This is a genomic window from Dyella sp. AtDHG13 (genome assembly GCF_003201105.1).
In the GTDB taxonomy this organism is placed as follows: Bacteria; Pseudomonadota; Gammaproteobacteria; order Xanthomonadales; family Rhodanobacteraceae; genus Dyella; species Dyella jiangningensis_B.
Map to the genome: position 1 here is coordinate 515,741 of NZ_QICJ01000001.1, position 57,478 is coordinate 573,218.

Here is a 57,478-nt window from a genome sequence, read left to right on the forward strand (position 1 = left end):
GCGAATACCTCGCCAGGATGGGCTTGCCGGAAGAGGACTTCAATTCGTACGCCACCCATCGCGGCGACCACCTCACCGCGCAGCGCGCCACCTTCGCCAATCCCACCCTGCTCAACGAGATGGCCGTGGTCGACGGCGAAGTGAAGAAGGGTTCGCTGGCGCGCGTGGAACCGGAAGGCAAGGTCATGCGCATGTGGGAGGCCATCGAGACCTACATGGACCGCAAACAGCCGCTGATCGTGATCGCCGGTGCCGACTACGGCCAGGGTTCGTCGCGCGACTGGGCGGCCAAGGGCGTGCGCCTCGCCGGCGTGGAAGCCATCGTGGCCGAAGGCTTCGAGCGCATCCATCGCACCAACCTGATCGGCATGGGCGTGCTGCCGCTGGAGTTCAAGCCGGGCGCGAACCGCAAGACCTTCGGCATCGACGGCACCGAAACCTTCGACGTGATCGGCGCACGCACGCCGCGCGCGGAGCTCACCCTGGTCATCCACCGCAAGAACGGCGAAACCGTCGAAGTGCCGGTGACCTGCCGCCTGGACACCGCCGAGGAAGTGTCGATCTACGAAGCCGGCGGCGTACTGCAGCGCTTTGCGCAGGATTTCCTCGAGGCCTCGCAGGCGGCGTGACCCGCCATCATCCAAGGCGCGCACACGCTCTTGCTCGTCATTCCCGCTTTCGCGGGAATGACGAGCAAAAAACATTCTTGATGTTCCAGACAGGACAAGCACTTTCATGGCACATGCTCCCCAGCTCCGCATCCCCGCCATCTACCTGCGCGGCGGCACCAGCAAGGGCGTGTTCTTCCGCCTGCAGGATCTGCCGGAAGCTGCGCAAGCGCCCGGCGCGGCGCGCGATGCACTGCTGCTGCGCGTGATCGGCAGCCCCGACCCCTACAGCAAGCAGATCGACGGCATGGGCGGCGCCACCTCCAGCACCAGCAAGACGGTGATCGTGTCCAGGAGCACGCGTCCCGATCACGACGTGGATTACCTGTTCGGCCAGGTCGCCATCGACAAGGCCTTCGTCGACTGGAGCGGCAACTGCGGCAACCTGTCGGCGGCGGTCGGGCCGTTTGCCATTGCCGGCGGTCTGGTCGATCCCGCGCGCGTGCCGCGCGATGGCATCGCCACTGTGCGCATCTGGCAGGCCAATATCGGCAAGACCATCATCGCGCACGTGCCGATGACCGACGGCACGGTGCAGGAAACCGGTGATTTCGAGCTGGATGGCGTGACCTTCCCCGCCGCCGAGGTGCAACTGGAATTCATCGACCCCGCCGCCGAGGAAGACGGCGCGGGCGGCGCGATGTTCCCCACCGGGAACCTGGTCGACTACCTGGACGTGCCGGGCGTCGGCACGCTCAAGGCCACCATGATCAACGCCGGCATTCCCACCATCTTCGTCGAGGCCTCCGCCATCGGCTACACCGGCACGGAGCTGCAGGACGCCATCAATGGCGATGCCAAGGCGCTGGCGATGTTCGAGACGATCCGCGCGCACGGCGCGCTGCGCATGGGCCTGATCGACTCGCTCGAGCAGATCGCCACGCGCCAGCACACGCCCAAGGTGGCCTTCGTCGCGCCGCCGGCCGACTACATCGCCTCGAGCGGCAAGCCGGTGAAGGCGGCTGACATCGATCTGCTCGTGCGCGCCATGTCGATGGGCAAGCTGCACCACGCCATGATGGGTACGGCGGCCGTGGCCATCGGCACCGCGGCAGCCATTCCGGGCACGCTGGTGAATCTGGCGGCGGGCGGTGGCGAACGCCAGGCGGTGCGCTTTGGCCATCCGTCGGGCACGCTGCGCGTGGGCGCCGAGGCGGCCCTGGTGGACGGTGCCTGGGCGGTGACCAAGGCCATCATGAGCCGCAGCGCACGCGTGCTGATGGAAGGCTGGGTGCGCGTGCCCGCGCCTTGACGCCGGCGCGCAGCGACCTCGACAATACGTAGATACTGATCCCAAAAGGGAGTAGTTCCGGGCACCGGCTTCATCGGTGCTCTCGCAGTGGTCGTCATCACGAGCGGAACCCCGCTCCGGTCACTGCGGCGGTCCTGCCGCGAACGAGACTTTTGCAGTAGCCACGGGCCGCGCGTGCCCGTGGTTGCTGCATTTGTCTTGACGCGCAGAGACACCTCCATGGAACTTGCCGTTACCGAATTTCTCTCCGGCCTGCTGGCCATCGTGCTGCTCGACCTGGTGCTCGCGGGCGACAACGCCATCGTGATCGCGCTGGCCGCACGCAACCTCCCCCGCCAGATTCAGAAGAAGGCCGTGCTGTGGGGCACCGTGGGCGCGATTGCCGTGCGCCTGTTGCTCACGGGCGTGGTCGTCTACCTGCTGGAACTGCCGGGCCTGATGTTGGCGGGTGGCCTGCTGCTGTTGCCCATCGCCTGGAAGCTGCTGCAGCCGGAGGACACCTCTGCGCATGAAGTCAGCGCGGCGGGCAGCTTCTGGGCCGCCATGCGCACCATCATCGTCGCCGACGCCCTCATGGGCATGGACAACGTGCTGGCGATTGCCGGCGCCGCCAAGGGCCACCTGATGCTGGTGGTCATCGGCCTGGCGATCAGCGTGCCGCTGGTGGTGTGGGGATCCTCGCTGATCCTGCGCCTGATCGAACGCTTCCCGGCCATCGTGTATATCGGCGCGGGCGCCATTGCGTGGACGGCGGCGCGCATGATCGCGCACGATCATTGGCTGTCGCCCTGGTTCGAGGCGAACGACTGGGCCCGGTACGTGCTCGATGCGGTGCTTGTCATCGGCGTGTGCCTTGGCGGCTGGCTGATGCAGCGTCGTCGCCTGCGCGCACAAGATTCGGCTTGAGCGCCTGTGCCCGGCAGGCGACACTGCGCGGATAACGCCTCACGAGGAATCCGCAATGAAGTTGTACTACCTGCCGGGCGCCTGCTCGCTCTCGGACCACATCGTGCTCGAATGGATCGGCCAGCCCTATGAAATCCATCGCGTGGCGCGCGAGGAACTCGGCTCGCCGGACTACCTGCGCCTGAATCCCTCAGGCACGGTGCCAGTCCTGCAGGAGCCGGACGGCTGGACGCTGACGGAGAACGTGGCGATCCTCAACTATCTCGCCGACAAGTTTCCGCTGGCCGGACTCGGCGGCGAAGGTGCGCGCGGCCGCGCCGAAGTGAACCGTTGGCTCGCCTTCCTCAATTCGGACCTGCATCCGCTGTTCAAGCCAGTGTTCCGCCCGGAGCGCTTCATCGATGACGAAGCCTGCCAGGAAAAGCTGCGCGCCAAGTCGTTGCAGCGCCTCCGTCCCTACTTCGAGCGGCTGGATGCGCAGCTGCACGGCCGCGACTGGCTGACCGGCACGCGCTCGTTCGCCGATCCGTACCTGTTCGTCGTGCTGCGCTGGGCCATGGCCAAGGGCGTGGACCTCTCTGGCCTGGACCAGCTCGCCCGCTTCCACCAGCGCATGATGGAAGACGCCGGCGTGAAGGCGGCGATGCAGCAGGAAGGCCTCTGAGCACGCAGATCATGCGGCCTGCGTTCCAGGCCGCGTGAACTAGGGCCTGTTAACACTATTCGCGTGGCCCGCGCTGGGATCTTTTTGCCCGCCAGACAAGGAAGAACGAGGGAGTGTACGTCCGTACCCGACTGAGTGATGACGCGGTATGGCGGGCAAAAAGACCCAGCCCGAAGGGTTGCTTGTCTGTGGCCATCCGGCGGCAGCGCGCGGCTTGACCTGGCAGCCAGCCAGGCCAGCGCCACGCACTACCACCCGCTGGCCACGGACAAGCAACGCGGGCTACGCGAATAGTGTTAACAGGCCCTAAAACAGCATCGGCATGCGCACGGTCACTGTCACATCCGGCGTATCGCGCGTCACGCCGACACCCAGCGTGAAGTTGAGCGTGCGCTTGTCGCTGAAGCGCCACGAGCCGCCGATCAGCAGCGTGCCGAGCACGGTTTTCACCGAGCCCGGCACGGTCTGCCCGTTCTGCTTGGTGAGGCCGACGAAGCTCTGGTCATAGCCGATGCTGAGCGATGCCTTCTCGTTGAGCGACAGGCCCATGCCGATGCTCACGTCGGCCACGCCGCCCTCCTTCACCTTGCCCAGTTGCTCCGTGCCGCCCAGCAGGATCTTGCGCGATACGTTGTCGCGCGGAACGTTGTAGAGGTAACTCAGGTTGCCGAAGAACACCACCGGATCGGTCGGATACAACCACGTCACGCCGGGCTGGATGGACCAGAAGCCCGAGCCCGTCGGCTGCTGCAAGGGCAGGCCCGTGCCCGTGGCGGACAGGTCCACTTCGTTGATCACGTTCTCCACGCAACGCTGGATGCAGTCGGTGGTGACCTGGAACGGGTCCGTGCCCGTGCGCGACTTCACGCGCAGCCAGCCCACGTAGAACGCCTTGTCGGGGCCGCCGACGTTGAGCTGGTAGCGCAACGTCGCCTCGATGTCGCCCAGGCCGTGACCGCTGGAACCGAACGCCTTGTCGGTGGCGGCGCCGGTGAAGATCTCGCGGCTGACGGTGTCCTGGTGCGCATACACGTAGGGCACGCGCACTTCGACTTCCATGCGGTTGGTGATGCCATAGCGCGCGGTCAGCCAGCCGATCTGGGTGGTGTTCTTCACCTGGCGCGCATCGATCAGGCCGATCAGGATCGCCGGGATCACCGTGTAGCCGACCAGCGCGACGCGATCCACCGACGAGTAGCCGAACTGATACGCCGGCTCGATGATCAGCTTGCCCTTGGGCGTCAGCACGCCCGGTTGCTGGAAGATCGGCGCGACTTCGGGCGGCCGCGTGTCCTGCTTCGGCGCCTGCCCCACTTCATGCTGCGCCTGATCCGTCGACGGCGCATTGGCCGCCACCGCGTCGCCGGCCGGCATCGGCAAGGCGGATGCGCCCGGGCCGCCGGCCGCGATGCTGCCCGCGCGCTGCTTGTCGAGCACGTCCATGCCCACCGCATGGCGTAATGCCTGGTAATCGGCCTCCTGCTGGGCGAGTGCGCGCTTCATGGAATCGAGTTGCTCGATCTGCGCGCTGATCTGGCTGCGCATCGCGTCGATGCGCTCGCCCTGCTCCGCCACCTTCTTGCGCAAATCATCGGCAGGCGCATCCGCAGGCGCCGGCGACGCGGCCGCGGGGACAGCCGGCGATGGCGAAGTTGTCTGTTCCGCCGCCACCGGTGCACCCAGCATCACCAGTCCGGCGCAGCCCGACGACAAGAAATACCGCCACGTTGTATGTCGCATCTTCCTTCCCCCAAAAGCTTCCGTGTGGTGTCACGCAGACGAACACGCCGCGGAACCACCCGCGGCGTCGTCGCGACCTGAAGCGAACCGTGGCGGTGCCCTTTTCATGTCAGTGCACCAACGACTGAAGCTGCGATTGCTGCAACGACTGCTGGAAACCCGCTTCGCGGAACGCGTTCAGCGAGTTGACCGAGGTGTTGAGCGTGGTGATGGTCTGGATGTTCTGGTTGTTCAAGGTGTTCTGGATCACCGTGCCGCCGCTGGTCGAGCCCAGCGCGGATGGATCGAACGTGTTGTTCGGTCCCACTTGGGTGATCGACATGGCATTGAGCGCGCTTGCCATCGCAGCGGCCTGCGTGGCCGTCATGTGCGCGACGTCGGGCACGTTGAAGCTGGTCTGGGTGACGAGATTGCCATTGAGATAGACGGCGCGATCGATGCCGAACGAGGCCACCAGCCCGTTGCCCACGTCGTAGCCGCCGCGCATGCCATCCAGCACCTCCTGGCTCACTGGATTCCAGCCGGCGTCCGCAGCGGCAACAGGAGCCGCTGCAGCTTCGTGTGCCCTTGCGCTCATCCCATAGGCCGCGCCGACGCAGAAGATCGAGCTCAGGCACAGGATGCGGGTCGCGGTTCTCATCGCCATGCCCTCAGAGATCGTCCGGCCCTTTCTTGGGCATCACGGTGTTGAAGAGACTGTTGTGATCGATGGACATGTCGAGCGGCGCGGGCGGGGCGACCTTCCAGTCGCTGGCGCTGTTGAACACGGCCAGGTTGCGGCGGTTGTGGATCACGAATACCAGCCCGCTCGGCCACATGGACAGGAAGCGGCTCTGCGCGATCACGCGGGTGCCGCGCGCGGGGTCGCCCACCAGCACGCGGTCGTTGCGTATGCCCTTGATCACCACGAAATGGTGATAGCCCTTCTCGTCGATCAGCACGATGGCCGGCAGGTTCTCCTGCACCAGCTTGTCGAGCGGCACCTTGAATCCGTCCGCCTCGAAACCGTTGGCTTCCAGGAAGCGCTTGATGTCGAGCAGGGAGAAACCTTCCTTGTTGATCTTCGTGCGGTCGCCGTGGGTGTACATCTGCTCGAAGGCCACCTGCTCGTTCATCGGGTAGCCGTACTGGTACGTGAGCAGGGTCGCCACGGCGGCGGAGCCGCAACTGAAGTCGTACTTCTGATGGATGGTGGTCTTGTAACGCGCCTCCTTGAGGCTCGTCAGGTGGATGCTGTAGTTGCCGCTGCCACTGACCACGCTGACGGTGGAGGCGTGGCTCCCTGACGGCAGCGCCACCAGAACCATCAGTAGCGCTGCAAGCATTTTCACGGTTTGAACTCGACGCTGATGACGGTGGCGTTCTGGATCAGCACGTTGCTGCCGGAGTTCTGTATCACCACCGGAATGCCCACCTCGCCGTTGAAAGCGCCGCCGTTGATGACGTTCGCCCCGGAGACGACATGGTCCGCGCTGTCGTTGCTCACCGTGCCGGTCAGCGTGGTGTTCTGCGTGACCTGCGTGCCACCGCTCATGCCGGCGAGCGTGTCGCTGTCGACACCAGCACCCAGCCCGGTCGCCTCGCCCGCATTGCCCTTGCCTTCCACGGCCGCCACGTAGACCGCGATGGGCGATTGCGCGCCATCGAGCAGGTACGCGGCGGGAATCTGCGCCTTCTCCGCACAGAGCACCGTGGGTACAGCCATCACACACAGCGCGATGGCGCCAGCGATCCCGTTGAAAATCCGCACGGCACGATCTCCCTGGGCCTGCGTATCGGGCATCGCGCGTGCTGCGCGCCGATGTCCTCAAGGCCCTTGCAGGTGCAACCGGACATGGCGGAGCCCGAGGGCTCCACCATGCCGGACGTGGTCTCACTCAATGCGCGAAGTTCAGGTTGGCCTGGACATTGACGCTCTGCTGGATCAACGACGCTGCGCCGCTGTTCTGCGCAAGGATCGAAACGCCAGCCGCCGCTGCCGCCGAACCGTTCATCTGGTTCGACATGTCGAAGGCACCCGTGGTCGCATAGGTCGAGCCGCCTGCGCCGCCCGAACCGCCCGCACCGCCAGCACCTGCGCCGCCGGTGCCGCCACTGCCCGCGCCACCTGCACCGCCCATGCCCGCCGTTGCATCCGACGAACCACTGGTGCCGCCCGTCGAGGTCGACGAACCGCTCGTGCCCGAACCGGCACCGGCCGTCGCCGCGCCGCCCGTCCAGCTGTTGCCGCCACCGCCGGTGGCGCTGCCGCTGGAGCCCGAACCGCGGTTGCGCGAACGCGCGTTGCCATAGCTGTCGCCATCGCTGCCGCCACCGGCCGCAATCGATGCACCGCCTGCGTCGCCGCTTGACGAACCGCTGCCGCCCGCATGGCCGCTATGCGAATAGGCGTCGCCGCCGGATCCGCCGTCGCCGCCATTGCCGCCGATGGCCTTGCCGCCACGGCCATCACCACCGCCGCCGCCGCGTCCGCCATTGGCGTTGCCGTTGTTCTGAGCATAGTTGCCGATATCCGACACGCTCAGGTTGGAGACGGTACCGGTAAGGACGCTGTTGGCCACGGCCTCACTGGTATTGAAAGAATCAGCATTGCCACCGCTACTCGCAGCGGAGCCGTACTGACCCGTCGCATACGTGCTGTAAGTGTTGTTTGAGTCGCTGCTTCCGTGATTGTGATCGTTATCCGCAAATGCCGGCAGTGCCAAGCCCATGCCCAGCACAATTGCGGTCGCAATTAGAGTCTTACGCATAGTCATTACTCCTGGAACGATGCGGTGACCCCCTGTGTGGCTGGTGTTGCGAGTCCAGCACGGCTCTTTCGCAACTTGCATGCCATGGCGCGCGCGACGCTGTTCAGGCGCCCGATTGCCGCGAAATCAGCAGTTTGAAGCGACTCATGGCGCATGAGTCTGGCTTTGCGGAAGTGGCGCGATGGGCGAAGTGATGCATGGCTGTTACACCGTCTTCGACGAAACGGCTGTCGCCACGTCATGTCCGTTTGAGCATGAGCCGCAGGTTCAATGAGTTGCGCCGGCTTGATGATGCCGCGCCGAGTGTTGGAACAGGTGTATCAAGCGCGTTACACCGGTGCATACGAAACGATAGCAATCCCGTACAGGGTCCTGAACCACAACGAAACTTGCAAAAAAAGAAGGAGCCTTTCGGCTCCTCCTCCTGTCCTGCCTTGCGCGGCGCGATCAGCGCTTTTCGATCGGCACGTAGGCCTGATCCTCCGGCCCCGTGTAGTTGGCGCTGGGGCGGATGATCTTGCCGTCCTCGCGCTGCTCGATCACGTGCGCGCTCCAGCCGGAGGTGCGGGCGATCACGAACAGCGGGGTGAACATGGCCGTCGGCACGCCCATCATGTGGTACGCGCTGGCGGAGAACCAGTCGAGGTTGGGGAACATCTTCTTCTGTTCCCACATGAGCTTCTCGATCTTCTCCGACACGTCGAACAACGTGGGGTTGCCGCCCTCGGTGCAGAGCTTGCGCGAGATCTCCTTGATGATCTCGTTGCGCGGATCGGACACGGTATACACCGGGTGACCGAAGCCGATGATGATTTCCTTGCGCTCGACGCGGGCGCGGATATCCGCCTCCGCCTCGGCGGCGTTGCGGTAGCGCGCGATGATTTCCATCGCCACTTCGTTGGCGCCGCCGTGCTTGGGACCGCGCAGCGCGCCGATGGCGCCGGTGATGGCCGAGTACATGTCCGAACCGGTGCCGGCGATGACGCGCGCGGTGAAGGTGGACGCGTTGAACTCGTGCTCGGCGTACAGGATGAGCGACTTGTCCAGCGAATGCGCGTGCAGCTCGCTCGGCTTCTTGCCGTGCAGCAGGTGCAGGAAGTGGCCGGCGATGGATTCGTCGTCCGTCTCCGTCTCGATGCGCTTGCCGTTGTGGCTGAAGTGGAACCAGTACAGCAGCATGGAGCCGAAGCTGGCCATCAGGCGGTCGGCGATGTCGCGCGCGCCGGTGACGTTGTGGTCGTCCTTCTCCGGCAGCACGGTGCCCAGCACCGAGCAACCGGTGCGCATCACGTCCATCGGATGCGTGGCGGCAGGCAGCAGTTCCAGCGCGCTCTTCACCGGCGCGGGCAGGCCGCGCAGGCGCTTGAGCTTGGCGCGGTAGGCGTTCAGTTCGGCCCAGTTGGGCAGCACGCCGTGCACCAGCAGGTAGGCCACTTCCTCGAAGCAGCCCTTGGCCGCCAGGTCATGGATGTCGTAGCCGCGGTAATGCAGGTCGTTGCCGCTGCGGCCCACCGTGCACAGCGCGGTGTTGCCAGCGGCCACGCCCGACAGCGCGACGGATTTCTTGGGCTTGGGAAGGGTTTGCTCGCTCATCGGATACGTCTCCTCAATGCATGCGACTCTGCCGGCCACGGCAGGAACGCCGTGGCCGGCGAATGGGGCGGCCGGTCAGGCCTTCTTCTGGCTGGCGAACAGCGCGTCGAGCTTTTCCTCATAGGCGTTGTAGCCGAGGAAGTCGTACAGGTCGGCGCGGGTCTGCAGCGTGTCGATGATGTTCTTCTGCGTGCCTTCGCGGCGCACCGTCTCGTAGAAATTCAGCGCCGCCTTGTTCATGGCGCGGTAGGCGCCGCAGCAGTACAGCGCGATGTCCACGTTGGCGGTGCGCAGCTCGTCGGTGGTGAAGAACGGGGTGGAACCGAACTCGGTGAGGTTGGCCAGGATCGGCACCTTCACCGCGGCCTTGAAGCGGCGGTAATCCTCCAGCGTCTTCATCGCCTCGGGGAAGATCATGTCCGCGCCCGCTTCCACGTAGGCGCAGGCGCGGTCGATGGCCGCATCGATGCCTTCCGCGGCGGCGGCATCGGTGCGCGCCATGATCACGAAGCCGGCGTCAGTACGCGCATCCACGGCGGCCTTCACGCGGTCGACCATCTCTTCCTTGGGCACCACTTCCTTGCCGGGACGATGGCCGCAGCGCTTCTGGCCGACCTGATCCTCGATGTGCACCGCCGCCACGCCGACGTTGATGAACGAGCGGATGGTGCGCGCGATGTTGAACGCGCCGCCCCAGCCGGTATCGATGTCCACCAGCAGCGGCATCTGCGTGGCGTCGACGATGCGGCGCGCGTCGGTGAGCACGTCCTCCATCGTGGAGATGCCCAGGTCGGGCATGCCCAGCGAGTTGGCGGCCACGCCGCCGCCGGACAGGTACAGCGCCTTGTAGCCCACGCGCTTGGCCATCAGGCCGGCATAGGCGGTGATGGCTCCCATCACCTGCAGGGGACTTTCGGCAGCAACGGCGGCGCGGAACCGCGCGCCGGGGGATGCGTTCTGGGCCATGAAACCTCCGCGTATAAAGCCGGGATTTTAGCGCAGTGTTCGTTCAAGCCCTGTTGCGCGGCAGCATGAATGGTTTCGAAGGGAGCGTGTGATGAAAGTGGGCGCGGGCGTTCATTCCCCCTGCTCCGGCCCCCGCTCCAGGGCCCGCCGTACCTCATCCAATGCCGCCGGATCATCCAGGGTCGAAAGATCGCCCGGGTCGGTGTGCTGCACCAACGCCTGCAACGAACGACGCAGCAGCTTGCCCGACCGCGTCTTGGGCAATGCGTTGACGACATAGACGCGCGCGGGCTTGGCCACCTTGCCCAACTGGTCGGACACGCGCTGCTGCATGGCTTTCGCGACATCGACCGGCGGATCGGTCACGCCCTGCCGCAACGTGGCGAACACCACCGGCACCTGGCCTTTCAACTCGTCCTGCATGCCGACCACGGCGGCTTCCGCGCAGGCCGGATGCGTGGCCACGGATTCCTCGATCTCGCGCGTGCCCAGGCGATGCCCGGCCACATTGATCACGTCGTCGGTGCGTCCGAGGATATTGGTGTAGCCGTTCTCGTCGCGGATCGCCCAGTCCAGCGAGCTGTACAGCAGTTCGTTGAAATGGCTGAAATAGCTGGAGACATAACGCTCGTCGTCGCCCCACACCGTGGTGAGGCAGCCCGGTGGCAGCGGCGGCACGAATACCAGCACGCCTTTCTGGTCGGGTGGAAGTTCGTCGCCGGTGTTTTCGTCGATCACCTTCATGCGGTAGCCCGGCGCGGGCAATCCCGGCGAGCCGAACTTCACCGGTTTCAGGTCGAGGCCGGGCATCAAGGTGATCGCGGGCCAGCCGGTTTCCGTCTGCCAGTAGTTGTCGATCACCGGCACGCCCAAGCCGTCGGTGATCCAGTGCGCGGTCGGTTCGTCCAGCGGTTCGCCGGCGAGGAACAGCCATCGAAGCTTCGACAGGTCGTACTTCTTCAGCCACGCCGCATCCTGCTTCTTCAGCACGCGGATGCCGGTGGGCGACGAGAACATGGTGCGCACGCCGTAGCGTTCGCACAGCTGCCACCAGATGCCCGGATCGGGATGCGTCGGCAGCCCTTCGTACAACAGCGACGTCGCGCCACCGATCAGCGGACCGTACACGTTGTACGAATGTCCCACGGCCCAGCCCACGTCGGAGGTGGAGAACATCACCTGCCCCGGCGCCACGTCGAAGATGGTCGCGATCGACATCGCCATCGCCACGGCGTAGCCGCCCACGTCCCGCTGGATGCCCTTGGGCTTGCCCGTGGTGCCGGAGGTGTAGAGCAGATAGCTCGGTTCGTTCGATTCCAGCCATGCCACCGGCACGTCGGCGCCTTCGTAGAAAGCGCGCAGACTGGCGTAGTCCAGGTCGCGCCCGGCCACGCGCGTCATCTGCGGATCCAGTCCGCGATCGATGAGCAGCACGTGCGGCGGCCGGTGCGTGGCCTCTTCCAGCGCGGCGTCCACCAGGGGCTTGTAGGGAATGACCTTACCGCCGCGCATGCCCGCGTCGGCGGCGATCAGCAGCTTCGGTTCGGCATCGTCGATGCGCAAGGCCAGGTTGTGCGCGGCGAAACCACCGAAGACCACCGAGTGGATCGCACCGATGCGCGCACAGGCCAGCATGGCGAACACGGCTTCGGCGATGTTGGGCAAGTAGATCACCACGCGGTCGCCCTTGCCCACGCCCAGCGAGGCGAGCACGGCGGCGAAGGTATTCACCTCGCGATACAGGTCGCGGTAAGTGAGCTCGCGCGTGACGCCGGTTTCCGTGGATATGGCCACCAGCGCCAGCTGGCCGCCGCGCGCCTGCAGATGCCGGTCCACGGCGTTGTAGCAGAGATTGGTGGTGCCGCCGACGAACCAGCGGCGAAACGGCAGGCGGGAAACGTCGAGGATCTGCTCGGGCGGCGTGTGCCACTGGATGCGTTGCGCCTGCTCGGCCCAGAAGGCCTCCGGCTGCTCTATCGAACGCTGATAGAACTCCTCGTAGCGCATCGCGATCGCCCTCGCTTCAACGGCTGATCGGCCTAGCCTAGATCAGCCTCGTGGCGTGGGCTGTGCGACCTTGGTCGAGTCACGCGAAGACGGCCGCCATGCGACGGCCGCCTGCGCCAAACCTCAGAGGCAGGACACCGCCGCGTCGCGATACGCGGAGTTGTAGTCCTTCTTGGCGTTCTGGGTTTCGTACATCATGACCTGCGCGCCGGTCCCGTCGGCCGTGACGCTGATCAGCTCGTTCGCGCCGGACTTGTCGCGGCCGGTGAGTTCGCCCGACTGATCCTTGTGCGAAACGCTGACCTCGGCGGTCTCCGCCCACTTCGCACGCACGCATTCCAGATAGGTGGGAATGTCCTTGTGGGTGCGGCTGCTCATCTTGGGCGTGGTGTCGCGCAGCCCGTGCAGGCCACCGCAGGCGGTCAGGAGGGCGCAGCAGGTGGCTATCGCAAATAGTTGCTTCATATCCGGCTTCCAGTCGAGGATCGGCAGATTTAACCATAAGCGGCGCCCGGCGGAGAGACTTGACCCTCACGTCGCGTGAGCCCCCACAGTGCGCGGCACGCAATGAGGACACCCCATGGAACTGACCGTAGGCGAACTTGCCAGGCGCAGCGGACTCACCGTCCGCACGCTGCACCATTACGACGCCATCGGCCTGCTGGTGCCCTCGCTGCGCTCCGCTGCCGGCTACCGGTTGTACGACCGGGCCAATATCGAACGCCTACATCGTATCCAGGCCCTGCGCCAGCTGGGCCTGTCGCTGGCCGACATCGGAACCGCCCTGTCCGGGCCCCAGGCGCCGCTGACCGAGGTGATCGAACGCCAGATGGCGCAGCTCGACCACGAGATCACCAAAGCGACGCGTCTGCGCCAGCAACTGGGTCTGCTGCACGCGCAGCTGGCCTCCGGACAGTCCCCTGATCTGGCCGACTGGCTGGACACCCTGGAGCTGATGACGATGTTCGAGAACTACTTTTCCACCGAGGAAATCAAGCAACTGCCCCTGCTGCACGACGCGGCCACCCGTGCCGAATGGAGTGCGATGGTCGCGCTCGTGCAGGCGGCGATGGAACGCGGCGCGACACCGGGCGCACCCGAAGCACAGGTGCTGGCGCTGCGCTGGATGCGCACGCTGTACCGGGATACCGGCGGCAACCCGGATTTCCTGGTGCGCCTCAATCGCATGCACGACAACGAGCCGGGCTCCTGGGATGCCCTGGGCGTGTCGGCACCGATGCGGCGCTTCATCGAGGAAGCCTTCGTGGAAGGACGGCTGGCGATCTATCAGCGCTATCTGAAGCCCGATGAGTTCGCCTTCATGCGCGAGCACTACGGCGCGACCTTCGCCGCCTGGCCGCCGCTGCTGGCGGCGCTGCGCAAGGCCATGGTGGAAGGCGTGGCGCCGGATGATCCGCGCGCGCTCGAACTAGGCAGACAGTGGTCCGCGCTGTTCCGCGCCTACGCAGGCGATGACCCGGCGACGCACGAGCGCATTCGCCAGGCCCACGCGAACGAGCCGGATCTCACCGACAGTTCGTGGTCCGACGAGGCGCTGACCGCGTATGTACGAACCATCCTCGCCGCGTTGCAGGCCACGCCGCGCACGCATTGAGGGCGCCACACGCGACAAGGGCGGCACATGGCCGCCCTTGTCGTGGCAACGATGGCCGTTCGCTTACTTCTTGGCGAACAGGTGCTCGACGCCGGCGCGCTCTTCGCGCAGTTCCTTGTTGGTGGCGTCCATGCGGGCGCGCGAGAAATCGTTGATTTCCAGGCCCTGCACGATGGCGTACTTGCCGTCCTTCACGGTCACCGGGTAGCCGTAGATCACGCCCGGCTCGATGCCATACGAACCGTCGGACGGGATGCCCATCGAGACCCAGTCACCTTCCGCGGTGCCCAGCGCCCAGGTGCGCATGTGGTCGACGGCGGCCGACGCGGCCGAAGCGGCCGACGAGGCGCCACGCGCCTTGATGATGGCCGCGCCGCGCTGCTGCACGGTCGGGATGAAGTCGCCTTCGTACCAGGCCTGGTCGACCAGCGACAGCGCCGGCTTGCCGTCCACGGTGGCGTGGTGCAGGTCCGGGTACTGCGTGGAGCTGTGGTTGCCCCAGATGGTCATCTTCTTGATGTCGGTGCTGTGCTTGCCGGTCTTCTCGGCCAGCTGCGACAGCGCGCGGTTGTGGTCCAGGCGGACCATCGCGGTGAAGCACTTCGGATCCAGGTCCGGGGCGTTCTGCTGGGCGATCAGCGCATTGGTGTTGGCCGGGTTGCCGACCACCAGCACGCGCACGTCGCGCTTGGCGTGATCGTTCAGGGCCTTGCCTTGCGGGCCGAAGATGGCGCCGTTGGCTTCGAGCAGGTCCTTGCGCTCCATGCCCGGGCCGCGCGGACGCGCACCGACGAGCAGCGCGTAGTCCACGTCCTTGAAGGCGACGTTGACGTCGTCGGTGGCCACCACGCCGGCCAGCGTCGGGAACGCGCAGTCGTTGAGTTCCATCACCACGCCCTGCAGCGCGGGCAGCGCCGGGGTGATTTCCAGCAGGTGCAGGATCACCGGCTGGTCCGGACCCAGCATGTCGCCTGCGGCGATGCGGAACAGCAGGGCGTAACCGATCTGGCCGGCAGCGCCGGTAACGGCAACACGAACGGGTGCTTTCATCGGAGAAACTCCTTCAACTTGGGCTAACTAACAAAAGACAAGGCCCGCACCAGCTGGAACGGGCCCCAAGACCATCAGGTCAATTCCGCGAAGAACGCCTGGATGCGTTCCAGCCCGGGCTGCAATTGTGCGGTCGGGCAGGTATAGGAAATGCGCATGGCGCGCGGCTCGCCGAAGGCCGAGCCCGGCACGCAGGCCACGCCCACGGCTTCCAGGAGCACGGCGCACAGTTCGATGTCTTCGTTGATCTTCACGCCCTTGTAGCTCTTGCCGAAGGCGACGGACACATCGGGGAAGGCGTAGAACGCGCCCTGCGGATACGGGCACACCACGCCGGGAATCGCGCGCAATGCGTTGACCACCACGTCGCGCTTCTGTGCGAACTCCGCGCATTTCGCCTGCGGCACGTCCTGCGGGCCGGCGAACGCGGCGACGGCGGCGGCCGTCACCACTTCGGGCACGCTGGTGATGTGGTTGGAGTTGAGCGTGGTGATGGCCTTGGCCACGTTCTCCGGCCCCGCGATAAGGCCCACACGCCAGCCCGGCATACCGTAGGTCTTGGACACCGAATCGACGAAGATCAGGCGGTCCTTCAGCTCCGGCTTCACGTGCACGAAGTTGTGGTAGCCGATGCCGTCGAACACCATCGAGTTGTAGATGTCGTCGGTGATGATCCAGGTGTCCGGATGCTTCGCCAACACCTCGGCCAGCGCGGCGATTTCATCGCGCGTGTACACCATGCCCGTCGGGTTGGACGGGTTGTTGAACAGGAACACCTTGGGCTTGCGCGCCAGCGCGGCATCGAGCTGCGCGGGCGTGAGCTTGTAGTTCTGCTCGGGGCCGCAATGCAGGATGTTGGCCCTGGCGCCGAGGATGTCCGCGATGTCGCGATAGGTGGTCCAGAACGGCGCGGCGAAGGCGATCTCGTCGCCCTCGTTCAACAGCGCTTCGCCCAGGTTGTACAGCAGCTGCTTGGCGCCGATGCCGATGGAAAGGTTGGCGCGGCCATAGCCCTTGAAGCCGAGCTTTTCGATATGCGCCAGGAAGGCGTCGAGCAGCACGTCCGCGCCACGGTTGCTGCCGTACTGTCCGGTGTCGTGCTGAAGCGCCTCGCGTGCCGCGGCGTACACATGCTCGCCGGGAAGAAAATTGGGAACGCCGATGGAGAAGCTGATGATGTCGCGGCCGGCAGCCTTGAGCTGCTTGGCCTTTTCGGCGATGACCATGATCGCGCTGGGCTTGGCGCGACCGACACGCTGGGCAAGCTGGGGCATGACTTCCTCGTGTTCGGGTTACGAAGACAGCAAACCCGGCGATTTTAGCATGCGGCGGCGCGTCATCCGCCCGCCGGCCACTATCGAATGGTCGAACCCCTGCCCCGCAGGTGCGCCGTCATGCGCGTAAGTGCATCATGGGCGCGCCAGACCGCCCAGCCCGGACGGGCCGGAGGGATGGCAGGGGCCCGCCGGATGCAGGCCAGCCGTTTTGAACAGGAAACCTTTCCAACGCTCACCTAAGGACATACGCGTATGCATTGGTTATGGGTCATCATTGTCGGTCTGGTCGTAGGCATCATCGCCAAGGCGGTCACCCCGGGCAAAGAAGCCATGGGCTGGATCATCACCGCCATTCTTGGCATCGCCGGTTCGTTTATTTCCACCTACGTCGGCGAACAGCTGGGCTGGTGGCCGGCCACCGGTTTCATGCACTTCATCGGATCGATCATCGGCGCGGTCGTGCTGCTGGTGATCTATCACGCGCTGTTCCGTCGCGGCGCCACCTCGTGACGCCCACGTCCCGGCGGCGCCTTGCGCGCCGCCGGGATGCATGCGTTTGCTCAGGCGGCGCTGCCGCCAAACAGCTTGCCCGCCAGCGAGGCGAGCGAACCCAGGTCGAAACCGCCCTGCCCCTGCGCCGGCACCTGGCCGTCGGGCGTCAGGTGATCCACCGCATGCGGCAGCACCTGGGAGAGCTGGCCAAGCAGCTGGCCCTGGTCCACGCCCAGCTTGCTCGCCGCCTCCTGCAGCACCGAGCCCAGGCCGCCGTTCTGCAGCGCCTGGCCCAGTTGGTCGCTGGACACCTGCTGGTTGACGCCCGTACCGACCCACGACTGCACCGCATCGCCCAGGCCATGCTGCTGCAGCATGGACACCAGCCCTTGCACGCCGCCTGCCTTGTCGATGAGCTGGCCGGCAATGGCCACCAGATTGGAACCGCCCGCCTGGTTGCCCTGCGCGGCACCGAGTAGATCATTAAGGAAAGACATGGCCGTACCTCCATGGAATGGGAAAGAGCGCGCATCGCGCGTGGCGCACCACGCGCCGTGTGGAGCCGCTCGATTCTAGGCCTAGCATGGTCACTAAGCCATGACAGAGCCGCCGAAAAAAAGCCGCCGTCATCGCTGACGGCGGCTTTTCACATCATGGGAACGAACGGGTTCAGCCGCGCTCGTCGAGCACCGCGTTCCATTCCTTCACGCGGTCGGCCTGGGCGGCCAGCAGGGCATCCACGTCGCCTTCCACGGTGACCTTCTCGATGATGTCGCCCTGACGGATGGCGTCGACCACGGCCTGGTCTTCGGCACCCACCACTTCGCCGAACACGCTGTGCTTGCCGTCCAGCCACGGCGTGGCGCCGTGGGTGATGAAGAACTGGCTGCCGTTGGTGCGCGGGCCGGCGTTGGCCATGGACAGCACGCCCGGCTTGTCATGGCGCAGCGAGGGGTCGAACTCGTCCTCGAAGCGGTAGCCCGGGCCGCCACGGCCGCTGCCTTCCGGGCAACCGCCCTGGATCATGAAATCGGCGATGACGCGATGGAACGACAGGCCATCGTAGTAACCACGGCGGGCCAGGTTGACGAAGCTGGCCACGGTCACCGGGGTCTTGTCGTCGTGCAGACGCAGATGGATCGGGCCACGGTTGGTGGTGAAGGTGACGTTGATGGTCATCGGTATTCCTTTGATTCTTAAAGCGGCACGCAACCACGCGCGCCCTGCGGCCGCCAAGGATACCCCAGCCGGCGCGCCAGTCCGATCCCTTGCGCGGGAAAAACTCAGCCCCAGGCGGCCGGCAGGCCCAGGGCCTCTTTCGACAGCGCGCCATCGCCACGGGGCGAGGGCGAAGGCGTGGGCACTTCGGCCGGCCAGGGCTCGCCTTCACAGAGATGCGCCCACAGGCGATCCAGCGCCGCATAGCCATACGGCAGCAGCGGCACATGCCGGGCACCGAAACCGGGAATGGCAAGGAACGCGTCGAAATGTTGGGCGTGCGGCACTTTCCAGTACAGCAGATGGGCGCCCCCGGCTCTGGCCCACGCCACATAGGGCTCCGAGGTGAACGCGGTGGGCAGCAAGCCGTCGGACGCGCCATGCACCAACCACAACGGCAGGCCGGCGCGCGGCATCTTCACCGCCGTCGCGGTCACGGCCTCGCGTAGCGACCGGGCGCCGGCGTCCGCGCCATCCCACAGCGCGCGCAGACCGAGGGCGCTCGGCAGGGTCGGGTCTGCCGAATGATCGGTGCCGCCGAACAGGCCCACACCGTTTTCCGGGGGAATGCCGGCGGCATCCGCCCACCAGCTCGCCCGGACGGCGGGATCGACCGGCCCCGCCGCGCCCTGCGCGCCCAGCCCGGCGTAGCGGAAGCCGCAGGGCATGTCGTCCGGACCGCGGCGCAGGTAGGCCGAGGCGTAGCCGGCCGTGATGGCGCGCCACAGGTCGAAGGCCGTGGTGGAAGCTGCCGTGGCCATGGCGTCATCCGTCCAGCCACTGGCGTGCAGGTGCTCGTAGGCCTGAGCAGCCTGCTTGGCGACGCCCGTGCCGCTCACCAGTCCATAGTCATGCAATAGCTGGCAACGCTGCACCCACGCGGGCGGAACCTCGCCCCGCGGCGTGCGCGCCATGGGTGCGCCGTCGAAACGCGCATCGGCCAGTGCGCAAGGAACCCAGATCGATGCCTCGGTGGCGTAGTCGAACAACGCCCGCCCCTGCTCCGGCACGCGCACGCTGGGTTCCAGCGCCACCACGCCGGCGAGCAGGTGTCCGTCGTCCAACCCCGCCGCCTGTAGCACCGCGCCGCCGCCATTGGACAAGCCAGTGGCGATGATGCGCGTGTTCTGCGCCGTGAATGGCGCCTGCCCGGGAAAGGCGCGATCCAGCATGGCCAGCCCGAACTGCGCAGCCTGCAGCACATGACGGCCCCAGTCGGCCTCGGGGTGGTCGCCCGAGTGCATATGCTTGACGGCAATGCCGCCTTGCGGCGTACCGTTCGCAGGCTCGAACTCCAGCGTCGTGCTGCTGCGCCTTGCGCGCGTGCCGTCGAGCGCGACGCCGCTGTCGTCTGAAAGGTCGAAATAGCCGCTGCCGGCTCCCTTGTCCGTATACGCCACCGCGCAACCGCGCGGCAGGCCCCACGCACCCGCCAGCGCCATCGCGCCGTAGATGCCGCGCGAGCCGGACGACGCCGTCACCACCAGGCATCGATGCGCGTGGTCGAAGTGGTCCGGCACCTGCAGCAACACGCGATGCGGCGAATGCGCGCCGGGAATCCACGCGAAGGCCTGGTACTCGCGGCCCGGCACGTCGGGCACGCCGCCGTAGACATGGCCGTAGCCGCCCAGCGGGCCCAGGTCCGCGATGCCCTTCCAGTTGGCCTGGATCGCGCGGCGGCGCAGTTCCCCCGCGGTGGGCCGCAGCGGGTCGGCGATGGGCGACGGCGCGCCGGCCAGGCCGGCCAGCCCCAGCCCCGCGCTGAGCAGGTCATCGCCCTGGCGGTGTTCGGTGACGCGCACCTCGCCGCGCACGAAATCGGGGGCATGCATGCTGGGCTCCTTGGTGACGGGCGAGGGTGCGCCAGGAACGAGGCTCAACCGGCACCCGCCGCATTGAAGCATGTCCGCCATCGCCCCTGATGGACACCGCTTGCCGCGCCGACGCCCCAGCCTGAACGGGCGAGTTGAACGCTTTCAAGCAAGCTGTCACATAACCCCGTATAATTCCGGAGTTATCCCTACAGAAACCTCACGCGACGGCCCCGTGCCGCCCGAGCCGACCTCATGTCCATCGAAAATCTGCGCAATATCGCCATCGTCGCCCACGTCGACCACGGCAAGACCACGCTCGTCGACCAGCTGCTCAAGCAGTCCGGCACCCTCAACGAGCGCACCGTGCTCGCCGAGCGCGTGATGGACAGCAACGACCAGGAAAAGGAGCGTGGCATCACGATCCTGGCCAAGAACACCGCCATCACCTGGACCAACCCCAAGACCGGCACCAAGAACCGCATCAACATCGTCGACACCCCAGGCCACGCCGACTTCGGCGGCGAGGTGGAGCGCGTGCTGTCGATGGTGGACACGGTGCTGATCCTGGTCGACGCGATGGACGGCCCGATGCCGCAGACGCGCTTCGTGACGCAGAAGGCCTTCGCCATGGGCTTCAAGCCCATCGTCGTGGTCAACAAGGTGGACCGCCCGGGCGCCCGTCCGGAGTGGGTGGTCGAGCAGGTGTGGGATCTGTTCGACAAGCTCGGCGCCACGCCGGAGCAGATGGAATTCCCGATCGTCTACGCCTCGGCCCTCAACGGCTACGCCTCGCTCGATCAGGACGCCCGCGAAGGCGACATGACCCCGCTGTACGAAGCGATCATGGAGCACGCGCCCAAGCCGGACGTGGACCCGGAAGGCCCGTTCCAGATGCGCATCAGCCAGCTGGACTACAACAATTTCGTCGGCGTCATCGGCATCGGCCGCATCCAGCGCGGCACCCTGAAGAAGGGCATGCCGGTCGCCGTGATCGACCGCGAAGGCAAGAAGCGCCAGGGCAAGATCGGCCAGGTGCTCGGCTTCCTGGGCCTTGAGCGCATCGAGCAGGATTCGGCCGAGGCCGGCGACATCGTCGCCATCTCGGGCCTGCCGGAGCTGACCATTTCCGACACCGTCACCTCGCTGGACGTGCCCGAGGCGCTGCCGGCGCTGAGCGTCGACGAGCCGATGATCAGCATGACCTTCCAGGTCAACAACTCGCCGTTCGTCGGCAACAAGGACCTGTCCGGCGGCAAGTTCCTCACCAGCCGCCAGCTGCGCGAGCGCCTGGACCGCGAGAAGGTGCACAACGTGGCCCTGCGCGTGGAAGACGGCTCCGACGCCGACAAGTTCCTGGTCTCGGGCCGCGGCGAACTGCACCTGTCCGTGCTGATCGAAAACATGCGCCGCGAAGGCTACGAGCTGGCCGTGTCGCGCCCGGAAGTGATCATCAAGGAAATCGACGGCCAGAAGATGGAGCCGATCGAGCAGTTGGTGATCGACATCGAAGAGCAGCACCAGGGCGGCGTGATGGAACGCCTGGGCATCCGCAAGGGTGAGCTGAAGAACATGGTGTCCGACGGCAAGGGCCGCGTGCGCCTGGAATACCTGATCCCGGCGCGCGGCCTGATCGGCTTCCAGAACCAGTTCAAGACCCTCACCCAGGGCTCGGGCCTGCTGTTCCACGTGTTCGACCATTACGGCCCGTACACGCCCGCTCCCATCGCCAAGCGTCCCAACGGCGTGATGATCGCCAACGCCGGCGGCACCACCCCGGCCTACTCGCTGGGGCCGCTGCAGGAACGCGGCAAGCTGTTCGCCGCCGAAGGCGACTCGGTGTACGAAGGCCAGCTGATCGGCATCCACGCCAAGGACAACGACCTGACCGTCAACGCCATCAAGCCCAAGCCGCTGACCAACATGCGCGCCTCGGGCAAGGACGATGCGATTCAGCTCACCCCGGCGACCAAGTTCACGCTGGAGCAGGCGCTGGACTTCATCGACGACGACGAGCTGGTCGAAGTCACCCCGAAGGAAATCCGCATGCGCAAGAAGCACCTGACGGAAAACGATCGCAAGAAGGCCTCTCGCTCCGCGGGCTGATCGCCTCCTTCGACGCAACAATAGCCAGGCCTCGCGAGGCCTGGCTTTTTTTTGCCCGCGATTCCGTTGCTCGATGCCCACGAGAAGCAGCAGGGAGATGCCGCGCACCACATCGCGCAAAAACACTACCGATATCGGCGCTCTCCGACGACTTCGCACATTGACGCCGAACCCTACGATGTCCTGATGCGTCGGCCGCATGCCGTCCGACGAACCGCTTCCCCTCACCCATCAGGAGTCGCCATGAAGAAAGGCCTCGTACCCGGCATCATCACCCTGCTTCCGCTCGCCCTCGCGCTGAGCGCCTGCGCAACCTCACCGGGCGCGGCGTCGCCGGGCGCCGTCGAAGTGCGCGCCGGCGTGATCGAGCAGATCACCGACGTGCAGATCGAAACCAACCATCACACCGGCGTGGGCGCGGTGGTGGGCGGTGCGGTGGGTCTGGGCGTGGGCAGCCTGATCGGCGCCGGCACGGGGCGCGACGTCGCGATGGTGCTGGGCACGGTCGGCGGCGCCGTGGCCGGCAACGAAGTGCAGAAGCACTACGACAAGCCCGTGGCGGGGCAGCAGATCGTGGTGCGCCTGAAGAACGGCGTGCTGATCTCCGTCACCCAACCGGCGTCGTCCGGCTTCTCCAAGGGCGAGAAGGTGTACATCGAAGGCAACGGCGAGAATGCGCGGGTGGTTCGCCAATAGCGTCCATTCCACACGCCGTCGACACGAAGGCCGCCGCAAGGCGGCCTTCATCGCGGACAGGCATTACACGCGCTGCGCGAGCTCCAGCGCAGCCACCCGACGCTCCAATCTCGGCCCCAGATAGCAATGCGAGCCGCAGGGCATCAGCCCTACCTCGCCGAACGCCTTCAGGTACCACGACGGCGCGCGCGCATGGAAACCTTCCATGTCGCCATCCACGCCGTCCTTACTGGTGAACACCTCAAGAAAGGCGAGGCCTTCGAGCATGTCGCTGATGCCGCCAAGCCCCGCGCGGATCTCGGCCGGCTTGAGGTAATGCAGCACGTCGGTGCATACGATGATGTCGAAACGCTGGTCGAAGCGCAGGTATTCCAACTGCCCGAAGCGCGCCAGCCCGATGTTGCGGCTGCGCCCGTAACGCGACACCGCATACTCGCTCGCCTCCAGCCCCTGGTAGTGAAGGCCGGGCCGCAGCTTCAGCAGCGGCGCGCGCCACACGCCCTCGCCACAGCCCACGTCCAGCACCGAACGCACGGTGCGGCCGAGGTAGTACTCCGCCTGCGCCACCACCATGGCAATCTTGCGGCGCAACTCCGCCGGCGAGGCGACGGAGTGATCGGGGTGGCGATACCACTTGTCGAAGTAGGCGCGGTCGTAGGTCTTGGGCACAGGCGTTTCTCCGGCGTGGAGGCGCATGGTAACCCAGCGCCCACGATCACCTGCCCTGAACATGGCTTGCCGCAGCATATCCGTGCTGGAACCTGGGAGCCGCCCCTATGCCCACGATCCGCATACGCATGACCGGCACGCGCGACGATGCCGACACCCTGCTGACGATCCTCCACGGCATCGACGGCATCGAGCACGTCGAGGAAATCGACGATCCCTCGCAGGACATGCGGGACGACTCCAGTTCGTCCGATCTCGTCGACGACAACAGCGCCGAGTTGTTCTTCATCGAAGTCACCGCCCGCGACGCGCTGCACGCCCATGCCGTGCGCGCCGTTGCCGAGGTGGAAGCGTCCGTGCTCGGCGCGGTGGTGGAATTCACCGACGATTTCTGATCGACCTCACGCGCGTCAATCCCGCGCGCGTCGACGACATCCATTCGCTCTCCGACACCGTGGACCATTTCAGATACCTCCCCATGGAGGCACTTGCGTGCGCGGCATACGGTCTCCTATGCGCCCCGCGCAAGGCTATGTCCTATCCAAGGAGACACGATGAGCAGCAAAGACTTTCGCAATCGGTACCCCATCATCCTCGTTCACGGTTTTACCGGCTGGGGTCGAGATGAAATGCTGGGGTTCAAGTACTGGGGTGGCAAGGTCGATATCGAAGCCCGCCTCAACGACTTGCACTTCCATACACGCACCGCGACTGTCGGCCCCTTCTCCAGTAGCTGGGAGCGATCCGTCGAGCTGTACCACTACCTTGTTGGCGGCAGGGTCGACTACGGCGCCGCCCACGCCAAGAAGTACGGCGTCCACCGCTACGGCCACACCTTCCCGGGCATCTATCCGCAAATCAGCGATACCAACAAGGTCCACCTGGTTGGTCACAGCATGGGCGGCCAGACGATCTGCGACCTCGAAGCCTTCCTTCGCAACGGGTCACAAGAGGAGCGCGACTACCACAAGGCCCATCCGGAGGAAGACCCCATCTCCGACCTGTTCCTGGGCGGCAAGCATTGGGTGCACAGCATCACGGGCCTGGCCCCCGGGTTCAATGGCACGACCTTCCTGGATACCCACGAAGGTCTGATCAACTTCATGAACCTCACCAAGCAGATCACCGTCACCATGGCTGCAACCATTGGCGGCGATCCCAACGATTTCATCTATGACTACAAGCTGGATCAGTGGGGACTCAAACGCGAGCCCGGCGAACCTTTCGTCCAGTACCAGGAGCGCGTTTTCGAAAGCGATGTCTGGAAGTCGAAAAATATCGGGTTCTACGATCTGACCTCACCGGGTGCCGCGAAGATCGCCCGCGACAGGCTCCGACTGTTTCCCGAGACCTATTACTTCTCGTTTTCCGGCAACGCCACTTTCAAGAACCCCAAGACCGGATTGGCGCTTCCCGTGCCGACGATCAATCCCATACTCTACCTGCCCGCGTTGATCATCGGCCGCAATCAAGGCAACCCCGAGTATCCGGGGGACGAAGCCGAATGGCATAACAACGACGGCTGCATTTCCTGTGCTGGCACCCGCTACGTGCTTGGCCAGGAACATCGTGACGCGGACCCCAACGATCTCTCGTTCCCGCCCGGCATCTGGAACTCGTTCCCGACCATGAATGGCTGGGATCACGGCGACTTTACCGGCATCAATATCTCGTTTCTGCTGGGGCGCAGAGACATCATGCCGTTCTATACCGACCTCGCCCGCCGGCTGGTGTCGATCGAGCCACCCCACGACGACACCCAGGAGGATTCATCGGCCCACTCTGCGGTGTTGCATGCGCCGAAAAAGCATGACGCGGCCCACAAGGCGGCGCCAGCGAAACACGCCAAGGCATCGGCACCCGGCGGACATCCCAAGGGTAAGCACTAAGTAATAGAGGGATGGCGCGTTTGCGGCGCGCCATCCCTGCGCCAGCCTGACGCGGCGCATGAATACGCGCCGAACAAAATTGCGCGCTCCGTCGCCCAGCCGGTAAGCCGGACGTCAACTCCCACGTTGACACTCCCAGGTCACGCCGCCGTTCAATCGCCGCCTGGAGCCCGGACGCATGCAGGACACCCCGAACCGCCCTTCCCTCGGCAGGCGCTCATGGCTCGCCGCCATCAGCGTGCTGCTCGTACTCGGCACCAGCGCCGCCGCCGCACGAAGCGGCAGCGCACTCTCCCAGGACGATGTGGACTGGCTGCGGCGCGACAGCTTCGAGCTGGATACCGCCACCGTCGCCATGTACCGCGACCTCGGCCGCTCGCGGCTGCTCGACCGGCAACTCGACGGACGCATCAGCGACGACCTCCCCGCCCCGATCACCGCGCTGATCAACTCCTACGAAGCGGCCAACACGCCGACCGAGCAAGTCCTGGCCGGCCTGCGCGACGAGCAGGAGAAGATCAAGGCCATGCCCGATGGCGATGAGAAGACTGCGGCGAAGAAGGCCCAGCAGCAGCACGCCAACGACCTTCTCCAGCAGGCGCAGGAAATCGAAATGCTGCATGCCGTCTACGGCCCGAACCAGCTCAAGGAGCAGATGGTGTGGTTCTGGCTCAATCATTTCAGCGTGTACGGCGCCAAGGGGCGCGTGCGTTGGGTGGCCGCCGACTATGTGCAGAACACGATCCGGCCGCATGCGCTGGGCAAGTTCCGCGATCTGGTCATGGCCACGCTGGAAAGCCCGGCGATGATGGAGTTCCTGGACAACGCCCAGAACGCCAAGGGCCACGTCAACGAAAACTATGCGCGCGAATTGATGGAACTGCACACGCTGGGCGTCGGTTCCGGCTACACCCAGCAGGACGTGCAGCAGCTGGCGCTGATCCTCACCGGCGCCGGCGTGGCGCCCCTGCGCGATCCCGACGCCATGCGTCCGCGCGTGGCGGAGATGGTGGTGCGCAACGGCATGTTCGAGTTCAATCCCAAGCGCCACGACTTCAGCGACAAGGTGCTGCTCGGCCACAAGATCAAGGGCAGCGGCTTCGACGAGATCTCCGAAGCCGTCGACATCATCACCAAACAGCCGGCGTGCGCGCAGTTCGTATCGAAGAAGCTCGCCGAGTACTTCGTCGCCGACCAGCCGCCGCCGGAACTGGTGGCGAAGATGGCGCGCACCTTCCAGCGCACCGATGGCGACATCGCCGAGGTATTGCGCACCATGTTCGAGTCCAGGGAACTGGCCGCCACCTACGGCAAGAAGTTCAAGGACCCGATGCAGTTCGTGGTGTCCTCGGTGCGCATGGCCTATGACGGCAAGCCCATCGCCAATGCCAAGCCGCTGCTCAACTGGCTCAACCAGCTCGGCGAGCCGGTGTTCGGCAGGCTGACCCCGGACGGCTGGCCGCTGGACAGCACGGGCTGGTCCAGCTCGGGACAGATGGCCAAGCGCTTCGAGATCGCCGGCGCCATCGGCACCGGCAACAACCGCCTGCTGACGCCCGAAGGCCAACCCAAGAGCGGCGGCGACTTCCCCATGCTCACCACGCGGCTCTACTACGACACCTTCGACACAAAGCTGAGTGCGCCGACGCGCGAAGCGCTGGCCAAGGCCACCACGCAGCAGGAATGGAACACCTTCCTGCTCTCCTCGCCCGACTTCAACTACCGCTGAGGCCACGCCATGAAACGCCGCGAATTCCTGCTCGCCGCCGCCACCGCTGCCGTCGCCGCGCCCGCCTTATCGTTCTCGGGAAAGCTGTTCGCCGCACCGGCCAACAGCCCGCGCTTCCTGCTGGTGTTTCTGCGCGGCGGCTATGACTGCAACAACCTGCTCGTGCCCTACAGCAGCGATTTCTACTACGAGTCGCGCCCCACGCTCGCCATCGCCAAACCCGATCCGTACAACGCCAACAGCGCGATCGGGCTGGACGGCAACTGGGGCCTCAACCCCGTGCTGCGCGATTCCATCTATCCGCTGTGGCAGAAGCGGCAGGTCGCCTTCGTGCCGTTCGCCGGCACCGACGACATGTCGCGCAGCCACTTCGAAACGCAGGACAACATCGAGTCCGGCGAGCCGACCGAACAGCGCAGCAACTTCCGCTCCGGCTTCATGGCGCGCCTGTCCGGCCAGATGAGCGCCGTGCCTTCCATTGCCTTCACCGATGCCTTGCCGCTTTCGTTCCAGGGCAGCGGCCGCGACATACCCAACATCTCCCTGCGAGGCAACACCAAGCCCGTCTACGACGAACGGCAGGCCGGCATCCTCGCCGGCATGTATCGCGACACCAACCTGGCTTCGGCCGCTGCTGATGGCCTGGAACTGCGCCAGACCGTGTCCAAGGAGCTGCAGGACGAAATGATGAAGGCGAACCGCGGCGCGCCCAACGCCAAGAGTTTCGCCGACGAAACGCAGCGCATCGCCACCATGATGCGCGACCAGTACCGCCTGGGCTTCGTCGACGTGGGCGGCTGGGACACGCACGTCAACCAGGGCAACGTCACCGGACAGCTGGCCAACAACCTCAGCAACCTCGGCAAGGGTATCGCCGCCTATGCCGATGCGCTGGGCGACGAGTGGAACAACACGGTCGTAGTGGTGGTGTCCGAGTTCGGCCGCACCTTCCGCGAGAACGGCAATAAAGGCACCGATCACGGCCACGGGACCGTGTACTGGGTGCTGGGCGGCAAGGTGAACGGGGGACGCATCGCCGGCCAGCAAGTGGCGGTGAATCCGCAGAGCCTGCTGCAGAACCGCGACTACCCCGTGCTCAACAACTATCGCGACGTGCTCGGCGGGCTGCTGGGGCGCATGTGGGGTTTGTCAGGCAGCCAGCTGCAGTCGGTGTTTCCCGGCGCGCATCCGCGCGACCTGCAACTGGTGTAGTCAGCCGAAGCGCTTCTGCGGAGCGTCGTCGTTCCGCGGAAGCGCGCATGCCGCGCGACGCTTCACGCCACGCGGCGATAGCGGCCAGACATCACGGGCTCCCACTTCACACCGCCGTCGAACGAGCTCTCCAGCTTCAACGTGAACACGTCATCGTCCTCGAACACGTAGACGTGCCGCGTCTGCCCACGTGGCGAACTGCGCACGAAGGTCAGGCTGTCGCCATTCCACACACCTGGCGCCGGCATGCCAGGCACGAAGCCGTAGCTGTCGAACCAGTACAGGCTGTACTGGTCGTGCTCCGGCTCCATCACGAACACGGCGTGTGCCTGCAAGCTTGTATTGCCATCGCGTTCTTCGCGGTAATCCTGCACCAGCGCGCGGCCATTGAGCGCCACGCGCGCCGTGACGTACCCGACCGCCGCGCCGCCCTGCCCCCAGCGCGTGGTGGCGATGGTTTCATCGCCCTGCCAATCGCCCGCAAGGCGGGCCAATACGTTCGCGGTCATGGCTCAACCGTCCTCGCCCGACAGGCGCACCAGCAGACCCTTGGCGATGGCGCCATGCAGCTTGCCCAGCCCGCGCACCATGTGCAGCGTGGCGAACAACAGCAGGATGCCGGCGATGCAGGTCAACACGGCCAGCGGCCAGTAGTTGCCGTCGCACAGCCAATGCGGAATGCCGCAGTTCAGATAGATCACGTCCTCCACGCTCAGCGCCTTCAGCACCGGCGTGCCGATAAAGGCCAGCGAAATGCTCAGCAGGGTGATGGTCAGCGTGAAGTACAGGATGCCCAGCGGCAACATCAGCACCATGTAGAACAGCGTGGTCCAGGTATGCACATCGGTGAAGATGGCCCCCACGCGCTGGCTCAGCGACTTGCCGGCATTGGACGGATACAGCGGCCGGCGCGGCATGCGCACGCCGAGCATCGTCTCCACGATGCGCCCTTCCAGCAGCGACAGCGCGCGCACCGTGGCCAGGAACAGGATGGCGAAGGGAATGCCGATGATGAGCACCGACAAGCCCATCGACAGCGACACGCCCGTCACCGCCCAGGTGAAGTAGAAGATGCCCGTGGCCAACGCCAGCAGCATGTAGAACAGCGCGCCCCAGGTGCGCGAATCGGCGGCGACGCCAAAGAAGCGTCCCGGCAGCGAGCGGCGCCTGGGCGGCGGCGGCGGACGCAGCGCGCGCTGGATCTTGATCTCCTGGTCACGATAGATGTCCGCCACCTCTTCCGGCGCCCCGTACGTGCTCACCACGTGCGCCAGCATGTCGGCTTCGCTGCGCTGCGGGTTGTCGGCCAGCTCGGCGCGCAGGTGTTCCTCCGCGTCGTACAGCGCATCCTGGATCAGCGCGGGGTCCGCGCCCTTCAGCGCCGCGCGCAGCTGTTTCAGGTATTCGGCGATCGTGCGTGGTGCATTCATTACACCTCTCCTTGCAGAACGGCATCGACGGAGTCGCGCGTGGCCGACCAGGCATCCACCCAGTCACGCAGGACCTCGCGCCCCTGCTTCGTTATGCGGTAATAGCGCCGCGGCGGACCGCTGATGGAAGGCTCCACCTCGCTGGCCAGCAGCCCTGCCCCCTCGAGATTGCGCAGCACGGGATACAGGGCACTCTGTTTCCCGGCAAGCACGCCCTCGCCCATGTCTTCCAGCCGCTTGGCGATCTGGTAGCCATACATCGGCTGCCGCGACCGCCCAAGCACCGCCAGCAGCACCAGCGATACGGTGCCCGCCGACAGCTCCTTCTGGAACTTCTTCAGATGGCTGCTGTTGTCTTCCATGCCCCACCTGCACTGCTACCCATCGTGGACTCCACCATAGTGTGAAGTTCGCACTAGTGCATGGGCATGAAGTCATGCCCTGGACCGGAAGCGGTTGGATGTGTCGCCTGCGCTGGCGATCGAGCCCGCTCACGGCAATCGCCGGGCAGCGTTGCTCAGTTCAGAAAAAGGGTGTTTGGACCTTGGCTCAGGCGGGGCTTGGGAAGACGGCCGCGTGCAGACACAACCATGCCGACTGACGCCAAGCCAACGGAAAGCGACCGATGCCGAGCCAGCCCCTTCTTTCAGTGCTCGTTGACCCAGATTTCCTCGATGTTGTTCATCACCGCGAGTTTCACGTCGGGTTGCGACAACTTCGAAACGTCGAAGATGCGACCGTGGCGCATCCCTCGGTAAACCCCATCTTTCCGGAACGTTGCCGCCCATATGACGCTGTCCAACGCCGCCGTGTCGTACTGCGCGGTGTAGTTGAACCCGTTACTGGTCACGCCAAAAAGGTCATGCATAAACGCTTGCTCCGCGGGCGGCTCGTGCGCGGACACTACACCTTTGCCCAGGGATGCATGTGAAAGGGAATCACGGGCTCCGTGAAGAAGGGAAACACGCTTCTTATGGAGCCGTCGCGGTCACTTTGAAGCGCCTTGCGCGCGCGGGACCACAGCTCTCCGATGGAGATCTTCGACGCTGAATGCAAAAACATGCATCGAGATTTTCCCAATCTTTCACGGGTCACGCACGATGCGCCTCATACAACAACGGCGCCACTACGGGCAGTCATCGAGAGAACATCATGGACAAGAATCGCGTTGAAGGCACGAAGCACGAGATCAAGGGCGCCATGAAGGAAGGCGTTGGCAAGGTCACGGGAAATCCTGCCAAAGAGGCGGCGGGAGCGATCGAGAAGAACGCCGGCAAGGTACAGAAGGAAGTCGGCAAGGAACACGATCGCCAGCGTGATGCGGACAAGCATCACTGACGGAACCGCGTAACCGACGCGCCGCTTGCCATTGTCGGTCAAGCGGCCGCCTTGGGACGGCCTTGTGACAACACCCTGGAGGGAAACTCGCCGTAGATGCGCCGATAGGCGCTGGAAAAACGCCCGAAGTCCCATACGCCAAAGCGCCCGCATATCTGCGCCACGGTATCCGATGGCCCGGCGGACTGCAGTGCCTGATGAATGGCGCGCATGCGCCGCAGCATCAGGAATCGATGCGGGCTCAGGCCGAAGTGTTCCAGGAACGCCGTCTGCAAGGTGCGGTTCGATACGCCCGCCGCCTGGCAAAGATCGCTCACGCGCAGCGCCTCGCTGGTGGATACATCCAGCCTGGCCAGTGCACGCCGGATGATCTCGCGGCGCGCCAGCCGCGGACGGCCCAGCGCGGAGGCCGGCAGCGGCGCCACTGCCTGCACCGCCTCGCAGACGCCGGACGCAAGCTGCTCGTAAAGCTCGCGCCGCGCAGGCATGTCGTCCAGCGCGTTCGGATCCACGTCGCCGACCTCGAACATCCGGCACACAAGATCACCCAGCCCCGCGACCAGGCTTGCGCGCGTCTGGCCGATAAGGTGATCTCCCGGATCGGGTTGGAAATCCAGCGACGGATCATTCAACCACCGCGCCACCGTGTCGCGACCGACGCTGATGCCCACCCAGCGCATCGCAGTGCTGTGGTAGCAATAGAAGCTGCGATGGGAGGCAAGCCAGGCGAGGGTCGCGTTGCCCATGGGCTGCCCGTTCATGGCCACGTCGACGCCGCGCGACAGCGGAAAGAACAGACCGAAGTTCTCCGGCCGGCAGGCGCCTTCATAGACAGCGCCCGCACCATTGAAGCCCAGCATGACTTCGATGTCGGCCAGGACAACGTATTGCATGCACCAGTTGTCCGTGCTCTTCTTCAAGGGGATGAAGCGGCCGGAGACGCCGCGCATGGCCTCTTCGAATTCATCGAAGGCAAGACCGAAGAGCCGAACCATGTCCCCTCCACGTCATGGCGTCAAAGGACATCGTCACCGCTTCCGTGTCGGGTGACGCATCCCTTTCATTGGCACCTCGCCGTCGCATGCAGATAAAGACCCGCGCGACGGACGAAGGCGTCGCAGGAACATTTACCCGAACTTCGATCAACGCTCAACAGCGCCCCGCTCGAAACGCTCCCTGATTCACGCTTGCACCTTGTGCTTGGGCTTGTTGCGCGGCGCGGCCTGTCATCGGCATCACCTTCATGCATGCGCCTGCGCAGTCGCATGCCCGCGCGATGACGCCCGGCATCATCGTCGCGTCGCCACGCATTTTTTTCCAGTTTTACGTAGACGGTCTTGCGCGCGCGGAACAAGCTCCAGCCAACGGGTGGCGGTCCAATTTCCCTTCCATGACAGAAATGTCGACGGAATGGATGTCTCCCCACTGCAGGCTCGGCGATCAGGGCCGGCAAGGGACAGCACGGCAAAGCGGCCATAACGTGGCGCACGGCAAGGAGGACACTATGGGGTTGTATCGGGGGCTGCCGGTATCTCATGCCGTATCCGTCGCGCGTGCGCTGCTGGAGCTGGCGAACGATGCGGTCACGGAAGACGTTCTGCCCAAGCCCATGGCGGCGACCATCTCCGCCACGGCCAGCGACATCGCCTTCCGTCTTGAAACATTCCTGACATCGCGTGGCACGGGCTTGCCGCCCAGGCTTCATCAGCATCTCGACGGCGTACTGGTGGATTTCGACGCCATCGTGCAATTCGCCGACCTGGTCGTCGACCACGATCTCACGCCTCGCAATATCGGCCACGTCGCCGCGGCGCTCCGCTACACTCTCACGCGTGTGCTGGAACGGTTGCGGGAAGTCGAGCGCGAACTCGACGGCTGCGCTACCGATGACCGCACCGGTTTGCCCAGCACGATCACCTGTTAGCTCCGCGACATCGACGGCGCTCGAGTGATCCCGAGGAACAATGGTCATGATCGAGTGTTGGTTCGAGTTCGCCAGTAACTACAGCTACCTGAGCGTGATGCGCATCGAGCGGGAGGCGCAGGCGCGCGGCGTGCCCATCGCGTGGCGTCCGTTCCTGCTCGGGCCGATCTTCCAGTCTTTCGGCTGGACCAACTCGCCCTTCGTGCTGCAGCAGGCCAAGGGGCAGTACGTCTGGCAGGACATGCCGCGCCAATGCCGCAAGTACGGCCTGCCGTGGCGACAGCCCAGCCAGTTTCCGCGACGCTCGGTACTGCCCACGCGCATCGCCCTGCTTGGTGAGGATCAACCCTGGATGGGCGCCTTCTGCCGCCGCATCATGCACATGAACTTTGCCGAGGACCGCGACATCGACAATGCCGACGCCGTCAGCGAGGCATTGGCCGAACTCGGCCTGCCGGCTGACGCCTGGCTGCAGGAAGCCGGCGCGGAGGCCAACAAGCAGCGCCTGCGTGAACGCACCGAGCAGGCCAAGGCGCGAGGCATCTTCGGCGCGCCCACCTTCTTCGTGGGCGATGCCATGTACTGGGGCAACGATCGGCTGGACGACGCGCTGGACGACGCGGCCGCCCTGCGGTCTGGCCAGCACACCACTCGCTAGGTCGGCGACATGGCTAAGTAGTTTTACGCAGTCGCATCAGGTATTTCACCGGACGCACAGGGAAATATCTCATGCTCTGATAGCCCGCACGCCATGCCCGCGGCCCGCCAGTGCCGCGGGTCCGCTCCCTTCCATGGAGCCATTCGTGCGGATACCACCATGAATCGTGCCGGCCTCGCTTTACCCCTACGATGCGCGGGATGGCTACTCGCGCTGGGGCTGTTGGCCTCGTCCACATCCCTATGGGCTCAGCCGCAGGAGCCGTCGGCGCCACCCGCCACCGACGAAACCCACGCCGACCACCCCGGCGATGCGGTGGCGCGGTACTTCAATCGCGACATCGTCACGTTCCGCGCCTCCTTCCTCGGTCGCCCGCCCGAGCTGCGCGCGAGGACGGCACAGGAAAACATCGACCGCGTCGTCAAGAAGAACGGCCGCGCGGAGGTTTCCTTCAAGGACACCACGCAGGGCCTGCTGGTGCTGCTGGGTGGTGAGCTGATCACCATCGTCACGCCGGACGACCTGGACAAGCTCAACAACGAAAGTATGGCCGACGTGCAGGCTCACGTCGCTGCCAACCTGAGCGCGGCGGTGAAGGCGGCGGAAAGTACCGAGCGTCCCCAGTGGATTCTGCGCGGCGCGCTGTGGTCGATCCTGGCGACGGCGCTGGCCTTCGCCCTGTTCATCGGCGTCCGCTGGGTCGCCCGGCGTATCGACGAGGCATTGCGGCGCTGGCTGGAACGCCGGCTCGATGCCATCCGCCATGAATCCACGCGGCAGCTGGCGCTCGGCGTGCGCACCATCGCGCGCTGGCTCGTGCGTGTCGCCACCTGGATCATCGTGCTGGCCGTGCTGGAAGAGTGGCTGCGCTTCGTGCTCGCCCAGTTTCCGTATACGCAGCCGTGGTCGGAGGCGATGCGCGGCTGGATCATCGGCCGGCTCTCCGATTGGGGCACGGCCATCGCGGGCGCCATTCCTGGCCTGGTCGCCGCGCTGGTGATCCTGCTGGCGGCCCGCATGCTCACGCAGGGCATCAGCGTGACCTTCCGTGGCGTGCAGAGCGGGCGGTTCCAGTTGTTCCAGATCGACTCCGAACTGGCCGAACCCACGCGCAAGATCGTCGTGGCCGTGGTCTGGCTGTTCGCCGTCGCCATGGCGTACCCGTACCTGCCCGGCGCGCAGACCGAAGCCTTCAAGGGGCTGAGCGTGCTGGTCGGCCTGATGGTGTCGCTGGGCGCCTCGGGCATCGTCGGCCAGGCGGCCGGCAGCTTCACCATTCTCTATTCGCGCACCATGAAGGTGGGCGACCTGGTGCGCAGCGGAAATACCGAGGGCGTCGTGCTGCAGATCGGCCTGTTCGCCACGCGCCTGCGCACGCTGACCGGCGTGGAGGTGAACATCCCCAACAACGTGGTACTGGGCACCCAGCTGCTCAACTATTCCCGGCACCCGGAAGGCCCGGGCATGTGGCTGGAAACCTGCGTGACCATCGGCTACGACACGCCGTGGCGGCAGGTGCAGCAGATGCTGCTGGGTGCGGCGGACGAAACGGCGCTCATCGAGAAATCACCCGCGCCGTTCGTGCTGCAGACGGCGCTTTCGGACTTCTATGTCGAATACCGCCTGCGCGTGCGCATCGTCGACGTCAGCCAGCGGCAGAACATCATGAGCGAGCTGCACGCGCGCATCCAGGACCACTTCAACGTAGCCGGCGTGCAGATCATGTCGCCGCACTACGTCACGGATCCCAAGGAACCCAAGGTCGTTGCGCCAGAACACTGGAACGGCTAAAACGCCTGCATGTTCTTCTCCAGGGACGCCTCCATCCGCCGGCAGTTCGCCGTTTTCCTCGGGGCGATCTACGTGGTGCTGCTGCCCTTCGCCGCCTGGGTGCTGTTCCATCAATGGACGGCCTATGAAGCAGCCCGCGAGAACCTGGACGACTTCGGCCGGTTCCACACCACGCTGATCGCCATGGAACGGCTCTCGGTCGAACGCATGGCGACCGCGCAGATGCTGGGCAGAGCCGCCCGCCGCGGTACGCTCGAGCAAACCGAACTCAGCCACGCACGCGGCGCGGTGGACGATCGACTGCAAGCGCTCGCCGCAGCCATCGGCTACAAGGCCTGCCATCATTGCGGCGAACTGTCGACCTCGCTGGATACCGTGACGGCGAACCTTCACGCAGCACGTGAACGTGTCGACGCCCTGCTCGCCGATGGCCCCGTGTCCGCCACCGACGTCAGTGTCACCGATCGCCTCGCCGACTGCGGCTCGCAACTCTCGACGCTGGCCGGCGCCAGCGTAGCCATGTCCGTCCAGCACGAACCGAACGCCGTACGCTACATCTACGTGGCCTCGTTCGCCGCCCTGCTGCGCGACCAGGCCGGCCAGCTCGGCACGCAAGCAACCCAGGTGCTGGCCGGCGGTAGCCCGATAAACGCCGGAGCGTATCGCGCCATCGAGCGGACCATCGGCAGGATCAAACTGCTCCATTGGCTGAGCGCCACCGTCGTGCACCAGCACGAGGCGCTGTCCGATCGCCTTGTCGCGCATATCGAAACCGGCTATCTCGACGCCGGGCTGACGTATGCGCAGAACACCGTCGATGCGGTGGCCGCCAACGGCAAGACACCCTCGACGGCGGAATTCGATCAGCGCTACGCCGCCTCGCTGGCCCCCATCACCGACCTGCGCGACGATGCGCTTCGCCTTGCCTCCACCGCCCTGCAGCGGGACGAACACCGGCAAGGCCTGCAGTTGATGTTCACGGCCATCGCGGTCGCGCTGCTCGCCCTGTTCCTGGTATTCGTCTCGCGGCAATTCCATCGCAGGATCGTCAAGCCATTCGTCGACGCGCGCCGGTTCGTGCTCGACGTCACCGCCAACCGCGGCATGGTGCGCTCGGCGCCGCAGGGCTATCGGGGCGAGATCCGCGATCTGTTCTCGGCCTTGTCGGCCCTGAAGGTAAGCAACGACCGCCGCTTCGAGCTGGAGAAGGAACGCGAACGCCTGATCCAGGAACTCCGCCTGATGGCGGAAACCGACTTCCTCACCGGCCTGCTCAACCGACGCTCGTTCGAGCGCCGCGCCATCGACATGCTCTCCGACCGGCGCAACAACGATGGCTGGATCGTGCTTACCGCATTCGACGTCGACCACTTCAAGCGCATCAACGACACCTATGGCCACGAAGCGGGCGACATGGCGCTGCGCAAGCTGTCGGAACTGGCCCGGGAAGCGTGGCGCGTGGACGACATCGTGGGCCGCATCGGCGGCGAGGAATTTGCCGTCATGGCCCGCGTCAAACTGCCGGACGACGCCACCGTGCCGGCCCGGCGGCTGATGGATCGCCTGCGCAAGGAGATCATCACCACCGTCGACAGCCGCACCTTCTCCATCACCATCAGCTGCGGCGTCACCTACGCACACGCCACGAACATCCCTTCGCTGGAATCACTGATGCGACAAGCCGACAACCTGCTCTACGAAGCCAAGGTGTCCGGCCGTGACCGCATCGAGCTGGCTCCCTTCGACCCACGGCGTGGCGAAAGCTGAGGTTGTTCCTTCACTAATGGACCAACGCGAACAACGTAGCCCGGATGAAGCCAAAGGCGGAATCCGGGATCACGCCGCGCATGCATCGCTGGGCGCGAACCAGCGCGAATTGCGCAAGCGGTGAAAGGCTGGGGCGACATCCTCCCGGATTCCGCTTCGCTGCATCCGGGCTACTGGGTTGCTGCGGCTTGGGGGAACGCGATTCTTGTCTTGCCACGGCTCTGCTCACGCACAATCGAACAAGCACATGAAGCCATAGTCCATATGCAGCTGCATATGGCAATGAAACAGCGACAACCCACGCTGATCCGCGATGAAATCCACCTCCGTGCTCTGGTATCCGCCCAGCATGGCCACGTCCTTGATGATGCCCGCGGTGGGCTGTCCGGCGATGCTCGTGATCTCGAAACTGTGCCGGTGCAGGTGCATGGGGTGGATATCGTCGCTGGCGTTGTGCATGCGCAGCCGGTAGCGGCGGCCGTGACGCAGCTGGAACATCGGCTTCATCGCTTTCATGTCGAAGGCGGTGCCGTTGATGGTCCAGCGGTTGAAACCGCCGATGGCCGCGTTCCGCTTGGCGAAGGTCATCTCGATGACCTCGTCGGGATCGGCGGCGTGCGGCGCCGGCATCGCGAAGCGACGGTAGTCCCAGGCGAAGGGCGCAGGCTTTTCCCAGCGCGGTTTGCCGTGCTGGCCCGCATACTCGATGACGATGCCCATGCCGTGCTCGCGGTCGTCGTCCGCCAGATCGCCCATGATCCACACGCCGGGATGCTTCATCTCCACGATGGCGCTGATGCGCTCGGCCGTGCCCAGCCACAGCACGGGCACCTCGGATGGATGCGGCACGGGATTGCCATCGAGCGCGACGACCTTGAATACATGGCCCGGCAAGGCAAGGCTGCGCAGTTCGGTGGCGCTGCCGTTGACGACATGGAACATCACCCGCTCGCCTTGCTTCACGCGCACCGGTTCACCGTGGCCCAGCATGCGACCGTTGATGGCGAAGGCCTGATAACCCACTTCGTATCCGTGCGGCGCGCCGCCGGCGAGCGACGCCTTCATGGCGCTCTCGCCTCGCTCTTCCAGTGAGCGATCACGTGCGCTCGGCTGCAGGAAATCCGCGGCCATGTCGCCGCCCTTGCTGAAGTAGGCGTCGAACTCCTTCAGCACCAGGAACACTTCGCGGTCGTAGTCGCCAGGCTCGTGCCGAGGCTCGATGTACACCGCACCGACCTGTCCGCTGTACTGACCACGCGTCAGGTCGTCGCGTGCCACGACATGCGTGTGGTAGAAGCGCAGGCCCGGCGGCCCGGGCGTGAAGGCAAGGCGACGCATGCCCCGTGCGGGAATATAGGGTGTGCCCTCTTCGGCCGCGCCGTCCACGTCAACGGGAAGCGTCTGTCCATGCCAGTGCAGTTGTTCGGGCGTGTCCGTATCGTTGAATACGTCGACCACCACGCGCCGGCCCTCCTGCAGGCGGATCAGCGGGCCGGGGCATTGGCCGTTATAGGCAACCGTGGAAACGACGTGTTCCGGCGACAACTCGATCAGGCTGCGGGCAATGCGCAGCGTGTAATCCGCCTTGCCTTCCGGGGCGCTCAGCGCGAATGCGGCCGCATCGCTCCACGGCGCGAGGCCCGCCGTCAGCGCGGCAGCGCTGCCCAGCTTGAGGAAGTCACGACGATTCATGATCGGCCACCGTGCGTGAGCGGAAAGGCCTTCGCCTCTCCATGCCATCAAGCATAGCGGTTCGCAGTCGCCGCGTGCGCACGAATGCGCACGTGGCGCAACGCGAATGCCTTCACGTTCGCTTGATCTCGCGGACGATGCCGCGCGCTCGTCGAGAGCTGCTCAAACGCATCAGCGTCGTGCTCAGGGTTCGCCGTTCGCGCGTATCGTCGCCTCGTTGATCGCGCGCACCTTCGCCTCGTCCACTTTTTCCACCTTGCGGTCGTAGGTGAACAGACCGTTGTGTTCGCCTTCGACGTCGGTGATCTGTGTATAGACGCTGCCCGACACGCTCACGGCCGGGCCTTTGTCGCGCAGCACCGCCGTGTTGGCGACGTAGCCGTCGTTCAGTGCGTCGCGGTCCTTCACTGCGCCGTAGGGATTGATCGGCGTGTTGGGCCACACATGGCCGGGAACGCCCAAGGTGAGTCCGCCGTGTTCACCGTCCATGGACGCGCGCGTCCCGTCCGGGCTCGGCAGGCCCGGCCCTTGATAGTCATGGATGTCATATACGTCGCCGGCATGCGGATCGCCCTTGGTGTCGCAGCAGTTGGCGCCGCTGCGCGCATCGACCAGGCGCGAAGGATCGCGCTGCTTGATCTGTGCGGCCAGCTCCGCCGCGGCGGGAATGCTCCACTGGCCCCAGCCTTCGTTGAATGGTATCCAGCCGATGATGGAGGTTTCGCCCTGGAGCTGGTCGACGATGGCCGAGACATCGGCACGGAAACCGGTCCTGTCGGCCTCGCTGAGCTTTTCGTTGTGGCCGTTGGGCAGCGCCGGCATGTCCTGCCACACCATCAGGCCGATACGGTCGGCCCAGTAATACCAGCGCGCCGGTTCCACCTTGATGTGCTTGCGGATGGTGTTGAACCCCAGGTCCTTGGTCTTCTGGATGTCGAACTTGAGCGCCGCGTCGGTGGGCGCGGTGTAGATGCCGTCTGGCCAATAACCCTGGTCCAGCGTAGCGAGCAGAAAGGTGGGCTTGCCATTGAGCACGATGCGGTTGCGTCCAGCCACCTTGTCGATGGCGATGGTGCGCAGACCGGCATAGCTGGTGACCTCGTCGCGTTGATCGCCCTGCGTCAGCGTCGCCTTGATGGTGTACAGGAACGGATCCCGCGGACTCCACAGGTGCGGCTGCGCGATGGACAAATGCAGCGACTGGCAAGCGGGGCCGCTCGCCTCACCCGCGACCTTGCCATCCGCATAGGCCGTGACATGCAGCGTGGCGCCTTCGCAGCGCCCGTGCAGCGTCGTGTTGACGGTGAACGCATCCAGACTGCGTGCGGGAACAAGGTTCAACTGCGCCACGCTGACGGCGGGCACCGGTTCCAGCCACACCGACTGCCAGATGCCCGAGGCGGCGGTGTAGAAGATGCCTTCGGGCTTCAGCCGCTGCTTGCCGACCATCACGTTGGCGCTATCCACTGGCGCGTGCACGGCCACCACGATCTCCTGCGGGCCGTTCGTTCGCAACGCCGGCGTGATGTCCGCGCTGAAGCTCGTATAGCCGCCCGTATGATTCGCCACCTGCTTGCCATTGACGTATACCGTGGCGTCCTGGCTCACGGCGCCGAAGTTCAGCCGAACGTGCTGCCCATGTGCGGTGAAATCAGCAGGGATATCCACCAGCCGCCGGTAGAACATGAAGTCCGCATGTTTCTGCACGCCGGACAGCACGGACTCGATGGGATACGGCACCAGCACCTGTTGCTTCAGCGCCTGACCGAACGGCGGCGCGCCCTGCCCGTCTGCCGGTGCGTACTGCCACAGCCCGTTGAGGCTCATCCATCGCGGATGGTCCAGCGATGGTCGCGCCAGCTGCGGCCTTGGATACTCGGGCAAGGCGTTATCGGGCGACACCTCCGCCGTCCACGGCGTGGCCAAGGGTGCCGGCTTGCCGCTCCAGGTGCCGGACGCGTCCGACGCCGCCATCGCCGGCGAAGCCATGCCCATCGCCACCATCACGCATGTGCCAAACCACGTCATGCACTGCATCCTCATGGTGCCAGCCATCACTTCCGCTCCGTCGTCATCGACGCCGGCGCATCCTGCGGATCCGCGCCCCAGCTCTTGTTGGGCTCCGGTCCCATCGTGAGCACCAGCGTGGCGCCGTTCGCGATGTCGGCATGGCTGAACCACGGTTTGCTCCACGGCTTGCCGTTGAGCGTAGCGGACTGGATGTACATGTTCCGCGCCGAGTTGTTGCGCGCGACGATCTCCAGCACCTTGCCGTTGCCCATGTGCAGGCGGACGCGATCGAAGATCGGGCTGCCCAGGATGTAGTCCGGGCTGGAAGGATCGACCGGATAGAAACCCATCGCGCTCAGCACATACCACGACGAGGTCGAGCCCTGGTCGTCCATGCCGGGAAAGCCGTAGCCGCTCGCATCGCTGCCATACATCTCATCGAGAATGCGGCGCGTGAGCGCCTGCGTCTTCCACGGCTGGCCGCTCCAGGCATACAGGTAGGCCGCCTGCTGGTCCGGCTGGTTGCCTTGCACGTATTGCCCGATCAGGCCGGTACAGTCGCGGCAGATGCCCTTGGGGTGATACGGCGTGGAGAAGAACGCATCGAGCTTGGCGTTGAAGGCATCGCGCCCGCCAAGCAGGTTCATCAGCCCCTGCACGTCATGCGGCACCAGCCACAAGGTGGACCAGCCCGAGGCTTCCTTCATCATGAAGTTGTAGTACGGCTCGCCCGGATCGAACGGCGAAATCCACTTGCCGTCCTCGGTGCGGCCGCGCACGAAGCCCACGGAAGGATCGAACACGTTGCGGTAGTTCGCGGCGCGCCGCTCGAACATCGCGGCATCATCCGCCTTGCCGAGCCGACGCGCGACGTCCGCCAGGGCGTGATCATCCCAGGCGTATTCGAGCGTGGTGGCCGCGCCCGCCTTGCCGTCTGCATAGGGCGGGCTGGCGTTGGCCGGCGGAATGATGTCGGAGATCCAGCCGTTCTTCATGTACTCCGCGAGATAGCCACGCGGCCCCTTCGGATCGGTGGCGTTCTTGCGCAGGTATTCGTAGGCGGCGGCATAGTCGAACGGTATGCCGCGCTGCCACGCGCCGTCGTAGAGGAACACGGCGTGGTCGCCATGGAACGAGGTGTCCATGTAGCCGCGCTCACGCGCGCGGTCCAGTTCCGAACGCATGATGTCCTGCACCACGTCGGGCTCGAGCAGCATCAGCAGCGTGATCTGGTTGCGGCCGGTATCCCAGAACGGCACGGGTCCGTAGCGGTTGTAACTGGCTACCTGCACGCGGCCATCCGCGCCGGTGAAATGGTCGCCCTTGCGCGCGACCAGGCGCGGGCTGGCGAAGGAGTGATACAGCGTGGAATAGAACAGCATGCGCTGCTTCGGCGTGCCGCCGGTGACTTCAACGCGATCGAACAGCTTGGCCCAGGCGGCGCGCGCCTGCGCGTGCACGCGGTCGAAGTTCGCGTCCGGGTCCTCGTCGTGCAGGCGCTGTTCGGCCTCCTCCGCGCTGTGGCCATGGGCGATACGCACCAGCACCTGCTCGCCGGCCTTGGTGTCGAAGGTGACATAGGCGCCCGCGTAGCTACCCGTTACCGCGCGCCGGTCGGCTTGCACATCCTGGTCGCCAATGCCGTAGCCCTCGTGCGCGTGGTTGGCGCGGAACGTGCCGAAGCGGGTGAACGGACGCGAGAATTCGGCGACGAACCAGGGGCCGTTCGCATCGTTATCCACGCGCCCGCCCGTGGCGACGCCGCGGATCGTGTGATCGCCCACGACCTCCACGTCGCCGCCCGGCCGGCGCAGGTTGATGATGACGTTGGAGCGATGGCTTTCGGGAAAGGTGAAGCGCATCAGGCTGGTGCGCTGGGTCGCCGTCAGCTCGGCGCGGGTGTGGAACGTGGCGAGATCCACCGCGTAATAGCCGGGCGAGGCCTGCTCGCTCGCCTTGTCGTAGGTCGACTGCGCGTAGTTGGGCGGCACGGTCCAGTCGCCCACCACCGGCATGATCATCGGCGCGGCGCGGCCGCCGTAGGTCGAACCGCCACCGGTGAAACCGATCATGGTCGGGTTGGCGTAGTAGTAGGACATCGCCACGCCGGTGGGATAACTCAGGTCCACGTTGACGTTGACCGGCGTCGCCTCGGTCGCGCTCTGCGGCAGGCTCGCGCCCGGCGAGGTCATGCCCGAATAGAGCGGTTCGCCCGGAGGCGGCGCGTTGCCGATCAGCTCCTGCCGATCCAGCGGCGCAGTGCCCACCAGCGGGTTGGCTTCATCGATGGCCGACTTCGCGGACGAAGACGAAGCCTCGTTCGCCGCATGGCCCGCGCCGATGCTCGCGGCAGCGAACGCCGCCAGCACGACGGCCCTGCCAGCATGCCGATGGAAGAGGAACGAGGCACGACGGCGGAGGCGTGCAAGCGACGGATTCATGGTTTTTCCTGTGCAGGTGAAGCGGTGTTCGCTGCGAGCTGCGGAGCTTCATCGTGGAGCCTGTACAAATTCGTGGAGCCTGTACAAAGTTTCCGTAACGTTCATTCCCCTCACCGTCATTCCGGCGCAGGCCGGAATCCAGTGGCCTCATCGTGCGGTTTTCGCGAAAGGTATGCATGCTTTGAAATCCCGCGAAAACCGACACTTTCGTCACTGGATTCCGGCCTGCGCCGGAATGACGGTGAGGATATTGAGCGTACGCGCGAGCTTTTGAGCGGGCGGTAAGAAACGCGTACAAAAGCGCCAACCGCGGGATCGGGCCCAACGCCCGATCCCGCGTGCACTTCATCAGCCGCCATCACCGAACTTGTAGGTCAGGCCCACGTAGTACTGGCGACCGGCGTACTCGAGCTCGTACAAGCGCGCCGTGGTGTCGTCGCCAAGGTACTGGCGCGGCCGGGAGCGCGTCAGGTTGATCACCGAGGCCGTCACCATCAGGTGCTTGGTGAACTCGTAGTCGCCGTTCAGGTCGATCTGGTTGTACGGCTCCGTGTAGATCGGCAGGCCGGACGACAGGCCCTGCATGGTGCGGCCCGTCCAGTTGCTGGTGGCGCGCAGCAGCAGCCCGTTCTTTTCATAGAACAGCGAGATGTTGCCCACGTACTTGGCGCTGCCGATCAACTCCGACTTGCCGACCTGCGTATCGCCCAGCGTCACCGGCGTTTCGTTGGTCTTGTTGAGCGTGTAGTTGACGGTGTAGCCAAAGCCCATGTCGTAGGTGTGCTGCGTGTAGATCTCCACGCCCTTGGAGGTACCCGAGCGACCGTTGGCGTTGGTGCTGTACTGCATGAAGTTTTCTTGCGTGCCGCCGACGTTCACCGTGATGTTGTTCACGGTGACCGGCACCACGAAGTTCTTCACCTTCTTCTGGAACAGGTCCACGCCCACCACCGACTCGGGCGCGTAGTACCACTCGCCCGCCAGGTCGAACTGCGTGGCCGTGAACGGCTTCAGGTCGGCGTTGGCGCCGCTGCCGTACCAGCCCGGCAGCGGTGCGCCGAACTGCTTGCGGTCGTTGTAGTAGGCCTGCGTGTTGTTGGTGAGGCTGCCCAGCTGGGCCAGGTCGGTGTAGTTGGCGCGAGCCATCGCCTGCGAGCCGGCGGCGCGCAGCACGAAGTCGTCCGCGAAGGTCCACGCGACGTTGAAGCTGGGCAACAGCTTGTTGTAGCGCTTGGAGGTGGACGCGTTGGAATACGTCTGGATCACCGACTGCTCGCGCGGCAGGTACTGGAAATCGCCCGGTGCGCACGCGCCGCCGCCGGCGTTCACGCCGCTGGCCGGGCAGATCAGGATGTTGCCGTTCGCATCGTGGTAGTACACCGCGTTGTTGGTGGTGATCTGGTCGGCAACGGTAAGGTCCTGCTTGGTGCTGACAAAACGCAGGCCGACGTTGCCGCGCAGCGAGCCCGTGTCGAAGTTCGCCTGGGCGTAGATGGCCGAGATCTGCTCCTTCACCGACGACTTGTCTTCCGGATGGTTGTAGACCACGCGGTCATAGGTGGAGTTGAGGTAGTTGTAGTACGCCGGGAAATTGATCGCCGGGAAGACGTTGTCGTTGTACGCCTGCGTGTTGCCGTCCAGGTAGCCCGGCAGCAGGAAGCCCGCCGGCAGCTGGCCCGCATTGGGGTCGCAGGTCTGGAACTGCGACTGCGTGCCCTTGCAGTACCAGCGCAGTTCGTTCTGCTGCTGCTCGGCGTGGTTGTCGCGGTACTTGGCGCCGAACTGCAGCGACTTGAGCCAGGTGCTGTCCTCGAAGGCCCAGGTGAAGTCCGCCTGCGCGAAGTTCTGCGAGGTGCTGGTGTTGACCATGTTGGAACCGGTGGAACCCAGGTCCACCTGGCCCGCGCCGGCCAGCATGTTCTGCAGCACGTTCGGCGAGGCGGTGAGGGTCGGCGTGCCGCTCAGGTTCCACGCGGCGCCGGTGCTGCCGTCCACCCACTGGCCGTTGACGAAGTTGCGCGGCTTGGCCGCCATGCCCAGTTCCACCGACGGGCCGCCCGTCGCCCAGGTGCGGCCGACGTTGAACGATCCGCTGAGCGCGCCGCCGTTATCCCACTCGCCTTCGATGTTGAGCGTCTGCGAGGTGGCCTTCTCGCGCGAGTAGTTGCCGTTGAGCCAGGGGATTTCCGTGGAGCACACGTCCACCGGCTGCCGTTGCGCGCCGGTGACCGGGTTGGTCAGCGAGTTGCAGCCCGTGCCCGCGGGCGGAAGCACGTAGTTCGCGCCGGTGACGACGGTGCGCGACGGGTCGAAGGTCAGGCCGTTGGGCGCGAGCAAGCGGCCCTGCTGGTTCGCATAGGTGTCGGTGGGCAGGCCCCACTCGGGCACCTCCAGCGTGTTGGTGATCTGCGTCTGCTGCCGCTGGAAGCGGAAGTAGTTGCCGGTCAGCAGCAGGTGATCGATGGGCTTGAACTGCAGGGTGACCTGGGCCGCCTTGTTGGTCAGGTCCAGCTGGTTGCGGCTGGTGGCGAACTGCTGCGGCATCCAGTAACCCGAGTAGCTCTTGCCGGACTGGTCGGTGACGCCGCCGCCCGGCCACAGCGCGAGGTTGGGCGCCACGTCGGGGCCGTACGGCTGACCATGCACGTTCGTCGGTTGCGCGGTACAGGTCGAGAAGTCGGTGCAGTCGTTGGACCACCAGTGCCAGCTCGACGCATTGGCGGTGTAGTCGATGTCCCGGCGCTTCTGGTACGAGCCGGCGACCAGCACACCGAAGGTTTCGTCCTTGTTCTTCCACGACCACAGGGCGGAGCCTTGCGGCGTTACCTTGTTGCTGTTGTCCGAGCCGGCGGCGTTGAGCGACACGAAGCCGTCGTTCGCGGCCATTTCCAGCGGACGGCGCGTGCGCAGGTCGACGTTGCCGCCGATGCCGCCTTCGTCCAGGCGCGCTTCCAGGCTCTTGTAGAGCTGGACGTCCGAGAACATGTTCGCAGGCATCAGGGTGTAGTTGAACGAACGCGACAAGCCCGCCGAGGTATCGGCCGAGGCCACGTAGTTGCCGTTCAATTCCGTGAGCGTCAGTTCGGGCGCCAGGCCGCGGATGCTCACCGTCTTGCCTTCGCCCGATTCGCGCGTGATCACCACGCCGGGCACATGCGCCAGCGCGTCGGCGATGTTCTTGGCCGGGAACTGCGCGATGTTCTGCGCGTTGATCACTTCGACGATGGAGTTGGCGTCGCGCTTGTCCTGCAGGTTTTGGTCGATCGACTGGCGATAGCTGGTGACCACGACCGCAGCAAGTTCGGTGGCGTTGTCCGGATTGGCCGCCTTGTTCTTGTCGTCCTTCTTGTCCTTGTCGGCCTTGTTCGCCCCGGTGCTGGCGGAGGCTTGCGCCTGCGCCGTGGCCGGCGCGGCGGCAGGCGCTGCGGTCTGCGCAAAGGCAACGGCGGGCATGCCCAGGGCGCTGCCCAGCGACAAGGTGGCCAAGGCAAGCGCGGTGTAAAGCGGATGGCGCTTGGATACGTACGGCTGATGAGTCATTTGAAAGTCCCCTACTGGTAAGCGCCCTTGTGGAGTCGGCGCGGTCTCCCCCGTTTCGATCACCTGCAGATGCGCGATTTATGGCGACAAGGCACGCTCCTCACTTTCAAATTGGATCGATCTAAATTTTTGAGTGCACCAAGGGCACGCAATGCGTCAGCGGCAGCTCTCACGGACTCCGGGTGCGCGGCGGCAAAGGCCCGGTTCTAGCGGCGTTGCGGGCCCCGGTCAGCCGGAGCGCGACGCAAGCGGGCGCGGTGGCGAAACCCGGTGCATGGATCTGTTGCGATGACGGGTTTGCCGACGCCGATGCCCGCAATCGGCCAGCGTTGCAATGGACGCATGCACGCACGCGGCGCGCGCGCTGGTCGTCATCGGAACGCAAACAGTTTCTGGTTTCATACGGCGGCCTCCCATCTCTAAATCGGTCTGGCGGGAGGACGCACTGCCCCGGACGCATGCGCGATGCACGCGACCCTCGCCCTCCCCGCCCCTTCCAAGCCATCCAGATTCCTGTGGTCACGCGTGACCCGGACTGGCTGAACTTGGATCGATCTAAAATCCCCTGGGCGAGATTAAGACGCCGACGACGCAACATGTCACGCTGCGACGCAAAAACGCGTTCCGGACCGGTTGGGTTTCACGCCAAACAGGCGGCATCTGTCGGAGTAAGCAGGCAACAGCGTGCAGTCCGCGGACTGCTTTCGGCGCAGGCGCGGCGCCCGCCGTGGATGTTCCGGCAATGCTGAAGCGGTCAGCGATGCGCGTCCGCCAGCGCAGGGCTCGCGGGCACGTTGCCCAGGGCCTTGTTCACCGCTACGTACTGAATGTCGAGTTGTCCCTGGCTGGACACCAGGTCGCGACGTGCCTGCAGATAGGTGCGCTGACTGTCCAGCACGCTGAGGAAATCGACGGTGCCCGCTTCGTACTTCACCTGGATCAGGCTGTAGGCTTCTTTGGCATTGGCGACGCGCTCGATCTGCTTCTGCGCTTGCTGGCGATACGAAGCGTAGCCGTTGAGCGCGTCGTCGATCTCCTGCCAGGCCTGCAGCACGGTGCGGTGATAATCCACGGCGGCCTCCTGCTGCTGCAGCTCGCGCAGGTGCACCACGCTGACGCGTCGCCCGTGATCGAACAGCGGCAGGCTGAGCGACGGACCGATGGACCAGGTGCGGCTGCCCCAATCGCCGAACTGGCTGCTCAGGTAGGACTCGTAGCCGAACTGCGCACCCAGCGTCACGCGCGGATACAGATCCGTCTTGGCCACGCCGATATTCGCCGTGGCGCTGCGCAGATGCTGTTCGGCGGCGAGGATGTCGGGCCGTCGCGCCGCGACGTCGGCAGGCACGCCAGCAGCAAGATCGGGCGGCAGCGTCTGCGGATCACCCGACGGCGCCTGCAACAACTCGTGCAAGGCGCCGGGATGTTCGCCCAGCAGCAAGGCGATCTGGTTTTCGTACGCGCTGGCCTGGGCCATCCACGCCGGCAGTTGCGCCTGCAAGCCCGACAACTCGGCGCGCTGCTGCGCCAGATTGACGTGGTCGAGCGTGCCCGCGCTTACGCGTGCCTCGATCAGGCTCAGCCGCTGCTCCATCGCCGCGATGTCGTCGCGCGTCAGCTGCACCTGGCGCTGCGCGGAACGCAGCTGGAAATAATTGCGCGCCACGTCGCTGGCCACGCTCAGGCGCGCGGCATCGAACAAGGCGCCCTGCTGCGCCGCATCGGCGTTCGCCGCTTCCACGGAGCGACGCACGCGTCCCCACAGGTCCAGCTCCCACGATGCATCGAAGCCGGCCTGGTAGAGATTGAAGGGCTGGCTGAGCAGATCGATCAACTGCTGCTGCTCCGCGCCCAGGCCCTGCGCGATGCGCACGCTCGCGCTGGATTCGCTGATGCGCTGGCGGTTTTCGCTGGCGTTGGCATTCACGTTCGGCCAGCGCTGCGCCGCCACCGTATTGCTCTGCACCCGCGCCTGCGCAAAATGCAGCGCCGCCTTCTGCAGGTCGGGGCTGGCGGCAAAGGCGCGCGCTTCCAGCTGATCCAGCACCGGGTCGCGGAAGGCCTTCCACCAGTCCGCCTGTAGCGGTCCGTTGTTCACGGGCGCGGCAAGGCTGGCATCGCCGCTGCGCCAGCTTGACCAGTTGGCGGGTGTGTCCGCCTTGGGTTGCTTGAAGTCCGGGCCCACCGCGCAGCCGCCGATGGCCAGCGCCATCGCGCCGGTGGCAAGCCCCAGCCAGCGGGCGCGTCGATGTCGTTGCGGAAAGGTGCCCATGATGAAACCCCGGCCTCAGGAGAGGCGATGACGGAACAGCCAGGCGGCCAAGGGCAGCGTGACCGCCGCGATGACCAGCAAGGGAATGAAATCGGTGGCGACGTCGCCGAAGCCCGCGCCTTCCAGATAGACGCGCCGCACGATGCTCATGCCGAAGCGCAACGGGTTGACGTAGGTCGCCGCCTGCAGCACCGCCGGCATGTTGCGCACCGGCGTCAGCAGGCCCGAGAGCAGCATCAGCGGCATGATCAGGAAGAAGGTGTACAGCATGGCCTGCTGCATGGTCAGCGACAGCGCGGAGATCGACAGGCCGATGCCCACCGACGCGCCGGTGAAGGTGAACAGCCCCAGATACAGCAGCCACGCCGAGCCCACCAGCGGTATGTGGAACCAGAAGCGGATGATCAGGAAGATCAGCGTGGACTGCACCAGGCCCACCGCGATAGACGGCAGTGCCTTGCCGACCAATATCTGCATGGGCGTCAGCGGCGTCACCAGCAGCTGGTCGAACGTGCCCTGCTCGCGCTCGCGCGCCACCGACAACGCGGCAATCAACAGGGTCTGCAACATGCTCAGGGCGGCGATCAGCGCCGGCATGATGTTCCAGCGCGCTTCGAGGTTGGGATTGAACCAGGCGCGGCGCTCCACCGTGATGCCCGCCTGCCCGCCGCCCAGCGACTGGTTGTACGAGCCCACGATGGAACTCAGGTACGCCCCCGCCGACGCGGCCGTGGTGGAGTTTCGTCCGTCCAGGATGATCTGCAGCGGCGAGGGCTGGTTGGCGGCCAGCTTGTCCTCGAAGTCCGCCGGGATGCTCACCACCATCAGCGCGTCGTTGCCATCGATGGCGGTCGCTATCTGGCGGGGCGACACCAGGTTGGCCTTGCGCTCGAACACGCCGGTGCCGTCCAGCCGCGCCAGCAGTTCGGTGGAGGCCTTGCCGTGGCTCTGGTCGAGCACGGCGTACGGCACGTGGTTGAGGTCGTACGTGGCGCCGTAGCCGAACAGCAACGCCTGCATCAGCGCGGGCACGAACAGGATGGCACGGCTCGAGGGCTCCTTCAGCAGCGCGAGCAGCTCCTTGCGGCAGAGCGCGGCGATCTGGGCCAGCAGGGCGATGAAGTCGCTCATGTCAGCGGTCCAGCGTCTTGCGCAGCGTGCGCCGCGCCGCCACGATCAGCACCGTCGCGTACAGCGCGAGGATGCCGCACTCGCGCAGCACGATGGCGGCGTTGTCGCCGGCCAGGAACAGCGTCTTGATCAGGTTCATGAAGTGCGTGGCCGGCAGCACTTCGCCGATGCCGCGGATCACCGCCGGCACGTTGCGCAGGTCGAACACGAAACCCGACAGCATCATCGCGGGCATGAAACTGGTGAGCAGCGCCATCTGGCTGGCCTGGAACTGGTTGCGCGTGACGCCGGAGATGAACAGCCCCATCGACAGCGACACCACCAGGTAGAGAAACGATGCGAGAACGATGACCGTGAGCGACCCACGTATCGGCACCTCGAACAGCCAGCGCGCGGCGATCAGGCACAGGGTCATGTCGATAAGGCCGATCACCACATAGGGAATCAGCTTGGACAGCACCAGCTCCAGCGGACGCACCGGCGTGACGAACAGGGATTCCAGCGTGCCGCGCTCCCATTCGCGCGCGATCAGCAGCGAAGTGAGGAAGGCGCCGGTCAAGGTCATGATCAGCACCAGCAGGCCGGGCACCAGATACCAGGTGCTGATGCCTGCCTCGTTGAACCACATGCGCTGCTGCACCACCACGCCCCCGCCGCCGGCCTTGCCGCCCGCGCGGTCGGCCATCTTCAGCGCCTGCGTGGCCAGCGCGCCGCCCACATAGCCTTCCACCGACGTCGCCGTGGTGGAGTCGACGCCATTGAGCAACAGCTGCACCTTGGCGTCGCCGTTGGCGACGTGCTGCGAGAAGTCCGAGGGAATGCGCACGATGGCATCCAGTTCGCCCGCCAGCATGCGGCGCTGGGCCTGCTGCATGTCCGGTGCCCAGGTGGGATCGATGTACGGCGTGCCCTGGAAGGCGGCGAACACCTCGCGCGCCGCCGGCGAGGTGTCGTCCATCACCACGGCCACGGGCGAGTGCTCCACGTCCAGCGACAGGCCATAGCCAAACAGCAGGATCAGCGCGATGGGCAACAGCAGACCCACGGCAAGATTGCTGCGGTCGCGCAGCATCTGGCGGACTTCCTTGCGCGTCAGCGCCACCATGCGCTGCATGAAACCCGAGCGGCTCATGCGGCTTTCTCCGCGCCGGCTTCGTGCCCCTTGGCGCGCGCCTGCTCCACGATGGCGATGAAGGCGCTGTTCATGTCGGCGTCGTGCCCGGTGCCGGCCTGCTCGCGCACTTCCCTGGGCGTGCCCAGCGCCAGCACGCGTCCTGCGTCCTGGATGGCGATGCGGTCGCAGTATTCCGCCTCTTCCATGAAGTGCGTGGTGACCACCGCGGTGACGCCGCCCTGCACCAGCGCGGTGATGGTGCGCCAGAACGAGCGGCGCGCCAGCGGATCGATGCCGCTGGTCGGCTCGTCCAGGAAAAGGATGTCCGGCTCGTGCAGCAGGCTCGCCGCCATGGCCAGGCGCTGCTTGTAGCCGCCGGGCATGTCGCCGCTGATCGCGTCAGGCTGCAACTGGAACTGCGTCTGCACCGCGTCGACGCGCGCATGCAGGGCGCGCCCGCGCAAACCGTAGGCGCCGCCGAAGAACTGCAGGTTCTCGCGCACGCTCAGGTTGCCGTACAGGGCGAACTTCTGCGACACATAGCCGATGCGTGCGCGCGCCTTGGCACGCGCGGTGCGCAGGTCCACGCCAGCCACTTCCAGATGGCCGCCCGAGGCCGGCAACAGTCCGCACAGCATGCGGAACGTGGTGGTCTTGCCCGCGCCATTGGGCCCGAGCAGGCCGAAGATCTCGCCGCGCCGCACGTCGAACGAGGTGCTCGCCACCGCGGTGAAGTCGCCGAACTTGCGCACCAGGTCGCGCACGACGATCACGGGTTTTTCGTCGTGCCGCGCGGCTGTCTTCTTGTCGGACAGCACATCCGGCGCCGGCGTCTTCGTTTCTTCCTCGGCATGGTGTTGCCGCAGCAACATCATGAAGGCGTCTTCCAGCTCCTCGGGCCGATCCTTGGGTTGCAACCCGCCGAGCAGGCGCGCGAGTTGTTCGCTATCGGCATCGGGCTGACGGATGTAGCGCACGCTGCCGCCGCTGGGCACGGCATCGATGATCGCGTCGGTCGCGTCGATCAGCCTGGCCTGCAGATCGCGTGCGGGCGTGTCTTCGGGTGGCGCCACGACACAGGTGAGCCCCTTGGCGCGCTGTCGCAGCGCGTCCGGCGTGCCGTCGGCAAGCACCTTGCCCTGATGCATGACGAACACCTGCGCGCAGCGTTCCGCCTCGTCCATGTAGGCGGTGCTGACGATCACGCTCAGGTGTTCCTCGTCCACCAGCTGCTGGAGGATCTTCCACAGGTCACGCCGCGACAGCGGATCCACGCCGACGCTGGGTTCGTCCAGCACCAGCAGGTCGGGCGAACGCACCAGCGTGCAGGCCAGCCCCAGCTTCTGCTTCATGCCGCCCGACAACTTGCCGGCGGGACGGTCGACGAAGCGCGCCAGGTCGGTCATCGCCAGCAGGCGTCCGAAACGTTCGCGCCGCTCCGCCTGGCTCACGCCGTGCAGGTCGGCATAGAGATCGAGGTTCTCCTGCACGCTCAGGTCCTCGTACAGGCCAAAGCGCTGCGGCATGTAGCTGATGCGGTCCTGGATGCGTTGCGGCTCCTTGCTCGCATCGATGCCAAGCACGTGCAGCTCGCCTTCGTCCGGCGCGAGGATGCCGGCCACCATGCGCAGCAAGGTCGTCTTGCCCGCGCCATCGGGCCCCACCAGCGCCGTGAGTTCGCCCGTGCGCGCCGTCAGCGATATGCCGTCGACGGCAGCCAGCGGCTTGCCGCCCGGCCCGGCGAAGACCTTGCGCAAGGCGCTGGCGACGACGGTGGCGCCGCTGTCGCTCATCGCCGGTTCGACGCCAGATCCAGGCGCACCGTGGCCGGCTGGCCGAGGCGCAGCTTGTTTTCCGTGTCCTGCACCAGCACGCGCACTTCGTACACCAGGCTGGTGCGCAGCTCCTCGGTCTGCACGTTCTTGGGCGTGAACTCGGCGACGGAGGCGATATAGCCCACCTTGCCCTGCACCGGCTGGTCGGGATGCGTGTCCGTTGTGACCGTGGCCGCCATGCCGGGCTTCACCAGCGCCAGCTGCGTCTCGCTGACATACACGCGCACCCACTTGGGCTGCGTCAGCGCGAGGGTGAACACCGGACGCTGCGGCGTCGCCATGTCGCCGGGCTCCAGCAGGCGCGAGCGCACCACGGCGTCCGCCGGTGCGATGAGCTCGCCGAGGTCGATCTGATGCCTGAGGATGGCCAGCTGCGCCTGCGAGGCTTTCAGCTGCGCTTCCGCGCCGGCGATCTCCTCTTCGCGCGGACCCAGCTCGGTCAGGCGCAGGGATTGCTGCTGCTCGTCGGCCTGCGCGCGCGTGACCTGCGCGTTGCTCCTGGCGCTGTCCAGATCCTGCGGGCTCACGCCGTGGCCCTGCGTTCGCGCGGCAATGTCCTGCAGGCGGGCGAGGTCCTGCGCGGCCTTGGCGGCACTGGCCTGCGCGGCCGCCAGCCGGCTCCTGGCCTGCGCCAGCTCCTGCGGTCGCGAGCCGTGTTGGAGACGCAGCAGGTTCTGCTGCTGCACGTCGATCTGCGCCTGCGCCTGCGCGGCCTGCAAGGCCAGCGTGCGCGTGTCGAGCAAGCCGAGCACCTGCCCGGCCTTCACCTGATCGCCCTCTTCCGCGCGCAGCTGCAATACGCGGCCATTGCCGTCGAAGGCGAGCGATATCTGGCGGATGTCGACGTTGCCGTCGAGCACCAAATGGTCCTTGTCCTCCGCATGGTGGCCATACCACCACCACACGCCTGCCAGGGCGACCAGCAGGACGACAACCACGGCTGCGACGAGTGATTTCTTCATGGGGCGAAGTCCGCTGGAAGGGGGCCGAACGGGGTGACCGTCGGCCCGCATGGTAACTTTAAATTGAGTTTAAATTATGTATACCGCATCATCCCTGGGCCGGTAAACCGGCAGAAACAGAGATCCACGCATGAGCGTTTCCCGCCGCGCCGTCCGCACCGACGGCGAAGCCACCCGCAACCGCATCCTGCAGGCCGCCGGCGAACTCTTTGCCGCAGGCGGCTACGCGGAAACCACCAGCAAGGCCATCGCCGCCCACGCCGAGGTGGACCTGGCCTCGATCAACTACCACTTCGGCAACCGCAACGGCCTCTACCAGGCCGTGCTCGCCGAAGCGCACCGCCAGCTGATCAGCCTGGTCGACCTGCGCTCGCTGGCCGGCAGCCAGGTCTCCGCCAGCGACAAGCTGATGCGCCTGTTCGAACATCTGGTGCAGCGCTCGCAGGACGAAGGCAGCTGGAACATCCAGGTGCTGGCGCGCGAACTGCTGGCGCCTTCGTCACACCTGAAAGTGCTGCTGCAGAACGAAGTGCTGCCGAAGATCCAGGTCATCCGGCAGATCCTCGCCGACATCACCGGCATTCCCGTCGACGATCCGGCGCTGACCCGCTGCCTCGTCAGCATCGCCGCGCCCTGCGGCATGCTGCTGGTCGCCAAACGCGGCGTGCCGGGACCGCTCAACGATGTGCTGCGCATGCCGGGCGCCGTGATCGCGCATCATCTGCACACCTTCGCGCTCGCGGGACTGGAGGCGATCAGCAGCGACTACCGCGAAAGCGCCAAGAGTCCACGCCGTTCGCGACCTGCGAAATCCGCGGGGCCCGCGAAAAAAGGATGATCGCCGGCGGCCACTTTCTCGCTGATGCCGTCGCGCATCAGGCCGCCTTGAGTTCTGACAGCGCCTCCTGAAATTGCACGGTCGCCGCCGCAAAACCCGCCGCGCCCACATCGAACACCCAGCGACGCAACGAAGGCGCCGGCGCCAGGCCGAGTGCTTCGATGCGTGCTTGCGCATCGATGGCGCGGGTCACGGCTTTCATCATCGCCGGCGCGACACCCGCCGTTGCCTGCGGCGGCAGCCCGGAGTCGAGCAGGCTTGGCGCGAACGCAGCGCTGCCGACGCCCAGTTGCATCGCCGCGTTGACGGCCGTGGCGACCGCGCGCGCCGTCACGGCGACGCTCCATGCCGACGGATCGCCCATGCCGATCACCATCACCGCCCGCGCGACAACACCCCTGGGCGGTTGACGAATAAGCAGGGTCTCCATTGGCTCGCCTTGGAACACGCCATCTTCGCGCAGCGCCGTCAGCCTGCCCGAGAGCGCCTGGTCCAGATGAAGCAATCCGCCACGCAGACCGCCGTCCAGCTCGCGGGTAAACATGCAGCCGAAGGAAAGGTCCACGTCCGCCGCCACGCCATCCCATACGACGGCCTCGATCGACACGCCCTGCCATGCTCCCAGTACCTGATGCTCGGGCACGTATCCCCCACTGTCCGGCTTCGATGTCGTGCGTTCGCGCACCGGCGCAGACTAACCCGGCGCAGCACGAACAGGCTAACCGCCGCTGGGATATTTCAGCAGTAGGGCCTTGAAGCGCGGATCGTCGCGCAGCGGATCCCAGATTGGATCGACGCGCAGCAATGCGCTGGACACGACGGCGCCAGCGGGCATGGACAACACGCGGTCGAGCAAGGCAATGGCCTCGCCAGGCCGGCCCACGCGCATGTACAGCTGCGCCTGGTATTCGAGCATGTCGGCGCCGGTCAACGCGTCTTCGGCAAGCGGCATCAAGGCGACCGCACGCTGGCCTTCCGCCACGGCATCATCCTTCTTGCCAAGGCCGGCATAGGCAAATCCGAGCGCAAGATGTAGGTCCGCATCGTCGGGCCGTTCGACGAGCGCATTGCGGGAGCGTGCCGCGACTTCATTGTATGCCCCTGCCGCTTTCGCCTTGTCGCCCGCTGCCTCGGCGGCCCAGGCCACGTACAGGATGCGCGGCAGGACCACGTTGTCCGGATCGTCCCAGTTCTCGGCCTTGTCCGACTCCGCCACCTTCACGGCTCCGGCGTAGTCGCGCGCCACCAGCCGATCGAAATACAAGGACATGATGTTGGCAACGTAGGCATCGCTGCCCGGTGCGAGCACCGCGAGCGCGGTGTGCATCGGCGCGATGTCGCCCTTCCACATCAGCACGTTGAACACCTGCGCCATGTGCTCGCCCACGGGGTTCTTGCTCAGCCCGAGCGCGGTGGCGTAGGCGCGGTCGGCGTCGGCATAGCGGCGCAGGCTCTGGTAGGTCACGCCGAGTTGGTTGAACGCGTACTCGCTGTGCGGATCGAGCACGGTGGCCTGGCGAAACCGCGCCACGGCTTCGTCCCAGCGGCCTTGCCGGCGCGCCACCGCGGCAATCAAGAGCTCGACCGTGGCGCTGTTGGGCAGCGACTGCCGGGCCATCTCCAGCTGGGTGGTGGCGTCGGCGTAATCCCGATGGCCCCAGTAGTGGTACAGGCCCAGCGCGTAATGCCCTTCGCCCAGGTTCGGCTGCAATGCCAACGCATGATCGGCCGCGGCCTTCGCCTCGGCCAGCCGTTCGTTCCTGCGATCGGGCGCGAAGAAATACATCTGCATGTGCGCGCGCGCCAACGCCGCGGCGGCCAGCGCAAAGTCCGGATCGCGCGCCAGGGCCTGCTGATACAGCGAAATGGCCAAGGGCAGTTCGGACGATGACAGCGTCGGGTCGTCGTAGGCGCGGTTGGCGTGCGCGCCGGCCTTCAGATACAGATCGTAGGCGGCCGCGTTGCGGGTCGGCAGCTTGTCGATGCGCGCGGTTTCGGCCGAGGTCAGCTGCACCTTCAAGGCTTCCGCCACGTTCTGCGCCACCTCGCCCTCCACGTTGAACACGTTGTCCAGCGTGCGCGTGTACGCCTGCGCCCAAAGGTGGTTGCCGCTGTTCGCCTCGATCAACTGCACGTTGATCAGCACCTGATTTCCCACCTTCTGCACCGTGCCTTCGAGCAGGGTCGCCACGCCCAGCTGCCGCGCGATGGATTTCACATCCTCGGGATGGCTGGGGTACTTCTCCGTCGACGTGCGCGAGATCACCTTGAGGCCGCCGATGCCCACCAGCTGGGTGAGGATCATGTCCTGCATGCCGCTGGCGAAATACGCATTGCCCTTGTCGGTGCTGAGATTCTCGAACGGAAGCACGGCGATGGATTTGAGATCGGCCGCCGGCACGGCGTCGGTGTGATGCATAAACGG

General features: G+C 65.7%; 49 protein-coding genes (2 of these 49 cut by a window edge). 18 read left to right on the forward strand and 31 right to left on the reverse strand.

Translation table 11 applies throughout. The features are described from left to right. The 4 genes from acnD to BDW41_RS02260 all read left to right on the forward strand — a co-directional run. Positions 1-629, forward strand: the final stretch of a protein-coding gene (gene acnD, locus BDW41_RS02245) for a Fe/S-dependent 2-methylisocitrate dehydratase AcnD (RefSeq protein WP_074547096.1). 1,966 nt of this gene lie to the left of the window's left edge; only the last 629 of its 2,595 coding nucleotides appear in the window; the start codon falls outside the window, past its left edge; it ends in the stop codon at positions 627-629. Between the two features lie 106 nt (positions 630-735). Next, a complete protein-coding gene (prpF, locus tag BDW41_RS02250) occupies positions 736-1,920 on the forward strand; it encodes a 2-methylaconitate cis-trans isomerase PrpF (RefSeq protein WP_074547095.1) in 1,185 nt (394 codons plus the stop codon). 219 nt (positions 1,921-2,139) lie between these two features. Further along, positions 2,140-2,826, forward strand: coding sequence for a TerC family protein (locus BDW41_RS02255; protein ID WP_074547094.1), 687 nt, complete (start codon positions 2,140-2,142; stop codon positions 2,824-2,826). Between the two features lie 55 nt (positions 2,827-2,881). Beyond that, positions 2,882-3,490, forward strand: a complete 609-nt coding sequence (locus tag BDW41_RS02260; protein WP_074547093.1) for a glutathione S-transferase N-terminal domain-containing protein — start codon at positions 2,882-2,884, stop codon at positions 3,488-3,490. 306 nt (positions 3,491-3,796) lie between these two features. On the opposite strand, the gene BDW41_RS02265 is transcribed toward BDW41_RS02260, so the two are convergent. From BDW41_RS02265 to BDW41_RS02305, 9 genes are all read right to left on the reverse strand, one after another. Then, on the reverse strand, positions 3,797-5,230 hold the full coding sequence (locus BDW41_RS02265; RefSeq protein ID WP_233496741.1) for an acetate kinase: 1,434 nt from the start codon (positions 5,228-5,230) through the stop codon (positions 3,797-3,799). 109 nt (positions 5,231-5,339) lie between these two features. Continuing rightward, positions 5,340-5,870, reverse strand: a complete 531-nt coding sequence (locus BDW41_RS02270; protein WP_074547326.1) for a hypothetical protein — start codon at positions 5,868-5,870, stop codon at positions 5,340-5,342. 10 nt (positions 5,871-5,880) lie between these two features. Further along, a complete protein-coding gene (locus BDW41_RS02275) occupies positions 5,881-6,555 on the reverse strand; it encodes a C39 family peptidase (protein ID WP_074547092.1) in 675 nt (224 codons plus the stop codon). 2 nt (positions 6,556-6,557) lie between these two features. Further along, entirely contained in the window at positions 6,558-6,980 is a 423-nt protein-coding gene (locus BDW41_RS23635; protein WP_233496742.1) for a hypothetical protein, read from the reverse strand. Between the two features lie 127 nt (positions 6,981-7,107). Beyond that, positions 7,108-7,791: a hypothetical protein gene (locus BDW41_RS02285; protein ID WP_074547091.1), complete on the reverse strand. Its 684-nt coding sequence runs from the start codon at positions 7,789-7,791 to the stop codon at positions 7,108-7,110. Between the two features lie 636 nt (positions 7,792-8,427). Then, complete coding sequence (gene prpC, locus BDW41_RS02290; protein ID WP_074547090.1) at positions 8,428-9,573, reverse strand: 2-methylcitrate synthase; 1,146 nt, start codon at positions 9,571-9,573, stop codon at positions 8,428-8,430. A gap of 75 nt (positions 9,574-9,648) precedes the next feature. Then, the gene (gene prpB, locus BDW41_RS02295; protein WP_074547089.1) at positions 9,649-10,539 is read right to left on the reverse strand and encodes a methylisocitrate lyase; all 891 of its coding nucleotides are present in this window, start codon (positions 10,537-10,539) and stop codon (positions 9,649-9,651) included. Between the two features lie 111 nt (positions 10,540-10,650). Further along, positions 10,651-12,546 (reverse strand): propionate--CoA ligase, encoded by a 1,896-nt coding sequence (gene prpE / locus BDW41_RS02300; protein ID WP_074547088.1) that lies wholly within the window; start codon positions 12,544-12,546, stop codon positions 10,651-10,653. Between the two features lie 123 nt (positions 12,547-12,669). Then, positions 12,670-13,011 carry a hypothetical protein gene (locus BDW41_RS02305; RefSeq protein WP_074547087.1) on the reverse strand — a complete coding sequence of 114 codons (342 nt, stop codon included), beginning with the start codon at positions 13,009-13,011 and terminating at the stop codon, positions 12,670-12,672. Positions 13,012-13,126: 115 nt separating this feature from the next. On the opposite strand from BDW41_RS02305, the gene BDW41_RS02310 reads away from it, so the two are divergent. Then, positions 13,127-14,161 carry a MerR family transcriptional regulator gene (locus BDW41_RS02310; protein WP_074547086.1) on the forward strand — a complete coding sequence of 345 codons (1,035 nt, stop codon included), beginning with the start codon at positions 13,127-13,129 and terminating at the stop codon, positions 14,159-14,161. A 63-nt stretch (positions 14,162-14,224) separates the two neighbouring features. On the opposite strand, the gene BDW41_RS02315 is transcribed toward BDW41_RS02310, so the two are convergent. Both BDW41_RS02315 and BDW41_RS02320 read right to left on the reverse strand, forming a co-directional pair. Then, positions 14,225-15,211, reverse strand: a complete 987-nt coding sequence (locus BDW41_RS02315) for a malate dehydrogenase (RefSeq protein ID WP_074547085.1) — start codon at positions 15,209-15,211, stop codon at positions 14,225-14,227. A 74-nt stretch (positions 15,212-15,285) separates the two neighbouring features. Beyond that, the gene (locus BDW41_RS02320) at positions 15,286-16,485 is read right to left on the reverse strand and encodes an aminotransferase class I/II-fold pyridoxal phosphate-dependent enzyme (RefSeq protein WP_074547084.1); all 1,200 of its coding nucleotides are present in this window, start codon (positions 16,483-16,485) and stop codon (positions 15,286-15,288) included. Between the two features lie 255 nt (positions 16,486-16,740). Here BDW41_RS02320 and BDW41_RS02325 point away from each other — a divergent pair, with 255 nt between their 5' ends. After that, positions 16,741-16,998 carry a GlsB/YeaQ/YmgE family stress response membrane protein gene (locus BDW41_RS02325; protein WP_074547083.1) on the forward strand — a complete coding sequence of 86 codons (258 nt, stop codon included), beginning with the start codon at positions 16,741-16,743 and terminating at the stop codon, positions 16,996-16,998. A 50-nt stretch (positions 16,999-17,048) separates the two neighbouring features. Here BDW41_RS02325 and BDW41_RS02330 read toward each other — a convergent pair whose 3' ends face one another. The 3 genes from BDW41_RS02330 to BDW41_RS02340 form a co-directional block, all read right to left on the reverse strand. After that, on the reverse strand, positions 17,049-17,477 hold the full coding sequence (locus BDW41_RS02330; protein ID WP_074547082.1) for a YidB family protein: 429 nt from the start codon (positions 17,475-17,477) through the stop codon (positions 17,049-17,051). A gap of 172 nt (positions 17,478-17,649) precedes the next feature. Further along, on the reverse strand, positions 17,650-18,159 hold the full coding sequence (locus BDW41_RS02335) for a peptidylprolyl isomerase (RefSeq protein WP_074547081.1): 510 nt from the start codon (positions 18,157-18,159) through the stop codon (positions 17,650-17,652). A 104-nt stretch (positions 18,160-18,263) separates the two neighbouring features. Then, positions 18,264-20,030, reverse strand: a complete 1,767-nt coding sequence (locus tag BDW41_RS02340; RefSeq protein WP_074547080.1) for a 3-hydroxybutyrate oligomer hydrolase family protein — start codon at positions 20,028-20,030, stop codon at positions 18,264-18,266. A 234-nt stretch (positions 20,031-20,264) separates the two neighbouring features. Here BDW41_RS02340 and typA point away from each other — a divergent pair, with 234 nt between their 5' ends. Both typA and BDW41_RS02350 read left to right on the forward strand, forming a co-directional pair. Next, a complete protein-coding gene (gene typA / locus BDW41_RS02345; protein ID WP_074547079.1) occupies positions 20,265-22,115 on the forward strand; it encodes a translational GTPase TypA in 1,851 nt (616 codons plus the stop codon). 243 nt (positions 22,116-22,358) lie between these two features. Continuing rightward, positions 22,359-22,811, forward strand: coding sequence for a glycine zipper 2TM domain-containing protein (locus BDW41_RS02350; RefSeq protein WP_074547078.1), 453 nt, complete (start codon positions 22,359-22,361; stop codon positions 22,809-22,811). Positions 22,812-22,874: 63 nt separating this feature from the next. On the opposite strand, the gene BDW41_RS02355 is transcribed toward BDW41_RS02350, so the two are convergent. Continuing rightward, positions 22,875-23,480 (reverse strand): class I SAM-dependent methyltransferase, encoded by a 606-nt coding sequence (locus tag BDW41_RS02355; protein ID WP_074547077.1) that lies wholly within the window; start codon positions 23,478-23,480, stop codon positions 22,875-22,877. A gap of 107 nt (positions 23,481-23,587) precedes the next feature. On the opposite strand from BDW41_RS02355, the gene BDW41_RS02360 reads away from it, so the two are divergent. The 4 genes from BDW41_RS02360 (at position 23,588) to BDW41_RS02375 (ending at position 28,310) form a co-directional block, all read left to right on the forward strand. Continuing rightward, entirely contained in the window at positions 23,588-23,875 is a 288-nt protein-coding gene (locus tag BDW41_RS02360) for a hypothetical protein (protein WP_074547076.1), read from the forward strand. A gap of 159 nt (positions 23,876-24,034) precedes the next feature. After that, complete coding sequence (locus BDW41_RS02365; RefSeq protein ID WP_074547075.1) at positions 24,035-25,369, forward strand: hypothetical protein; 1,335 nt, start codon at positions 24,035-24,037, stop codon at positions 25,367-25,369. A 178-nt stretch (positions 25,370-25,547) separates the two neighbouring features. Then, positions 25,548-27,098 (forward strand): DUF1800 domain-containing protein, encoded by a 1,551-nt coding sequence (locus tag BDW41_RS02370; protein ID WP_074547074.1) that lies wholly within the window; start codon positions 25,548-25,550, stop codon positions 27,096-27,098. Positions 27,099-27,107: 9 nt separating this feature from the next. Beyond that, a complete protein-coding gene (locus tag BDW41_RS02375; RefSeq protein ID WP_074547073.1) occupies positions 27,108-28,310 on the forward strand; it encodes a DUF1501 domain-containing protein in 1,203 nt (400 codons plus the stop codon). 62 nt (positions 28,311-28,372) lie between these two features. On the opposite strand, the gene BDW41_RS02380 is transcribed toward BDW41_RS02375, so the two are convergent. The 4 genes from BDW41_RS02380 to BDW41_RS02395 all read right to left on the reverse strand — a co-directional run bounded on the left by BDW41_RS02380 (position 28,373) and on the right by BDW41_RS02395 (position 30,608). Then, entirely contained in the window at positions 28,373-28,819 is a 447-nt protein-coding gene (locus BDW41_RS02380; RefSeq protein WP_074547072.1) for a DUF1579 family protein, read from the reverse strand. A gap of 3 nt (positions 28,820-28,822) precedes the next feature. Further along, positions 28,823-29,740, reverse strand: coding sequence for a sensor domain-containing protein (locus BDW41_RS02385; protein WP_074547071.1), 918 nt, complete (start codon positions 29,738-29,740; stop codon positions 28,823-28,825). Next, a complete protein-coding gene (locus BDW41_RS02390; protein WP_074547070.1) occupies positions 29,740-30,102 on the reverse strand; it encodes a PadR family transcriptional regulator in 363 nt (120 codons plus the stop codon). Before BDW41_RS02390 ends, BDW41_RS02385 begins: the two co-directional genes overlap by 1 nt. Before the next feature lie 284 nt (positions 30,103-30,386). Further along, a complete protein-coding gene (locus tag BDW41_RS02395) occupies positions 30,387-30,608 on the reverse strand; it encodes a hypothetical protein (RefSeq protein WP_146217286.1) in 222 nt (73 codons plus the stop codon). 284 nt (positions 30,609-30,892) lie between these two features. Between BDW41_RS02395 and BDW41_RS02400 the strand changes: the two genes are divergently transcribed. Then, complete coding sequence (locus tag BDW41_RS02400; protein ID WP_074547068.1) at positions 30,893-31,078, forward strand: CsbD family protein; 186 nt, start codon at positions 30,893-30,895, stop codon at positions 31,076-31,078. A gap of 38 nt (positions 31,079-31,116) precedes the next feature. Here the strand turns inward: BDW41_RS02400 and BDW41_RS02405 are convergent, their stop codons facing one another. After that, entirely contained in the window at positions 31,117-32,073 is a 957-nt protein-coding gene (locus BDW41_RS02405) for a helix-turn-helix domain-containing protein (protein WP_074547067.1), read from the reverse strand. A gap of 248 nt (positions 32,074-32,321) precedes the next feature. Here BDW41_RS02405 and BDW41_RS22890 point away from each other — a divergent pair, with 248 nt between their 5' ends. The 4 genes from BDW41_RS22890 to BDW41_RS02425 all read left to right on the forward strand — a co-directional run bounded on the left by BDW41_RS22890 (position 32,322) and on the right by BDW41_RS02425 (position 37,218). Continuing rightward, positions 32,322-33,002, forward strand: a complete 681-nt coding sequence (locus BDW41_RS22890) for a hypothetical protein (protein WP_146217287.1) — start codon at positions 32,322-32,324, stop codon at positions 33,000-33,002. Positions 33,003-33,048: 46 nt separating this feature from the next. Continuing rightward, a complete protein-coding gene (locus BDW41_RS02415; protein ID WP_233496743.1) occupies positions 33,049-33,660 on the forward strand; it encodes a 2-hydroxychromene-2-carboxylate isomerase in 612 nt (203 codons plus the stop codon). 159 nt (positions 33,661-33,819) lie between these two features. After that, positions 33,820-35,451 (forward strand): mechanosensitive ion channel family protein, encoded by a 1,632-nt coding sequence (locus BDW41_RS02420; protein ID WP_158536966.1) that lies wholly within the window; start codon positions 33,820-33,822, stop codon positions 35,449-35,451. 9 nt (positions 35,452-35,460) lie between these two features. Then, positions 35,461-37,218: a GGDEF domain-containing protein gene (locus BDW41_RS02425; protein WP_074547063.1), complete on the forward strand. Its 1,758-nt coding sequence runs from the start codon at positions 35,461-35,463 to the stop codon at positions 37,216-37,218. Positions 37,219-37,443: 225 nt separating this feature from the next. Here BDW41_RS02425 and BDW41_RS02430 read toward each other — a convergent pair whose 3' ends face one another. From BDW41_RS02430 to BDW41_RS02475, 9 genes are all read right to left on the reverse strand, one after another. Further along, positions 37,444-38,910 (reverse strand): multicopper oxidase domain-containing protein, encoded by a 1,467-nt coding sequence (locus tag BDW41_RS02430; protein ID WP_074547062.1) that lies wholly within the window; start codon positions 38,908-38,910, stop codon positions 37,444-37,446. Positions 38,911-39,093: 183 nt separating this feature from the next. Further along, positions 39,094-40,938 (reverse strand): sugar-binding domain-containing protein, encoded by a 1,845-nt coding sequence (locus BDW41_RS02435; RefSeq protein ID WP_158536967.1) that lies wholly within the window; start codon positions 40,936-40,938, stop codon positions 39,094-39,096. Positions 40,939-40,964: 26 nt separating this feature from the next. Further along, the gene (locus BDW41_RS02440) at positions 40,965-43,361 is read right to left on the reverse strand and encodes a GH92 family glycosyl hydrolase (protein WP_083337529.1); all 2,397 of its coding nucleotides are present in this window, start codon (positions 43,359-43,361) and stop codon (positions 40,965-40,967) included. Between the two features lie 348 nt (positions 43,362-43,709). After that, positions 43,710-46,901, reverse strand: coding sequence for a TonB-dependent receptor (locus BDW41_RS02450; protein WP_083337528.1), 3,192 nt, complete (start codon positions 46,899-46,901; stop codon positions 43,710-43,712). Positions 46,902-47,655: 754 nt separating this feature from the next. Further along, on the reverse strand, positions 47,656-49,173 hold the full coding sequence (locus BDW41_RS02455; RefSeq protein ID WP_074547061.1) for an efflux transporter outer membrane subunit: 1,518 nt from the start codon (positions 49,171-49,173) through the stop codon (positions 47,656-47,658). A gap of 15 nt (positions 49,174-49,188) precedes the next feature. Continuing rightward, a complete protein-coding gene (locus BDW41_RS02460; RefSeq protein ID WP_074547060.1) occupies positions 49,189-50,304 on the reverse strand; it encodes an ABC transporter permease in 1,116 nt (371 codons plus the stop codon). Between the two features lies 1 nt (position 50,305). Beyond that, positions 50,306-51,436, reverse strand: coding sequence for an ABC transporter permease (locus tag BDW41_RS02465; protein ID WP_074547059.1), 1,131 nt, complete (start codon positions 51,434-51,436; stop codon positions 50,306-50,308). Beyond that, the gene (locus BDW41_RS02470) at positions 51,433-53,211 is read right to left on the reverse strand and encodes an ATP-binding cassette domain-containing protein (RefSeq protein WP_074547058.1); all 1,779 of its coding nucleotides are present in this window, start codon (positions 53,209-53,211) and stop codon (positions 51,433-51,435) included. The genes BDW41_RS02465 and BDW41_RS02470 overlap by 4 nt, the downstream gene beginning before the upstream one ends. Further along, a complete protein-coding gene (locus BDW41_RS02475) occupies positions 53,208-54,215 on the reverse strand; it encodes an HlyD family efflux transporter periplasmic adaptor subunit (RefSeq protein ID WP_074547057.1) in 1,008 nt (335 codons plus the stop codon). Before BDW41_RS02475 ends, BDW41_RS02470 begins: the two co-directional genes overlap by 4 nt. Before the next feature lie 130 nt (positions 54,216-54,345). On the opposite strand from BDW41_RS02475, the gene BDW41_RS02480 reads away from it, so the two are divergent. Then, positions 54,346-55,053 (forward strand): TetR/AcrR family transcriptional regulator, encoded by a 708-nt coding sequence (locus BDW41_RS02480; protein ID WP_074547056.1) that lies wholly within the window; start codon positions 54,346-54,348, stop codon positions 55,051-55,053. 37 nt (positions 55,054-55,090) lie between these two features. Here the strand turns inward: BDW41_RS02480 and BDW41_RS02485 are convergent, their stop codons facing one another. Both BDW41_RS02485 and BDW41_RS02490 read right to left on the reverse strand, forming a co-directional pair. Then, the gene (locus BDW41_RS02485; RefSeq protein WP_233496744.1) at positions 55,091-55,660 is read right to left on the reverse strand and encodes a M17 family peptidase N-terminal domain-containing protein; all 570 of its coding nucleotides are present in this window, start codon (positions 55,658-55,660) and stop codon (positions 55,091-55,093) included. 111 nt (positions 55,661-55,771) lie between these two features. Next, on the reverse strand, positions 55,772-57,478 hold the 3' portion of the coding sequence (locus BDW41_RS02490; protein ID WP_074547054.1) for a winged helix-turn-helix domain-containing protein. 573 nt of this gene lie beyond the right edge of the window; the window shows 1,707 of its 2,280 coding nt (coding positions 574-2,280); its start codon lies beyond the right edge, outside the window — the gene reads right to left on this strand; the stop codon is at positions 55,772-55,774.

What these genes read in the sequence shown, in the direction of transcription:
- BDW41_RS02460 (WP_074547060.1), bottom strand. Translation starts at nt 50,304, where the DNA reads ATGAGCGACTTCATCGCCCTGCTGGCCCAGATCGCCGCGCTCTGCCGC.
- BDW41_RS02405 (WP_074547067.1), bottom strand. Translation starts at nt 32,073, where the DNA reads ATGGTTCGGCTCTTCGGTCTTGCCTTCGATGAATTCGAAGAGGCCATG.
- BDW41_RS02255 (WP_074547094.1), top strand. Translation starts at nt 2,140, where the DNA reads ATGGAACTTGCCGTTACCGAATTTCTCTCCGGCCTGCTGGCCATCGTG.
- typA (WP_074547079.1), top strand. Translation starts at nt 20,265, where the DNA reads ATGTCCATCGAAAATCTGCGCAATATCGCCATCGTCGCCCACGTCGAC.
- BDW41_RS02480 (WP_074547056.1), top strand. Translation starts at nt 54,346, where the DNA reads ATGAGCGTTTCCCGCCGCGCCGTCCGCACCGACGGCGAAGCCACCCGC.
- BDW41_RS02395 (WP_146217286.1), bottom strand. Translation starts at nt 30,608, where the DNA reads ATGCATGACCTTTTTGGCGTGACCAGTAACGGGTTCAACTACACCGCG.
- BDW41_RS02305 (WP_074547087.1), bottom strand. Translation starts at nt 13,011, where the DNA reads ATGAAGCAACTATTTGCGATAGCCACCTGCTGCGCCCTCCTGACCGCC.
- BDW41_RS02310 (WP_074547086.1), top strand. Translation starts at nt 13,127, where the DNA reads ATGGAACTGACCGTAGGCGAACTTGCCAGGCGCAGCGGACTCACCGTC.
- BDW41_RS02265 (WP_233496741.1), bottom strand. Translation starts at nt 5,230, where the DNA reads ATGCGACATACAACGTGGCGGTATTTCTTGTCGTCGGGCTGCGCCGGA.
- prpC (WP_074547090.1), bottom strand. Translation starts at nt 9,573, where the DNA reads ATGAGCGAGCAAACCCTTCCCAAGCCCAAGAAATCCGTCGCGCTGTCG.
- BDW41_RS02320 (WP_074547084.1), bottom strand. Translation starts at nt 16,485, where the DNA reads ATGCCCCAGCTTGCCCAGCGTGTCGGTCGCGCCAAGCCCAGCGCGATC.
- BDW41_RS02435 (WP_158536967.1), bottom strand. Translation starts at nt 40,938, where the DNA reads ATGACGTGGTTTGGCACATGCGTGATGGTGGCGATGGGCATGGCTTCG.
- BDW41_RS02470 (WP_074547058.1), bottom strand. Translation starts at nt 53,211, where the DNA reads ATGAGCGACAGCGGCGCCACCGTCGTCGCCAGCGCCTTGCGCAAGGTC.
- BDW41_RS02365 (WP_074547075.1), top strand. Translation starts at nt 24,035, where the DNA reads ATGAGCAGCAAAGACTTTCGCAATCGGTACCCCATCATCCTCGTTCAC.
- BDW41_RS02390 (WP_074547070.1), bottom strand. Translation starts at nt 30,102, where the DNA reads ATGGAAGACAACAGCAGCCATCTGAAGAAGTTCCAGAAGGAGCTGTCG.
- BDW41_RS02340 (WP_074547080.1), bottom strand. Translation starts at nt 20,030, where the DNA reads ATGCATGCCCCCGATTTCGTGCGCGGCGAGGTGCGCGTCACCGAACAC.
- BDW41_RS02415 (WP_233496743.1), top strand. Translation starts at nt 33,049, where the DNA reads ATGATCGAGTGTTGGTTCGAGTTCGCCAGTAACTACAGCTACCTGAGC.
- BDW41_RS02270 (WP_074547326.1), bottom strand. Translation starts at nt 5,870, where the DNA reads ATGAGAACCGCGACCCGCATCCTGTGCCTGAGCTCGATCTTCTGCGTC.
- prpE (WP_074547088.1), bottom strand. Translation starts at nt 12,546, where the DNA reads ATGCGCTACGAGGAGTTCTATCAGCGTTCGATAGAGCAGCCGGAGGCC.
- BDW41_RS02260 (WP_074547093.1), top strand. Translation starts at nt 2,882, where the DNA reads ATGAAGTTGTACTACCTGCCGGGCGCCTGCTCGCTCTCGGACCACATC.
- prpF (WP_074547095.1), top strand. Translation starts at nt 736, where the DNA reads ATGGCACATGCTCCCCAGCTCCGCATCCCCGCCATCTACCTGCGCGGC.
- BDW41_RS02430 (WP_074547062.1), bottom strand. Translation starts at nt 38,910, where the DNA reads ATGAATCGTCGTGACTTCCTCAAGCTGGGCAGCGCTGCCGCGCTGACG.
- BDW41_RS02360 (WP_074547076.1), top strand. Translation starts at nt 23,588, where the DNA reads ATGCCCACGATCCGCATACGCATGACCGGCACGCGCGACGATGCCGAC.
- BDW41_RS22890 (WP_146217287.1), top strand. Translation starts at nt 32,322, where the DNA reads ATGCATGCGCCTGCGCAGTCGCATGCCCGCGCGATGACGCCCGGCATC.
- prpB (WP_074547089.1), bottom strand. Translation starts at nt 10,539, where the DNA reads ATGGCCCAGAACGCATCCCCCGGCGCGCGGTTCCGCGCCGCCGTTGCT.
- BDW41_RS02425 (WP_074547063.1), top strand. Translation starts at nt 35,461, where the DNA reads ATGTTCTTCTCCAGGGACGCCTCCATCCGCCGGCAGTTCGCCGTTTTC.
- BDW41_RS02440 (WP_083337529.1), bottom strand. Translation starts at nt 43,361, where the DNA reads ATGAATCCGTCGCTTGCACGCCTCCGCCGTCGTGCCTCGTTCCTCTTC.
- BDW41_RS02380 (WP_074547072.1), bottom strand. Translation starts at nt 28,819, where the DNA reads ATGACCGCGAACGTATTGGCCCGCCTTGCGGGCGATTGGCAGGGCGAT.
- BDW41_RS02420 (WP_158536966.1), top strand. Translation starts at nt 33,820, where the DNA reads ATGAATCGTGCCGGCCTCGCTTTACCCCTACGATGCGCGGGATGGCTA.
- BDW41_RS02385 (WP_074547071.1), bottom strand. Translation starts at nt 29,740, where the DNA reads ATGAATGCACCACGCACGATCGCCGAATACCTGAAACAGCTGCGCGCG.
- BDW41_RS02275 (WP_074547092.1), bottom strand. Translation starts at nt 6,555, where the DNA reads ATGCTTGCAGCGCTACTGATGGTTCTGGTGGCGCTGCCGTCAGGGAGC.
- BDW41_RS02375 (WP_074547073.1), top strand. Translation starts at nt 27,108, where the DNA reads ATGAAACGCCGCGAATTCCTGCTCGCCGCCGCCACCGCTGCCGTCGCC.
- BDW41_RS02455 (WP_074547061.1), bottom strand. Translation starts at nt 49,173, where the DNA reads ATGGGCACCTTTCCGCAACGACATCGACGCGCCCGCTGGCTGGGGCTT.
- BDW41_RS02465 (WP_074547059.1), bottom strand. Translation starts at nt 51,436, where the DNA reads ATGAGCCGCTCGGGTTTCATGCAGCGCATGGTGGCGCTGACGCGCAAG.
- BDW41_RS02370 (WP_074547074.1), top strand. Translation starts at nt 25,548, where the DNA reads ATGCAGGACACCCCGAACCGCCCTTCCCTCGGCAGGCGCTCATGGCTC.
- BDW41_RS02335 (WP_074547081.1), bottom strand. Translation starts at nt 18,159, where the DNA reads ATGACCATCAACGTCACCTTCACCACCAACCGTGGCCCGATCCATCTG.
- BDW41_RS02450 (WP_083337528.1), bottom strand. Translation starts at nt 46,901, where the DNA reads ATGACTCATCAGCCGTACGTATCCAAGCGCCATCCGCTTTACACCGCG.
- BDW41_RS02350 (WP_074547078.1), top strand. Translation starts at nt 22,359, where the DNA reads ATGAAGAAAGGCCTCGTACCCGGCATCATCACCCTGCTTCCGCTCGCC.
- BDW41_RS02325 (WP_074547083.1), top strand. Translation starts at nt 16,741, where the DNA reads ATGCATTGGTTATGGGTCATCATTGTCGGTCTGGTCGTAGGCATCATC.
- BDW41_RS02315 (WP_074547085.1), bottom strand. Translation starts at nt 15,211, where the DNA reads ATGAAAGCACCCGTTCGTGTTGCCGTTACCGGCGCTGCCGGCCAGATC.
- BDW41_RS02475 (WP_074547057.1), bottom strand. Translation starts at nt 54,215, where the DNA reads ATGAAGAAATCACTCGTCGCAGCCGTGGTTGTCGTCCTGCTGGTCGCC.
- BDW41_RS02400 (WP_074547068.1), top strand. Translation starts at nt 30,893, where the DNA reads ATGGACAAGAATCGCGTTGAAGGCACGAAGCACGAGATCAAGGGCGCC.
- BDW41_RS02330 (WP_074547082.1), bottom strand. Translation starts at nt 17,477, where the DNA reads ATGTCTTTCCTTAATGATCTACTCGGTGCCGCGCAGGGCAACCAGGCG.